This is a genomic window from Aeromicrobium sp. Root495 (assembly GCF_001426755.1).
GTDB lineage: Bacteria > Actinomycetota > Actinomycetes > Propionibacteriales > Nocardioidaceae > Aeromicrobium.
On sequence record NZ_LMFJ01000002.1, the window covers coordinates 287,969 to 343,739 of the forward strand.

Sequence of the window (55,771 nt, forward strand, 5' to 3'; positions counted from 1 at the left end):
GCGTCAAGAGCGGCGACCAGTACGAGTACCAGCGCAAGTACGCCGAGCCGGGGCTCTACGCGCCGCTCACCGGCTTCTTCTCCTACATCTACGGCGGCGCCTCCATCGAGCGCTCGCAGAACGCCGTGCTGTCCGGGAGCGACAACCGGCTCTTCGTGAACCGCGTGGTCGACCTCCTCTCCAACGCCCAGCCCAAGGGCGGCAGCGTCGAGCTCACCATCAACAGCGCCGCTCAGAAGACCGCCGCCAGCGGGCTGGAGGCCCTCGGCAAGAACACCAAGGGTGCTGTCGTCGCGCTCGACCCGCGCACGGGCGCCATCCTGGCCAGCGTCACCCAGCCCTCGTACGACCCCAACCGTCTCGCGAGCCACGACCTGAACAAGGTGGAGGCCGCCTGGAAGGAGCTCACGGGCGACAAGGACCAGCCCATGATCAACCGCGGCACGCAGCAGATCCTGCCGCCGGGCTCCACCTTCAAGCTCGTCACCGCCGCGGCCGCGCTCAAGAACCTCAAGCTCGACCCCGACTCCAAGGTCAAGGGCGGCACCACGCTCGACTTCGGTGGCCGCGCCGGCTCCTACACGCTGGGCAACGAGAACGGCAGCAACTGCGGCGGCAACAGCATCACGTTCGAGCAGGCGCTCAACGTCTCGTGCAACGTGAGCTTCGGCTCGCTCGCCGACAAGATCGGCCAGGACAAGCTCGACGCCCAGGCGGAGCTGTTCGGCTTCGGCCGCGACTACCTCGAGGGCCTGCCGGGCAGCTCCAGCCGCTTCACCGCCGAGGGCACTGACCTCGACGTCGCCCAGCTGGCGCAGAGCGGGATCGGTCAGTACGAGGTGGCCGCGAGCCCGCTCCAGATGGCCATGGTCGCGGCCGGCATCGCCAACGACGGCGTGGTCATGAAGCCCTACGTCGTCAAGACCGTCCGCGAGCCCAACCTCCAGGTGCTCGAGAAGGCCGAGCCCGAGGCCATCAGCGACACCCCGGCCATGTCGGCGGCCGACTCCGCCAAGCTGCGCCAGATGATGGTCAGCACGGTGGAGCGCGGCACCGCCACCTCCGCCCGGATCTCCGGCGTCGACGTGGGCGCCAAGACCGGCACGGCACAGTCCACCGAGGACCGCCCGCCCTATGCCTGGTTCGTGGCCCTGGCCCCGGCCGACAACCCCACCGTCGCGGTGGCCGTGCTGGTCGAGAGCAGCGACACCGCCCGCAACGAGATCGCCGGCGGCCGACTCGCCGGACCCATCGCTCGGTCCGTCATCGAGGCGGTGCTCGAGAAGTGAGCCACCCATCGACCGTGACCTCCGCATCCCCCACCCACCCCTTGGGAGACTGACACCATGACCACATCCGGCGACGAGCCCATCCGCCTCGGCGACCGCTACGAGCTCGGCGGCCTGCTGGGCCGTGGAGGCATGGCCGACGTCCGCGTGGGCCGCGACCTGCGTCTCGGACGCACCGTGGCCGTCAAGCAGCTGCGCGTCGACCTGGCGTCCGACGACACCTTCCAGGCCCGGTTCCGCCGCGAGGCCCAGTCGGCCGCAGCACTCAACCACCCCTCCATCGTCGCGGTCTACGACACCGGCGAGGCCGACAACTCCCACGGTGACCACATCCCGTACATCGTCATGGAGTACGTCGAGGGACAGACGCTGCGCGAGATCATGCGCGACGACCGCAAGATCCTGCCCGAGCGCGCACTCTCCATCACCGCCGACATCCTCGATGCCCTCGACTACAGCCACCGCTCCGGCATCATCCACCGCGACATCAAGCCCGCCAACGTCATGCTCACGCCCTCGGGCCAGGTCAAGGTCATGGACTTCGGCATCGCCCGCGCCATCGCCGACGCCTCCTCGGCCATGACCGCCACCGCCGCCGTCATCGGCACGGCCCAGTACCTGTCGCCCGAGCAGGCCCGCGGCGAGACCGTCGACGCCCGCTCCGACATCTACTCCACCGGCTGCCTGCTCTACGAGCTGCTCACCGGCCGCCCGCCGTTCGTCGGCGAGAGCCCGGTCTCGGTGGCGTACCAGCACGTCCGCGAGGAGGCTCGTCCTCCCTCGCAGCTCAACCCCGACGTCACGCCCACGGTCGACAACATCGTGGCCAAGGCCCTCGCCAAGCGCGTCGACGACCGCTACCAGAGCGCCGCCGACATGCGCCGCGACCTCGAGCGCGCCATCGGCGGACACGCCGTGGCCGCCCCCACCGCCTCCACGGCCGTGGTCGGCGCAGCCACCGCCGTGGTCCCCGCGGCCGCCGCCACCTCCGTGGGCGGCGCGCACACCGCCATCCGCGAGGACGAGGAGGAAGAGGAGAAGCGCAACCAGGCCGCGTACTGGATCCTCGCCCTCGTCGCCGTCCTGCTGCTCGCCGGCATCGCGTTCGGCGTCTGGAAGGCCTCCCAGCCCGACCCCGTCAAGCAGGTCGCCGTCCCCGACGTGATCGGTCTCGACGTCGACGCCGCCACCCGGGCCATCACCTCCAAGGGCCTCACCGTCGGCGACCCCGTCCAGCAGCCCAGCGCCGACGTCGACGAGGGCAAGGTCATCTCCACCGACCCCGACGCCGACTCCAAGGTCGAGGACGGCTCCGAGGTCGTCCTCACCGTCTCGAGCGGACCGGAGCAGGTCAACGTCCCCGACGTCGGCGGCTACACGTACTCCGAGGCCAAGTCCGCACTGGAGCGTGCCGGCCTCAAGGTGAAGAAGGACGAGCGGGACTCCCAGGAGGACAAGGACACCGTCATCAACACCAACCCGCCGGCCAACACCCCGGTCGACGCGGGCACCACGGTCACGGTGATCGTCTCCAAGGGCCAGGCCACCGTCCCCAACGTGGTCGGGCAGTCGCTCGAGGACGCCAAGCAGGCACTCGAGGACGCCGGTATCAAGTACACGGTCACCAACGACCCATCCTCGGACCAGCCCGCCGACATGGTCACCGCCCAGAGCACGCCGGGCGGACAGAAGGTCCCGCCGGGCACCTCCATCGAGATCACCGTCTCCACCAACTCCGGTGGTGACGACCAGGGCGACGACGCCGACACCGGTCCAGGGACCGACACCGATCCCGGGGTGGACGCGGACGCCGGGACCGATCCGCTCGGCTGAGCGAGCCTCAGGGCGTGACGGCGACGGCGTGCCGCAGGCCGACCGAGCCGGCGTACGGCTTGGCCGTGATGGAGTCCTTGACCTCCAGGTCCAGCCCCAGCTGGTACCGGTCGACGTAGTCGCGGAACGTGCTCACCTCGGACGAGGTGTTGAGCGCGGCCTGGAGCTCGAGCGGGTCCCCCACGGCGGCGATGTCGTAGGGCGGTGAGTACGGCACGCCGTCGAGCACGACCGTGCTGCCCACGCACTTGATCCCGGTGGTGCTCACGAGCCGCTGCCCGTGGATCGTGATGGCCCGCGCCCCGCCGGCCCACAAGGCATTGACGAACGCCTGGATGTCCTGCTGGTGGACGACCAGCACGTTGGGGTCGTCACCGTCGGGCACCTCCACCGTGCGGGGTGCGTCGTCGAGCGTCACCACGACGCCGGCGCCCTTCACCGTGGTGAGACCGGCGACGTCCTCCAGGCCCGACACCGTCGCCAGGAGCTTCTTCAGCACGGTGCCCGAGGCGGCGTCGCGCGACAGCGCGTCGATCGAGCCCTGCAGCCCGCGCGCGTCGACCCGCTGCAGCTCGACGCGACGTGCCCGCTCGGCGACGAGCGAACCGACGTCGCCACCGGCGGGACGCAGGTCGGAGCCGTCAGCAGTGAGGTGGGCGGCCGCGAAGACGAGGCCTGCCACGACCGACGCGGCGAAGACCGCCACGGGCCAGCGCGGACGCACGTGCGTGCCGGTCGTGCCCATGCGCCCCTCCTCGCTGTGATCCCGGCGACTACGCTAGCGGAGGACCGGTGAGAGATGCGGTCCGACCAGATTCCCACCCGTGCAGACCTGAGAGGCCATCGTGGCGAAGAACGACTCCAAGAAGAGCGGCGGCAAGACGCCGGCGAAGGTGAAGGTCCCCGGCCGGTTCGGTGGCTGGAAGCACCCCCTCGCCCTCGGCGCGCTGCTGCTCGCCATCGTCTGGGTGGTCGGCACGGTCTTCGCCACGACCGACAAGAACTTCCCCAACGTGGGTGAGATCCCCGGGCTGTTCGACCTCGGCCGCTGGAACTACGCCATCGCGGCCGTCCTGGCGTTCGTCGCGTTCACCGTGGCCGACCGAACCCGTCCCGAGCCCCCTCCGGGCCAGGCCCTCGGCAACCGCTGGGCCGCTCCCGCCATGATCGCCTCCGCGGTCTTCGGCCTGCTGTGGATCGTCGTCTTCTACGTCACGAGCGGCACCGACGTGAACATCCCGGTCTACACCGACCTGGGCAACTGGAACGTCGTCATCGGCATGGGCTTCATCATCGCGGCGTTCGGCTTCGCCACGAAGTGGGAGTGAATCACACCCGTGTAGTTATCCACACGGTGGAAAACCATGTGGAGAATGACAACGGTGTCATTCAGCCGGCGAAGATGTAGGTCTGCGAGATGTCCTGGGTGCGCCAGGCGATCATCGCCAGGCTGCCCAGGACGAGCGCGCCGAACGCGGCGCCCTGCCACAGCGCCCGCTGGGTGCGGGGGGCGTAGGCGAACGCCGCTCCCAGGATCGCGCCGGCGACGAAGCCGCCCAGGTGAGCCTCCCAGCTCACGCCGTCGCGGGCGCTCAGCACCACGTTGATGACGATGAGGACGAGGAAGCTCCTCACGTCCTGCCCGGCACGGAGCGCGAGCAGGAACGCGATGGCGAAAAGACCGGAGATGGCGCCCGAGGCGCCGGCGGTCTGCACCCCGACGGGGGCCAGCAGGTACACGACCGCGCTCGCGGTGACGGCCGTGAGGAGGTACGTGGCGAGGTAGCGCCACGTGCCGAGCACCTGCTCGACGTAGGTGCCGAACAGGTACAGCGCCAGCATGTTGAGCAGCAGGTGGAGCGGTCCGTAGTGCAGGAACGCCGACGTGAGCAGGCGCCAGTACTCGTGCTGGTAGATGCCACCCGCGGTGAGCACGCCCTCACGCTTGACGTCGGTGAGCCTCAGCCCGTCGACCAGGAGGTACGCCACGACGTTGACCACGATGAGCGCCGTGGTGACGGCGCCCGTGGGGACGCCGGCCACCGCGCCGGCGCGCGTGCGAGGGACCCGGACGGTCTTGGCCCCTTCGGCGATGCACGACGGGCACTGGAAGCCCACCGACGCGTCGCGCATGCACTCCGGGCAGATGAGTCGCTCGCACCGCTGACACCTGATGTAGGCATCGCGGTCAGGGTGCCGATAACAGCGCTGCGGCTCGGCGCCGCCCGGGTCAGTCACGTCAGTCGCGGGAGATCGTGACCTTCTCGATCACGACGGGCTCCAGCGGACGGTCGAAGCCGTCGGTGGGCGTGGCGGCGATGGCGTCGACCACGGCACGGCTCTCGTCGTCGGCGACCTCGCCGAAGATGGTGTGCTTGCGGTTGAGCCAGTCGGTGGGCGTGACCGTGATGAAGAACTGCGAGCCGTTGGTGCCGGGGCCGCGGTTGGCCATGGCCAGGATGTAGGGCTTGTCGAACGTGAGGTCGGGGTGGAACTCGTCGCCGAACTCGAAGCCCGGGCCGCCGGTGCCGTTGCCGGCCGGGTCGCCGCCCTGGAGCATGAAGTTGGAGATGACGCGGTGGAAGACCACCCCGTCGTACAAGGGCTTGGTGGCGACCTGACCCGTGGCCGGATCGACCCACTCCTTGGTGCCCTCGGCGAGGCCGACGAAGTTCTCGACGGTCTGCGGGGCGTGGTCGGGGAAGAGACGGAGCACGATGTCGCCGTGCGTCGTCTTCAGGGTGGCGTTCAGGGGGGCCACTGGTGGTCCTCTCGTGATGCGTGCGGTGCAGCGGTGGGGCTCCTCCATCCTGACATGTCGGTGGATGGGGGGCTCGGCGACGGGCCGGGCCCCGGAGTGCGACCTTCGTCGCTACCGTGGGGCCATGCGCGAACACCCGCTCCGTCTCCTCGTGCTGCTGGCGCTCGCCCTTGGCGTCGCCGCAGCCGTCCGCAAGGCCACCTCCGACGAGGGCGGCACCTACGACCCGGACGGAGCAGGCGCATGAGCGTCACCGTGACCCGGACCGAGGGGATCGCCGTCGTCACGTTCGACGTCCCACCGGTCAACCTGTACTCCCTGGAGCTGCACCAGGCGTTCGACGCGGCGCTCGACGAGGTCGAGGCCGACCTGCCGCGTGCAGTCCTGATCCGCGCGGAGGGCAAGCTCGTCTCCGGCGGTGTCGACGTCGCCCAGTTCCACGCTCAGAAGACCGAGGCCGACACCAAGGTCCTCTACGACCGGATGCTCGAGCTGCCGGAACGGATCGCCGCGCTGGACGTCCCCACCTTCTTCGCCGCGCACGCCCTCACGCTCACGTGGGCGCTCGAGGTCGCGTTGGCGTGCGACATCGTCGTCGCGTCCGAGAGGGCCAAGTTCGGCCTCGTGGAGCGGGTCATCGGGCTCACCCCCACGATGGGCGGGACGCAGCGGCTGGCCGAGCGGGCCGGTGTCGGCCGCGCGAAGGAGATCGTCTTCACGGGCGACCTCTTCGACGCCGCCACCTTCGAGCGCTGGAACATCGTCAACCGGGTCCTGCCCGTCGAGGGCTTCGACGACGCGGTGCTGGAGATCGTGAAGCACGTGGCGGTCGGACCCACCAAGGCGTTCGGCGCCGCCAAGCAGATCCTGCGGCACTACGAGTCCGGCGGCGTGCCGGAGGCCGTCGAGCACACGACCGCCATCGCGGCGGCCCTGTTCCGGACCGACGACCTGCAGGGCGGCATGGAGTCGTTCCTGACCAACGGTCCCGGCAAGGCCACGTTCTCCGGCCGCTGACCCGGTTTACCACGGGGTCTGGGCAAACCTGACCCACCACGGCAAGCCACGACGCCTCACGGCCGGCCGGCCGTGGGGCGTCAAGGTTCCCCTGACCCCGTGGTAAACCCGAGGTCAGGCGACGGGCGTGTCGGCCTTGATGGCGGCGGTGGCGCGGTGCTCGGCCCAGAAGCTCACGAGCGGGATGGTGGCCAGGACGACGGTGGTGATGGTGAAGGCCGGCGTCCATCGGTGCCGACGTGCCAGCGCGATGATCAGCACGATGAGCACCATGAACAGCCAGCCGTGGGCGACGTCGATCCCGCTGATGAGGCCGTCGTGCTGGTTGAACCACGACAGCTCGTCGGTGGTCTTCTGACCGATGAAGCCGGTCATGACGAGGATCAGGTTGAGGCCGACGACCCAGGCGAGGACGCGGTACGCCACAGCGAGCTTGTTCACCAGCCCAGGCTACCGGTCGGCTACTACACGCTGTCGTCGATGGCGCGCACGACGTCCGTGAAGCCGAGCGCGACCGCCTGCTGCCGCGGGGTCCGTCCGTCCCGGCCGCGGATGGTGTGGTCGGCGCCGGCTCCGATCAGCATCCGCACGACCCGCACGTGGTCGGCGTCGCCGTTGCCCAGAACCACGGCCTCGTGCAGTGCGGTCCAGCCGAGCTCGTTCACGTGGTCCACCGGGACCTCGGTCTCCAGCAGCATCCGCACCGCCTCCACATGGGCGTGCTCGCTCGCCGGGATGAGGGCCGTGCCGCCGTACCGGTTCAGGCTGCGTGGGTCCGCACCTCGGGCGATGGTCAGCGCCAGGATCTCCTCGAGTCCCTCGGCGCCTGCGTAGAGGAAGGCCGAGTCCTCGAGGTCGTCCTTGGCGTCGGGGTCGGCTCCGGCCTCGAGCAGCACCCGCGCCACCTCGACGCGGTTCTCCTTGGTGGCCGCGACGAGCGGGGTGGCTCCGCCCCGTCCGCGCGCCTCCAGCTCGGCCCCGGCCTCCACGGCGCGACGCACCACCTCCGGCCGGTCCCGGGCCACGCCGCGCCAGAGCAGGGCGGTGGCGGCAGCGCGGGACATCGACGCGGACGGCGAGGCGGATGGGGGAGCCGTCGAGGAGGTGGGCGACGGGTCGGCTGCCGGACGGTCCTGCCCCGAGCACCCGGCCACCAGGGCGAGGCCGAGACCGACGGCAGCGAGGCGTCTCACGCCACCGGGAGCGGCCGGGCGTCGCGCAGGGCCCGGCGCGCCTCGATGCTCTCCGAGCACATGCGCCACCACATGAAGGCGGCGAACAGGCCGAACACCCACCACTGCAGGGCATACGCAAGGTTCTTCAGGCCGGCGGTCCACGAGACGTCGGGGTCGGGGGCGGAGACCAGGGCCAGGTCGGCACCGGTGTCGGTGGTGGCCAGCCCGTAGCCCGAGAAGAGCCGGTGCGGCAGCTCGTTGAGCAGCACCGGGATGCTCACGGCCGTGGTGGTCCGACGCGCGTCGAGCGCCGAGCCGCCGCCCTGACCGGGCTGGAGGACGACGGTGACGGACTGCTCCCCCGTGGGCACGTCGGGCACGGGGCCCGGCACGGCAGCGCTGCCGCGCACCACGAGGAGGGCGTCGTCGGTGCCGGCGACGAGGAAGGGCGCGACGAGCCAGGCCTGGCCGCCGGTGGTCTCGGCGCCCTGAACCCAGAGCTGCTCGGTGGCCGGCCCGAACCGCCCCTGCAGCACGACGGATCGTTGCTGGAGCTCGGTGGGGAAGGCCTCGCCCGCCTTCCACTGGTCGCCCAGGGGCTGCGCCTGGGCGAGGGAGGCCGCGGCCGACGACCGCTCGTCGTCCTGGCGACCCTCGTAGACGCCCATCTGCCACAGGCCACCAGCCACGCAGAGCGCCACCGCCACGACCGCGAGGGCGTGCAGTCCCAGCAGGGGACCGCTGAACCAGTCGCGGAGCGGGCGGTGGTGGCTCACCGGGTCAGGCCGTGAAGGGGGTGAGGTCGGGGTACAGCGGGAAGCGCTCCGCCAGCACCGTGACGCGCTTGCGCAGGCCCACGACGTCGACGTCGCCGGGCTTGAGCGCCTCGGCGATGACGTCGGCGACCTCGGTGAACTCCTCCGCGCCGAAGCCGCGGGTGGCGAGGGCCGGCGTGCCGATCCGCAGGCCCGACGTGACCATGGGCGGACGGGGGTCGTTGGGGACCGCGTTGCGGTTGACCGTGATCCCGACCTCGTGGAGCCGGTCCTCGGCCTGCTGGCCGTCGAGCTCGGACTCCCGGAGGTCGACGAGGACCAGGTGGACGTCGGTGCCGCCGCTCAGCACCTGGACACCCGCAGCGCGTGCGTCGTCGGCCAGGAGCCGCTCGGCCAGGATCTGGGCACCCTCGATGGTGCGCTGCTGCCGCTCCTTGAACTCCGGCTCGAGCGCCATCTTGAACGCCACGGCCTTGGCCGCGATGACGTGCTCCAGCGGCCCGCCCTGCTGGCCGGGGAACACCGCGGACTGCAGCTTCTTGACCATCTCGGGATCGTTGGACAGGATCACGCCGCCGCGGGGGCCGCCGAGGGTCTTGTGCGTGGTGGTGGACACGACGTGCGCGTGGGGGAGGGGGCTGGGGTGCAGGCCCGCTGCCACGAGGCCGGCGAAGTGCGCCATGTCGACCCAGAGCGTGGCGCCGACCTCGTCGGCGATGGCACGGAACGCGGCGAAGTCGAGCTGGCGCGGGTACGCCGACCAGCCGGCGATGATGACCTTGGGCGAGTGCTCCAGCGCGAGGGAGCGCACCTCGTCCATGTCGACGAGGCCCTCGTCGTCGACGTGGTACTGCGCGACGTCATACAGACGGCCGGAGAAGTTGAGCTTCATGCCATGCGTCAGGTGACCACCGTTGGCGAGGTCGAGGCCGAGGATGGTGTCACCGGCCCGGGCGATGGCGTGCAGCACGGCGGCGTTGGCCGACGCGCCCGAGTGCGGCTGGACGTTGGCGTACTCGGCGTCGAAGAGCTGCTTGAGGCGGTCGATGGCGATCTGCTCGACCTGGTCGACGACCTCGCAGCCGCCGTAGTAGCGCTTGCCGGGGTAGCCCTCGGCGTACTTGTTGGTGAGGACGCTGCCCTGCGCCTCCAGCGCCGCGACCGGCGCGAAGTTCTCCGACGCGATCATCTCGAGCGTCGTCTGCTGCCGCAGCAGCTCGGCGTCGAGGAGACGAGCGATCTCGGGGTCGAAGGCGGCCAGCGAGGCGTTGTGGTCCATGGACCCAGGGTAGTCGCTGGTTCCACGGGCGTAGGCGCCGGGACGCCGGGGAATCCGGCGTCAGTCCAGGTGGCTCTGCTGGGCCGCGAGCACGGCGATCTGCGTGCGGCGCTGCATGCCGAGCTTGGCCAGCAGCTGCGAGACGTAGTTCTTCACGGTCTTCTCCGCGAGGAACATCTCGCCGGCGATCTCACGGTTGGTGAGTCCCTTGCCGATGAGCTGCAGGACCTTGCGCTCCTGCGTGGTGAGCGCGGACAGCGGACCGGAGTCGGTCTGGGTACGGATGCGCTCGAGCACCCGCTGGGTGACCGCGGGGTCGAGGAGGGACTGGCCGCCGGCCACGCGGCGCACGGCGTCGACGAGGTCGTTGCCCCGGATCTGCTTGAGCGCGTAGCCCGCCGCGCCGGCCATGATGGCCGAGAACAGTGCTTCGTCGTCGTCGTACGACGTGAGGATGACGACGGCGATGCTGGGGTCGATGGCCCGCACCTCACGGCACACCTCGATGCCCGAGCCGTCGGGAAGCCGGGCGTCGAGGACGGCGACGTCGGGCTTGAGCGGAGGGATCCGCTCGATGGCCTCGGCAGCGAGCGACGCCTCGCCGACGACCTCCAGGTCGTCCTCGGACTCGAGCAGGTCGCGGATGCCCCGCCGGACGACCTCGTGGTCGTCGAGCAGGAAGATCCGCACCGTTCGGGGGTCGTCGCTCATCACATCTCCTTCGGTACTTGCCAGCGTACTTGCAGTCCGCGACCCGGCCCAGGCTCGAAGCGGCACGTGCCTCCCAGGTTGGCCGCGCGGTGGCGCATGTTGCGCAGTCCCGAGCCCAGGGTGGATCCCTGCAGCCCCAGGCCGTCGTCGCTGACCACGAGGAGCACGTCGTCGCCCGTGCAGTCCACCTCGATGGAGACCTGGGTGGCCTCGGCGTGACGCACGATGTTGGACAACGTCTCGTGCAGCACCAGCAGCAGGTTCTCGGCCACGATGCCGGGGACCTCGGTGCTCACGGGGCCGCGGACGTCGAGAACGGGCCGGAAGGACAGGAGCCGCTGCGCGTCGCCGACGATGCTCTCGATGTCGGAACGCAGGTCGGCGGGGTTGAGCGGCGTGTTCAGGTCGAAGATCGTGCGGCGCACGTCCTTGATGGTCTGGTCGAGGTCGTCGACGGCGGCGCTCAGCCTGGTGCGCACGGTCTCGGCCTCGGCCATGCGCGACGTGTGGTCGAGCGCGAGCCCGATGGCGAAGATCCGCTGGATCACCAGGTCGTGCAGGTCGCGGCCGATGCGGTCGCGGTCCTCGAAGACCGCGAGACGCGCACGGTCCTCCTGCGCCCGGACCACCTGCATGACGAGCGAGGCGTGCTGCGCGAAGCTGCTGGGCAGCTCGAGGTCGAGCGACCACGCAGGAGCAGTCGTGGCGACGCCCCAGCCGAGCAGCAGCACGCCGTCGCCGTCGAGCCCGGGGAGCGGCACCGCCTGGAGCGAGCTGAGCGCGGGCCAGTCCGGCACCGTCTCGAGTGCGTAGAGGGCGTCGAGGCCGACGTCGGGGACGACGACGCCGGAGTCCGAGCCGAGGGCGTCTGCGACCAGGGTGGTGAGGCCGATGCTCTGGCCGACGAGCTCGGCGGGCAGTCCGCTCAGGCCCCGGGCGACGAGCCGACCGTCCTCGTCGGGCATCACGAGCACGACGACGTCGGCGGCCGAGGCGGTGCGGGCCCGGTCGACGACCAGCTGGACGGCGTCGGCCCGGGTGATGGGCTGCAGGAGAGCGGTGGTGATCTCGGCCGCTGACAACAACCAGCGGCGCTGGTACTCGCCCTGCTCCCACAGGCGGGCATTCTCGATGACGACGCCGGCAGCCGAGGCGAGCGCGACGGCGATCTCCTCGTCCTCGGACGTGAACCCCTCGCCGTCGTCCTTCTCGGTGAGGTAGAGGTTGCCGAAGACGCGGTCGTGCACCCTGATGGGCACCCCGAGGAACGACGTCATGTCTGGGTGGAGTCGCGGGAAGCCGGCTCGTGACGGATGGTCGTCGAGATGGGCGATCCGCAGCGGCTCCGGATGGTCGATCACGAGGCCAAGGAGGCCCTCGCCCTGGGGGAGGCGACCGATCATCTCCTGGTGGGCGTCGTCGAGACCGTGGACCGCGAACGTGCCGAGCCGGCGCTCCGACCGGCCGTCGAGCACGCCGAGGAAGCCGTAGCGTGCGCCCACGAGCTCGCTGGCCGAGTCGACGATGCGTTGCAGCACGCCGTCGAGCGTGAGGTCGCTGGACAGAGCGACCACCGCGGCCAGCAGGCCGCGCAGTCGTTCCGATGTCAACATGCCGTCGTCAAACACTCCAGAGCTCCCTCTCCAGGCCTTCACGATAGGCCGCGAGACGACGCATCGTGGGGGTCCTGGGAAAAATCCCGGGTGATCTGGGTCCTTCGTCCCTTGGGCGACGACGGATCCCGCGACAGACTGGGCGAGAACACCTGGTCTGTCGGAACATGGGGCTTCTCCCGCCTCGCAGCACTGATTCTCCCCGAACGAGTGCTGCACCTCCTTCAGCGGCACCGACCTCCCAGCGGTGTCGCCCAGACCGGTGATCACGAGATGAGTGGCGACGGTCGCTCGTCCAGCACAGCCCCCGGGTCCCGAGCCCGGGGGCTGCGCTGCTTCATGCGGGTCCTCAGGACCACGCATTCCGCGGGTGTGTCGGTTCCAGCGTCACCGCATCGCAACATTCAACGTCTTCCGAGCACGCGATTCGCAGCGGTAGCGTGCCGTGGAGTCATGTCCGGCATGCGGACACGCACAGAAGGAGCGCACATGTTGCACATCCAGCGCGGCGTCGCGATCGTCGCGGCCACCGCACTGTCGGCCCTGGTCCTCGCGGCCTGTGGTGCAGGCAAGAGCGACAGCGGCGACGGCCTCATCGTCGGCACCACCGACAAGGTCGTCTCCATCGACCCCGCCGGGTCGTACGACAACGGGTCGCTCAACGTCCAGACGCAGGTGTACCAGTACCTGCTCAACTTCCCGGCCGGCTCCACCGAGCTCACGCCCGACGCGGCCGAGAAGTGCGACTTCACCAAGCCCACCATCTACACGTGCACGCTCAAGCCGGGCCTGAAGTTCGCCAACGGCGACGCGCTCACGGCCTCCGACGTCGCGTTCTCCTACAACCGCATCGTCAAGATCAACGACCCCAACGGACCCGCCTCGCTCCTCGGCGGCATGAAGTCGGTCAAGGCCGTCGACGACACCACGGTGGAGTTCACGCTCAACGCGCCCAACGACCAGACGTTCCCGCAGATCCTGGTCACGTCGGCCGGCCCCATCGTCGACGAGGAGAAGTACCCCGCCGACAAGGTCCTGTCCGACGACGAGGCGGTCAAGGCCAACGGCTTCTCCGGCCCGTACACGATCAGCTCCTACGACAAGAACCAGCTGGCCGAGTTCAAGGCCAACCCCGACTACGACGGCACCTACGGCACGCCGAAGCTCAAGACCGTCACGATGAAGTACTACGCCAAGGCGGAGAACCTCAAGCTCGACATCAAGAACAAGGACATCGACGTCGCCTACCGCTCGTTGACGCCCACCGACATCGCCGACCTCAAGAAGACGTCGGGCGTGAAGGTCTACACCGGTGACGGCGGCGAGCTCCGCTACATCACCTTCAACCTCAAGACGATGCCCGGCGACTCGCCCGAGCAGAAGCAGGCCATCCGCCAGGCCGTCGCCAGCTCGGTCGACCGTCAGGACCTGGCCACCCAGGTCTACAAGGACACCTACACGCCGGCGTACTCGATGGTCCCGGAGGGCCAGGCCGGAGCCACCGAGGCGTTCAAGGACGCCTACGGCGAGACGCCCGACAAGGCGAAGGCCAAGTCCATCCTCGACGAGGCAGGCGTGTCCACGCCGGTCTCGGTCAAGCTGCAGTACAACCCCGACCACTACGGGTCCAGCTCCGACCAGGAGTACGGCGCCGTCAAGCGTCAGCTCGAGGACACCGGGCTCTTCACGGTCGACCTGCAGTCCACCGAGTGGGTCACGTACTCCGAGGAGTACCCGGCCGACGCCTACCCGGTCTTCCAGCTGGGCTGGTTCCCGGACTTCCCGGACGCCGACAACTACCTGTCGCCGTTCCTGAGCCCGTACAGCAAGGACAAGGCCGGCAACTTCACCAACTCGCACTACAACGAGGAGGGGAGCGACTACGCCGACCCGACGATGAGCAAGCTGCTCGACTCCGAGCGCACGGACGCCGACAAGGCCTCCCGCGAGGCGACCCTGGGCAAGATCCAGGACCGTCTGGCCGAGGTCGTGCCGTACCTGCCGCTGCTCACCGGCGCGTCGGTCGCCATCGCCACGGACGACGTGAAGGGCGTGCAGGACACGCTCGACGCCTCGTTCAAGTTCCGGTTCACCTCCCTCTCGAAGTGACCACGGCACCTCATTGATCCGCTCAGGGGCGGGTCCCAGGGATCCCTGGGACCCGCCCCTTCGGCGGTCTCCACCCCCTGCCACCTGATCGGAGTCCCATGGCCAGCGCCGAGGTCCTCGCGCCGCTCGACCCACCGTCCCCCGCACCTTCCTCCGGGCGCCGGGGGCCGCTGAGCCCGCTCGCGCGGTACCTCCTCGTCCGGCTCGCGCTCATCGTCCCGATGATGTGGGTCCTCGTGACCCTCGTGTTCGTGCTGATGCGCGTCATCGGCGACCCCATCCAGGCCGCCCTCGGCGGACGGCTCAACGCCGAGCAGATCGCCGAGCGCAAGGCTGCGGCCGGGCTCGACCGCCCGCTGCTCGCGCAGTACCTCGAGTACATCGGCGGCATCTTCAAGGGCGACTTCGGCACCACCCTCACCGACAACCGGCCCGTCTCGCAGATCCTGGTGGAGAACGGGGCGGCCACGCTGGAGCTCTCGGTCTACGCGCTCATCGTGGCCTTCGCGATCGGCGTGCCGCTCGGCCGCGTGGCCGCGCGGCATCGCGACAAGCTGCCCGACGTCGTGCTCCGGCTCTTCGCGATCCTCGTCTACGCAGCACCCGTCTTCTTCGTCGGTCTGCTGCTCAAGTTGGCCTTCACGCCGCTCGGCTGGCCCTCGTCGGGCCAGGCCAGCACGTCGACGGAGCTCACGCTCCAGAACGTGCACCCGCAGACCCACATCATGCTCGTCGACGCCATCCTCTGGGGCGATCCGGCCCTCGTCCTCGACGTCCTTCAGCACGCGATGCTCCCTGCCATCGCCCTCGGCCTGCTGACCGGAGGCGTCTTCCTGCGACTCGTCCGCGTCAACCTGCTGCAGACCCTGCGCTCGGACTACGTGACCGCCGCCCGTGCCAGGGGCGTGAGCGAGGGGCGGGTCGTGCGCAAGCACGCGTTCCGCAACGCGCTCGTCCCTGTGGTCACCGTCATGGGCATGCAGATCGCCATGCTGCTCGCCGGCGCCGTGCTCACCGAGACCACCTTCGAGTGGAAGGGGATCGGCTACGAGCTGGCCGACTACCTCGTGCGGCGCGACTTCCTCGCCGTCCAGGGCATCGTCACCCTCATCGCGCTCATCGTCGGGCTGGCGAGCTTCGTCATCGACGTCATCGTGGCCCTCGTCGACCCCCGAGTGAGGTTCTGATGAGCACCGACTCCACCGCCCGCCGGTCCCTGGCCGTCTCGAGGTTCGTGCCCGGCATCGTGCGTCAGTCGCACGGGCTGCAGCGGTTCATGCTGCTCCTCGGCTTCGCCATCGTGGCCGTCTTCCTGGTGGTCGCGATCTTCGCGCCCTGGATTGCCCCCTACGACTTCAACGACGTGCGGGCCGACGGCGTCGCGTTCGGCACGCAGCAGGCTCCCTCGGCCTCGCACTGGCTCGGCACCACCGTGAGCGGCACCGACGTGCTGTCCCGCGTCATCTTCGGCACCCGCACCGCCGTGGAGGTCATCGTCCTCGCGGTCGTGCTCTCCAGCCTCGTGGGCGTCCCCCTCGGCCTGCTGTCGGGCTACCTCGGTGGCTGGCTCGACCGTGGCCTCGTGCTCGTCATGGACGCGCTCTACGCCTTCCCGTCGCTGCTGCTCGCCATCGTCGTCTCGATCGTGCTGTCCGGCGGACAGAGCGGCGCCCTGAGCGGCATCGTCTCAGCGGCCGTCTCCATCACCGTGGTCTTCGTGCCCCAGTACTTCCGGGTCATCCGCAACGCGACGCTCTCGGTGAAGGCCGAGCCCTACGTCGACGCGGCCCGCGTCGTGGGCGTTCGCACGCCCCGGATCCTGCGCCGGCACGTGTTCTCCAACGTGTCGCAGTCCCTGCCCATCATCGGCACGCTCAACGCGTCCGAGGCCATCCTCACGCTGGCCGGCCTCGGCTTCCTCGGCTTCGGCATCGAGCCGTCGGCCGCGGCCGAGTGGGGCTACGACCTCAACAAGGCGCTGCCCGACGCGTCCTCCGGCATCTGGTGGACCGGTGTCTTCCCGGGCACCGCCATCGTGCTGATCGTCCTGGGCGTGACCCTCGTGGGTGAGAGCCTCAACGACATCCTCAACCCGCTCCTGCGCGCCCGGGGCGGCGACAGCGGTCACGACGCCGAGGAGGTCGCTGAGCTCGTCGAGACCGACCCGGCCTCGACCGCCGCGACGTCCACGGCAGCAGCGGCAGCCGCGGCCGACTCCAGCAGCGGAGACGGAGAACGGTTGGCGGTCCTGTCGCTGAGCGGCCTCACCGTGTCCTTCCAGACCGACGGCGCACCCGTGCGTGCCGTGCGGGGCATCGGCTTCGACGTCCAGCCCGGCGAGGTCGTGGCCGTGGTCGGGGAGTCGGGCTCCGGCAAGTCCGTGAGCTCGCGCGCCGTCCTGGGCCTGCTGCCCGAGACGGCCTCCGTCGACGGCTCAGCGATCCTGCGGACCGAGGGCGACGCCGACCGCGAGCTCATCGGGATGCGGGCCGCCGACCTGCGGCCCATCCGTGGCGACGAGGTCTCGATGGTCTTCCAGGAGCCGGGCACCGCCCTCAACCCGGTGCGGACCGTCGGCTGGCAGATCATCGAGGGGCTCCAGGCCCACCGCGAGATGAGCAAGAAGGACGCCCGCGCCCGGGCGGTCGAGCTGCTCGAGCTCGTGGGCCTGCCCGACCCCGAGCAGCGCGTCGACTACTACCCGCACCAGCTGTCCGGAGGCCAGAAGCAGCGCGTGGTCATCGCGATGGCCATCTCGTGCGACCCCGACGTGATCATCGCCGACGAGCCCACCACGGCGCTCGACGTGACGGTGCAGGCCGCCATCCTCGAGCTGCTGCTCAGCCTGCGCGACCGGCTCGGCACCGCGATCATCCTCATCACCCACAACATGGGAGTCGTCGCCGACATGGCCGACCGCGTCGTGGTGATGTACCGCGGCGAGATCGTGGAGCAGGCGCCGGTCGACCAGCTCTTCTCCGCGCCGGCCCACCCGTACACCCGGGCGCTCCTCGACGCCGTGCCGCACCTCGGCCAGGAGGACGGCCCCGGCCTGCTCGACGAGTCCGGCGACGTCGTGCTCGACGTCGACCACCTCGTCGTGGAGTTCCCCGGCGGCCTCGGCCGACCGGCCTTCCGCGCGGTCGACGACGTCTCGCTGCAGATCCGGCGCGGCGAGGTGCTGGGACTCGTGGGCGAGTCCGGCTCCGGCAAGTCGACGATCGGACGCGCCACCGTGGGGCTGCAGCAGCCCACGAGCGGGACCATCTCGGTCTCGGGCACGCAGGTCTCCGGCCTGAGCGACAAGGCCCTGCGGCCGCTGCGGGCCCGGTTCGGCTTCGTGTTCCAGGACCCGGCGGCCTCGCTCAACCCGCGCATGAGCATCGGCGACTGCATCGCCGAGCCCCTGCGCACGCAGACCGACCTCTCCGACGCCGACGTCGCCGCCACGGTGCGCCGGCTGCTCGAGGACGTCGAGCTGCCGGGCGACTACGTGGCCCGTTTCCCGCACGAGCTGTCCGGCGGGCAGCGCCAGCGCATCAGCCTGGCCCGCGCCCTGTCGCTCGACCCGGACCTGTTGATCGCCGACGAGCCCACCTCGGCTCTCGACGTCTCGGTGCAGGCCCGCGTCCTCGAGCTCTTCACCGAGCTCCAGGAGCGGCTGCAGTTCGCGTGCCTCTTCATCAGCCACGACCTCGCGGTGGTCGACTCGCTCGCCAACCGTGTGGCCGTGATGCAGAACGGCAAGCTCGTCGAGCAGGGTCCGCGCGGCCAGGTCCTCGGTGCACCGCAGGAGGAGTACACGCGACGGCTCATCGCGGCCGTGCCCGTGCCCGACCCCGCCGAGCAGCGTCGGCGCCGTGCCGAGCGCGGTGCGCTCCTCACCGACGTCGACTGACCCCGCCGCCGGCCGCCGGAGCGGTCGGGGTGCGGGGGACGGCCACGTTTGCGAGGATCGATGGATCCACCGATCGAAGGAGCGCGACGTGAGCAAGCTGACGATCCTGGCCGCAGCGGCGGCGGGCTACGTGCTGGGCGCGCGGGCCGGCCGCGAGCGGTACGAGCAGATCAAGACCCAGTCCACCAAGGTCTGGGAGAGCCCCACCGTCCAGTCGGGCGTCGACACCGCCACCACGCAGGCCAAGCACGCGGCCACGGCTGCCGGCTCGGCCGCAGCCAGTGCGGCGGCCTCGGCCGGCAGCACGGTCGTGGAGAAAGTCGTCGAGAAGGTCAAGGGCGACGACACCGACGACGAGTCGCCCGTCGCACCGGCTGCCCCCGGTGCGCACGCAGCCCCGGGCTCGCTGCTCGGTGATCCGCCCGCCTGAGGGAACAGGGCGCCCGTCGGGCGCGTTGGACACCTGACGTGACCACGACTCTCTTCGACCCCCTGACCGTCGGCGCCGTGACGCTGCCCAACCGGGTGCTCATGGCGCCCCTCACACGCATGCGCGCGACGCCCCCGGGCGACGTGCCGAACGACCTCATGCGCGACTACTACGTGCAGCGGGCCGGCGCCGGGCTCATCGTCTCCGAGGGCACCCAGGTCTCCACCGAGGGCAAGGGGTACATGGACACGCCGGGCATCCACTCGCCCGAGCAGGTGGAGGGGTGGCGTCGCATCACGGACGCGGTCCACGAGGCCGGAGGGACCATCGCCGCGCAGCTGTGGCACGTCGGACGGGTCTCGCACGACTCCTTCCACGGCGGCGTCATGCCGCTGTCGGCCTCGGCGATCGAGTACCGCAACCGCACCACCATCAAGGGTCCGGACGGCGGACCGCAGCGGGTCAGCTGCCCCACCCCGCGCGCCGCGACCGCAGCCGACATCGCGCGGACGCTCGACGACTACCGCCGCGCCACGGAGAACGCCCGGGAGGCCGGGTTCGACCTCGTGGAGATCCACGGCGCCCACGGCTACCTCCTCCACCAGTTCCTGAGCACGCAGTCCAACGTGCGCGACGACGAGTACGGCGGACCGGTCGAGAACCGGGCCCGCCTCATGCTCGAGGCCGTCGACGCCGTGGTGGGCGCGTGGTCGGCCGACCGGGTGGGCATCCGCATCTCGCCCATCGGCTCGTTCAACGGGCTCACCGACCTGGAGGGCGGCGAGGACGGTCTGTTCGTGGCCGGCGAGCTGGGGCGTCGCGACCTCGCCTTCCTCCACCTGTCCGAGCCCGACTGGGCCGGCGGCCCGGCGCTCGACGACGCGTTCCGCACCCGCCTGCGCGAGGCGTTCGCCGGGACGATCATCGGTGCCGGCGCCTACACGCCGGACAAGGCCCAGCGACTGCTGGACGCCGGACTGATCGACGCGGCCGCCTTCGGACGGGCCTACATCGCCAACCCCGACCTCGCCGAGCGCCTGGAGCAGGGCGCCGACCTCAACGAGCCCGACGTGTCCACCTTCTACGGTGGCGGCGCCGAGGGCTACGTCGACTACCCCGCCCTGGCGTCCTGAGGCGTGGGAGGGTGAGCGGGTGATCATCGCTGCACTCGTGCTCGCCGGCCTCGCCGCCCTCCTGCACGTCTACATCTTCTGGCTCGAGTCGTTCGCCTGGACCGCGCCGCGCGGACGGGCGACGTTCGGCACCTCTCAGGCCGAGGCCGAGGCCACGAAGGAGCTGGCCTACAACCAGGGCTTCTACAACCTTTTCCTCGCCGTGGTGACCGTCGTCGGCATCGCGCTCGTGGCGGGCGACCGCGACGACGCCGGCGTGGCGCTCGTGGTGGCGGGGACCGGCTCGATGGTCGCCGCCGGTCTGGTGCTGCTCCAGTCGAGCCCGGCCAAGGCCCGCGCGGCCCTCACCCAGCTGACCCTGCCGGCGCTCGCGCTCCTCGCCCTGCTCGTCGCCGCGCTCGTCTGAGCCTGACAGGCGTCAGCCCCGACGCCGCCTCCAGCCCTTGCGCTCGGGCGGTGGCGCCTGCTGCGGCTCGGGCTGCGGCACGGCGTCGGGGCTGCGCGGCGCCATCCGCACGACGAGCTGCGGCGGCACGGCGGCGTCGATCGCCTTGACCACCTCGGAGCCGTGCTCCACGAGCGTGGGCTCCACCGACAGGGTGAACCCGTCCCGGCCGAGCAGGGTGCGCCGGCCGTCGGGCCAGGCGAGACAGGCGGCGCACTGCCCGTACTCGACCGTGATCTGCTCTCCGTGCTGGCCGACCCACGAGAGACCGGTGCTCGCCACGTGCAGGGCGCTCGGGTCGTCCTTGGAAGCAGCGATCCAGTCGGCCTTGACCCGGTGCTCCGAGAAGGCGGGCACCTCGGCGTATCCCGCCCAGTCGATGGCCGTCCCGGCCGGCACCTGGACCAGCAGGTCGTCGAGCACCTGCGCGGCAAGACTCCGGACGTCGTCGGGGGTGATGGCCTCGAGGTTCGCGCGGTACTGCTGCGTCGTCAGGACGGTAGCGCCGATGAGCCGGTCGAACGCCTCGGCCCCGGCCAGCGTCACCTCGAACTCCGGCTGCTCGAACGCGGTCAGTCTGCGCCTCACGATCTCCTCGACGGCCGAGTCCTCGATCCTGCCCCAGCGCAGCTCGGCGAGCAGGTCGACGAGTCGGCCCATCATCGCGCCGGCCTGCTCCTCCAGGGCGTCGGCGTACCCAGCGATCGCTGCGGTGGTGGTGTCGCAGGGCTCGTACCCGCACCCAGCGGTGTACGAGTAGCCGGCGTCCAGGCGCAGCACCTGGTACATCTCCCGGCTGACGAGCTCGACGAGCACCGTGGCCGCGGTGGACCGCTCCACGAAGGCCCGGAAGAGCACGCCGCCCGTGCCGGACGCGAAGAAGTGGCGCCCACGTCTCAGGAGCGGCTCGACCACCTCGATCGGGCGGGCCTCACCGCGTGGGAGGTCCAGCTGCAGTCCCTCGGGCAGCGCGGGGCCAACCACCGTCAGGACGGCGTTGTCCGCCGTGAGGAAGTGGTCGCGCCACCACTCGACCTGCGGCAACGTCAGCTGATCGAGCCCCAGCTCCGCGTACGACGCCACCCCCTCGCCCCGCGGCCCGTACCTCAGCTGGGACAGCTCGCGGAACATCCAGGGCGAGCGCTGCGCCGCCTCGGTCCGCAGGATCGACTTCTCCGATGCGAGCCGGTGACCCGGCAGGTCGCGGACGGACGCCGCGACGTCCTGGAGGAACGTCACGACCTCGTCGGGTGTGCCCGTGGCGTGGAAGTTGGTGACGGTGGACCCGGTCTGCCCGTTCGAGTGGTGGTCCCGCAGCCCGAGCGGGAACAGCACGAGGTGCTCCAGGAGGTGCGTGATCCCGCGCTGGCCGATCAGCTCGTCCGCCTGGCCGACGCGGAACATCAGGTTGGCCGTCGTGGCCCCGTCACGCTCGACGTGGAGGATGCGAAGCCCTCCCACCTCGTGCCACTCGCTCATCGTCGTCCACCTCCGGCCCGCGCGGTGTTACGCCAGATCGCGTACTGCCGAGCGGGCTCGTCGAAGTAGCTCCAGAGCGCCTCCACCGGCGCGTCGCCGAGGACCTCGAAGTGGGTGAGGGCCTGCGCGGGCCGCTGCGCCAGGCTGTAGAACTGCGCGAACATGCTGTGCGCCTCGAGCCAGCCCGGGCCGCGGGGGGCGTCGGGGTGCAGCACGGAGCGCTGCGCCGCCCAGTCCACTTCGTCGATGACGCTCTGCTGGCGCAGGTAGTCGGCTCCGTCGTCGACCCAGGCCTCGAGGTGCGCGGCCACGAGCAGGGACGGCTGGAGCGCCCCGGGCGGCGCCGTGCGACTTGCCTCGCGCGCGAGCTCGAACGCCGCCTCCCACGTGCCGTGCCACTTGGGGCACAGCTCCTGCAGCAGGTCGAGCTGAGCCGGCAGGTGATGGGGCTCGGACGACCCGACCTGCTCGTAGCGACGCCGGCTCTCCGACAGGCCCAGCCCGAGCCCTCGCGCCGTCCTGATCCGGAGGTCCCACGCGTCGACGCAGGTGCGGTCGTGTGCGACGACGTCGATGAGGATGATCTCGGCCAGGCACAGCAGCTCGCGGAACCGCCTCCACTGGTCCTCGGAGACCGACTCGGCGTGGCCGAGGCCACGGGAGCGCCACGCCTGCACGACGAGCACGTGCGCCTGGAGCACAGCGATCATCCGTCCGGCACCGGTGGTGTACTCGCGTGGCGGGGTCGTGATCTTCTGGTCGGCCCAGGCGAGGTGCCGCATCGTCGCGCCCCGGTCGGCCGCCGTCATGGAGCTCAGCTGCTCGACGAGCCCGTCCCAGTCGCCGGCCACGGCAGCACGAAGCGCTCGATGGCTGGCGGCGTAGGCATGGACCGGCTCGGCGAACTCGACCGGCGATTCTCCCCCACCTCTCACGCAACGATCCTATGTTCGAGCGGGGCCGCGCGGCGGGACAACGAGACGTCCCGACGGGACGAGACCTGGCTCAGTCGTCCGGGTCCGATACGCTGATGCCGGCGACCCGCCAGGCGACTCCCTCGGCGATCTTGACCTTGAAGGTGGGGTCGGAACCGATCCTCGCGGCCGACGTCGTGGCGGTTGCCCCAGGACTCTTGGGGTCACAGTCGGTGGCGAACTCCGAACCGCCCCACTCGATGGCGAAGGGGAGCTCGGCCGGGTCATCGCTCACCTGGGCCGGGCTGCAGGTCCCGCCCATCCTGACGAACGTCACGTCGGCAGGCAGATCGATCGTGAGGGTCGTCGGTCCCGTGCCCTTCCTCTCGAAGACCGTTCCCAGGCTCTCGGAGCCTCCATCGGTCACCGACTCCTCGAGCATCGGGAGAGGGTCCGAGGGCTTCGGGTCGTCCTTCTCGGACGAGCAGCCGGCCGCCAGGAACGCCACGAGCACGACCAAGAGGCTTGCTCGGACGGCGATCAATCGGCTCGACATGGGATTCATTCAACCGTAGTGCGCGACCTCGGTCCTCCGCGCGGTCGACGTCACACGGCCTGGGGAGAGTGGATCGTCGCAGGAGGGGCACGTGTGAGTCATGACCGACGACACGCAAGACACAGCAGGAGAAGCCCGCCGGGGACTCATCGACAACGTCGTGGGCAAGGCCAAGGAGGTCGCTGGCGCCGTGACGGGCAGCGACGCTCTCGCGGAGGAGGGACAGCTCCAGCAGGCCGAGGCGCAGACCCGCCGCGACGCGGTCGCTGAGGACGCTGTCGCCGACGCCAAGCGCCAGGAAGCAGCCTCCGAGCTGCGCGACACCAACCACGAGGCCGCCGCCGAGAAGCAGGAGGCCGACGACAAGGCGGACACCGCCCTGCGCGCCGTCGACCGTGAGCGCGCCGAGGAGCACGCGGATGCCGACCGCGACGCCGCGGCGCAGGAGGCCGTCGAGCGTCGGGCCGCCGAGCAGCAGGCCGACGCGGTGGCCGACTCCGGTCTCGCCGACGCCCAGGCCCTCGCAGCCGACGCCTCCTCCACCGAGCAGCAGGCGGCCGAGGACCAGGCACGACTCACGCGCGAGGCCGACGCGGCCGAGCAGCAGGCAGCGCGCCTGCGCGACCAGACCAGGAGCAACGGATGACCATCATCAGCACCCTCATCGCCGCCCCGTACGAGGCGGCCCGACTTCCCCTCGCCGTGATCGACGCGGGCCTGTCCCGGGGACTGTCGCAGACGTCCTTCCCGCGCACCACGCTCGACCGGGTCATCGGCTCGGCCGACCAGGTCGCCGGAGGCCTGCTCCACAACGAGAAGATCGCGGCCCGCGGCGCGAAGCGTATGGAGAAGTCCTCCACGGTCGTCCGCGCCGAGAAGCTGGACGACCGCGCCGAGGTCCTCCGCGAGGAGGCCGCTGCCGCGGCTGAGGCCGGACGCGAGGAAGCCGCCCAGAAGCGTCAGGCGGCTGCTGATCGAGCCGCCTCGGCCGTGAAGCAGGCCAAGAAGGCCGAGTCCGACGGCAAGAAGAAGGCTGCCGCCGACGCTGCCAAGACCTCGGCGAACGAGAAGGCCGCGGCCGACAAGAAGGCCGCCCAGCAGGCCAAGACCGTGGACCAGCGCAAGAAGCGCGTCGCCGCTGCGGCCGAGGCCAAGAAGAAGGACGCCCGTGACGAGGCCAGCGCCAAGCTGGCCGACGCCCGCGCCTCCAAGGAGTCGGCCACCGAGGCCCGCGCCGAGGCCGAGGTGCTCGACGACCTCACCGAGGCCAAGAAGCAGGAGCGCAAGCAGGACTGATCCCACCGATCGCGAGAAGCGACCGAGACGACGAGAGCCTCACCCGGCAACGGGTGAGGCTCTTGTGGTCCTGGCTGGAGCCACGGTGGTGGAGCCTAGGGGACTCGAACCCCTAACCCCCTGCTTGCAAAGCAGGTGCGCTACCAATTGCGCCAAGGCCCCGTGGTGGTGCTGTGCGTCCCGCTCGTCAGAGACGATCGGTGGAGGAGGCCCACGGATCGGCCTTCTCGTCGCGGCCCCGGGCCACCGCCCACACGACTCCGGCGGCGGCGAGTCCGAGGGCCAGGAGCTTCTTCATCAGAACCTCCTGGGACGGACGGGGAGTGGGCCTAGATGGACTTGAACCATCGACCTCTTCCTTATCAGGGAAGCGCTCTAACCGAGCTGAGCTATAGGCCCGTAACAACGAGCAAACTTACCTCACGGTCTGTCTGCTCGGCGAATCGGGGTGGTGGGTCTCCTGGCGCCTGCTCAGTCGTCGCTGAACGTCAGGTGGATGCCGCCCAGGAGCTGGGCGGCGAGGTTGTACAGGTGCGCGCCGATGGTGGCCAGCGCCGTCATGACGACGACGTTGATGGCCGACAGGACGAGCGTGAGACCCACGAGACGCGGCAGCCCGAGGACCGACGTGACGTCGAAGGAGTCGCTGTTGTCGCTCAGGACGTTGGTGATGCTGCCGTTGAGCTGGTCCCACACACCGGTGAGGTCGAGGACGACCCAGAAGATGGCGACGGCGACCACGGACACGATCATGAGGGCGACCGAGACGACGAAGGCGAGCTTGGTGACCGACCACGGCTCGACGTGCACGAGCCGCAGCTCGGCGCGGCGACCGCTGCCCGGCGCCGGGGCGGCCGACGCGGCGGCCGCGGGCGTGGTGGCCGGCTCGACCCGCGCAGCGGGCTTCTTGTTCCGGCTCCTGGGACCACTGTCGCTCGGGTCCTCGTCGCGGATGGCCGGGATGACCGACGTGCTGTCGGCGGACTCACGCGTGGTGCGGGCGTAGTCGGCTGCCGTCATGGCGTTGCCGGAACGGGCGGCGCCGCCCGGCTTGGTGGGCTCGTCGCGTGCGGAGACCTTCTGCGGACCGGAGGTGCGACCCGGCGACGCGGGGGACTTCTTGGCGGCGGCGCCGGTGGCCGCGGGCTTGCGGCCCGCGCTCTTGGCCGCCGTGGGGCGACCCTTGGCCGGCGGAGTGGGCGTGGACTTCTCCTCGCGCTCCACCTCGGTCTCCTCGACCTCGACGACCTCCGCCGTGCTCTCCACCGGCGTCTCGGCCGTGGGGTCCTCGTCCTTGGCGCCGGGGCGTCCGGCCTTCTCGTTCCCGCCACCCTGGAGGCGCGGGATCCGGACCGATGACTCGCCCTGTCGGGCGGTGGAGCGCGCCGGCTTCCGGCTGCCGCTGTCCTTGTTGTCGGTCACTCGCTCTGCCCCTCGTCGGTGGTGCCGTCATCCGTGGTGACGTCGTCGCTGCTGGTCTCTTCGGTGGTGCTGGCCTCAGGGATCGCCGTGTCGGCCGTCTCGCCGGCCTCGTCCGCCAGCTCCTCGGCGACGACGACCTCGGTGTTGCGCGCGATCGTGACGACGTGGTCGTTGCCCTTGAACTTCACGAAGCTCACCCCCATCGTGCCACGCCCGGTGGCACGCACGCCCTCGACGACACTGCGGGTGACCTGTCCCTTGCTCGTGACGGAGATGACGTCGTCGGTGTCCTTGAGGACGAGTCCGCCGACGAGCTCGCCGCGGGCCTCGGTGATCTGCATGGCCTTGATGCCCAGTCCACCGCGACCCTGGAGGCGGTAGTCGCCGATGGGGGTCTTCTTGGCGAAGCCTCCGTCGGTCACGGTGAAGACGTAGAGCTTGTCCTCGTCGGGGATGTCGCTCCAGTCGACGTCGGCGTGCTCGCGGCGGATGACCGTCATGGAGAGGAGGGCGTCGTCGTCGCGGAACTTCATGCCCGTGACGCCGGAGGTGGCCCGCCCCATGGGACGGAGCTGGTCGTCGTCGGCCCGGAAGCGGATGGCCTGCGCCTTGCGGCTGATGAGCAGGAGGTCGTCGTCGGGACCGACCAGGTCGGCACCGATGAGGGCGTCGTCCTCGTCGCGGAAGTTGATGGCGATGACGCCGGCCTGCCGCGGGCTGTTGTAGTCGGCCAGGCGGGTCTTCTTGACCAGACCCTTGCGGGTGGCCAGCACGAGGTACGGCGCCTGCTCGTAGTCGCGGATGGCCAGGACCTGGGCGATCTCCTCGTCGGGCTGGAACGAGAGCAGCCCGGCCACGTGTCCGCCCTTGGCGTCGCGCCCGGCCTCGGGCAGCTGGTACGCCTTGGTGCGGTAGACCCGGCCGGCCGTGGTGAAGAACAGGATCCAGTGGTGGCTCGTGGTGGGGAAGAGGTGCTCGACGAAGTCGCCGTCGCGCAGCTGGGCCCCGCGCACTCCCTTCCCGCCGCGGTTCTGCACGCGGTACAGGTCGGTGCGCGTGCGCTTGGCGTAGCCGCCCTTGGTGATGGTGACCACGACCTCCTCGTCGGGGATGAGGTCCTCCATGGAGAGGTCGCCGTCGGCCGGGACGATGGGCGAGCGACGGTCGTCGCCGAACTTGTCGGAGATCTCCTGGAGCTCGTCGGAGACGATCTGACGCTGGCGCTCGGGCCGGGCCAGGATGTCCTTGTAGTCGGCGATCTCGAGCTCGAGCTCGGCGAGCTGGTCGATGATCTTCTGGCGCTCGAGGGCGGCCAGACGACGCAGCTGCATGTCGAGGATGGCCGTGGCCTGGAGCTCGTCGATCTGCAGGAGGTTCATGAGGCCGTCGCGCGCCTCCTCCGTGGTGGGGCTGCGGCGGATGAGGGCGATGACGTCGTCGAGCGCGTCGAGGGCCTTGACCAGTCCGCGGAAGATGTGGGCGCGAGCCTCGGCCTGGTCGAGGAGGAACTGCGTGCGCCGCTGGATGACCTCGATCTGGTGCGTCACCCAGTTGGTGATGAATCCGTCGAGCGTGAGCGTGCGCGGCACGTCGTCGACGATGGCCAGCATGTTGGCACTGAAGTTGGACTGCAGCTCGGTGAGCTTGTAGAGGTTGTTGAGCACGACGCGCGCGACGGCGTCGCGGCGCAGCTTCACCACGAGACGACGACCCACGCGCGAGGACGACTCGTCATTGACGTCGGCGATGCCCTGGATGCGTCCGGAGAGCGCGAGGTCGGCGATCTTCTCGGCCAGGTTGTCGGGGTTGACCTGGTACGGCAGCTCCTTGATGACGAGGGACATGCCGCCCTTGGCGTCCTCCTCGAAGTCGACGATGCCGCGCATCTGGATGGAGCCGCGGCCCGTGCGGTACATGTTCTCGATGCCCTGCGTGCCGACGATCAGCCCGTTGGTGGGGAAGTCGGGGCCCTTGATGCGCTCCATGAGCGCCTCGAGCAGCTCGGCCTTGCCGGCCTCGGGGTTGGCGAGCGCCCACTGGGCGCCCTCGGCCACCTCGCGCAGGTTGTGCGGCGGGATGTTGGTGGCCATGCCCACCGCGATGCCGGCGGAGCCGTTGACCAGGAGGTTGGGGAAGCGCGACGGCAGGACCGTGGGCTCCTGGGAGCGGCCGTCGTAGTTGGGGCGGAAGTCGACGGTGTTCTTCTCGATGTCGCGCACCATCTCCATGGCGATGGGCGCGAGCTTGCACTCGGTGTACCGCATGGCCGCGGCGCCGTCGTTGCCCGGCGACCCGAAGTTGCCCTGCCCCTGGATCATCGGGGCGCGCATGACCCATGGCTGGGCCAGGCGCACGAGGGTGTCGTAGATGGCCGTGTCGCCGTGCGGGTGGTACTGACCCATGACGTCGCCGACGATGCGGCTGCACTTGCTGAAGCCGCGGTCGGGGCGGTAGCCGCCGTCGTACATGGCGTACAGGACGCGGCGGTGGACGGGCTTGAGGCCGTCGCGGACGTCGGGCAGGGCACGCGACACGATGACGCTCATGGCGTAGTCGATGTACGAGCGCTGCATCTCGACCTGCAGCTCGACGTGCTCGATGCGGTCGTGCTCGGGAGGTGTCTCTGTCATGGGAAGTCCTTTGCTGGCTGAGCCGGTCGAAGCCCTTCGACAGGCTCAGGGAACGTGAGCGTGGGTCAGACGATCAGATGTCGAGGAAGCGGACGTCCTTGGCGTTGCGCTGGATGAAGGAACGGCGCTGCTCGACGTCCTCGCCCATGAGGATCGTGAACATCTCGTCGGCGATGGCGCCGTCCTCGAGCGTGACCTGGCGCAGCACCCGCTGGGCCGGATCCATGGTGGTGTCCCACAGCTCGGAGTCGTTCATCTCACCGAGGCCCTTGTACCGCTGGACCGGGGCCTCCTTGGGCAGGCGGCGTCCGGCCTCGGCGCCGGCCTTGAGCAGACCGTCGCGCTCGGCGTCGGAGTAGGCCAGCTCGTGCGGCGCGTTGCTCCACTTGATCTTGTACAGCGGCGGCATGGCGAGGTACACGTGACCGGCGTCGATGAGCGGCTTCATGAAGCGGAACAGCAGCGTGAGCAGCAGCGTGGAGATGTGCTGACCGTCGACGTCGGCATCGGCCATGAGCACGATCTTGTGGTACCGGAGCTTGGCCATGTCGAAGTCGTCGTGGACGCCGGTGCCGAGCGCGCTGATGATGGCCTGGACCTCGGCGTTCTGCAGGATCTTGTCGATGCGGGCCTTCTCGACGTTGAGGATCTTGCCGCGCAGCGGCAGGATCGCCTGCGCGTACGGGTCGCGGCCGCCCTTGGCCGAGCCACCGGCCGAGTTGCCCTCGACGATGAAGATCTCGCACTCCTCGGGGTTGCGCGACTGGCAGTCGGCGAGCTTGCCCGGCAGACCACCACCGCCCATGAGGCCCTTGCGGTTGCGGGCGAGGTCGCGAGCCTTGCGCGCGGCCATGCGCGCCGTGGCGGCGTCGATGGACTTGCGGACGATGGCCTTGCCCTCGCCCGGGTTCTGCTCGAACCACGCGCCGAGCTCGTCGTTGATGACCTTCTGCACGAAGCCGCGGGCCTCGCTGTTGCCGAGCTTGGTCTTGGTCTGACCCTCGAACTGCGGCTCGGCCAGCTTGACCGAGATGATGGCGGTGAGACCCTCGCGGATGTCCTCGCCGGACAGGTTGTCGGACGCCTTCTTGATGAGGTTCTGCGCCGTGGCGAACCGGTTGACCGTGTTGGTCAGCGCGGAGCGGAAGCCTTCCTCGTGGGTGCCGCCCTCGTGGGTGTTGATCGTGTTGGCGAACGTGTGGACCGACTCGGTGAAGCTGTCGTTCCACTGCATCGCGATCTCGACCGACAGACCCTTCTCCGCGTCCTCGGCCTCGACGGAGATGATGTCGCGGTGGATGGGCGACTTGCTGCCCACGTTGATGTGCTCGACGTAGTCGACGAGTCCGCGGTCGTAGCGGAACCGGGCGTCGCGCTCGACCTCGTCGACCTCGGTGTCGCCCTCGGCGACCTCCAGCGCCTCCTCACGCTCGTCGCGCAGGATGATCTCGAGGCCCTTGTTGAGGAAGGCCATCTCGCGGAAGCGCGTCTTGAGGGTCTCGTACGAGTACGTGGTGGTCTCGAAGATGTCCTCGCTCGCGTAGAACGTCTGCGTGGTGCCGGTCTCGTCGGTGGGCTCGCCGCGGACGAGCTCGGTGACGAGGTCGCCGTAGTGGAACTCCTGCGTCCAGACGTAGCCGTCTCGCTTGATCTCCATGAGGAGCTTGGTGGACAACGCGTTGACGACGGAGATGCCCACGCCGTGCAGACCGCCCGACACCTTGTAGCCGCCGCCGCCGAACTTTCCGCCGGCGTGGAGCGAGGTCATGACCAGCGTGGCGGCCGGGATCTTCTCGATGGGGTGCTCGTCGACCGGGATGCCGCGGCCGTCGTCGACGACCTTGACGCCGCCGTCCGCCTGCAGCACCACCAGGATGTGGCTCGCGTGTCCGGCGAGCGCCTCGTCGACCGAGTTGTCGACGACCTCGTACACGAGGTGGTGGAGGCCACGCTCCCCCGTGGAGCCGATGTACATGCCGGGGCGCTTGCGCACAGCCTCCAAGCCCTCCAAGAGCTGGATGTTGCTGGCGTCGTACGTTCCCTCAGTGGGCTGCTGCTCTGGATCCGGGCTCGAAGTCACTTCTTCAGTATACGGGCGATTCTGTGCGTCTGACGAACAAGGCACGCTGGATCTGACGGGTGTCCCGTCCTCTACTTGACTCTCAGCGGCCTCAGAGCGCCGTTCTGGCGGGCGCGCAGACCCGCTTCCAACCGGGAATACGTCGGAGACGGTTCTGGATCGGTCACCGGCCAGCAGCTCCTGCGCCACGTCCCGCTCGGCTGCTCTGCCTGAGTTGGGCGGCTACGGCATCGTGGTGGGATGACCATGGTGACCGCGGAGAGACGCGTCGTGGCCCCCGGCGCGGGCACCCTCGTCGCGTCCGTGCTCGGCACGGTGCTCGTCTCCTACATCGCTCTCGCCACGGCGAAGGGACAGAGTCTCGACGAACGCGGGCTCCGCGCGGTCCAGGTGGATCGGGCCGGTCTGGTCACGCTGCTCAGCGTGCTGGGGCGGGTGTCCATCGGCACGGTCGTGGCCGTCTGTCTCGTGTGCGCCGCCGTGGCCCTCGTGCGCGGATCGGGCCGCCTGGCCGTCGCCGCCGTCGTCGTGGTCGGCGGCGCCAACGTCACCACGCAGGCCCTGAAGCACGTCCTGCTGGAGCGGAGCGACTTCGGGATCGTCGCGGCCAACAGCCTGCCCAGCGGTCACACCACGGCCGTCGCCTCAGGCGTGGGTGCTCTCTGTCTCGTGGCACCTCGCGCGATCCGTGGTGTCCTCGCCCTGTTCGGTGCCTTCGCCGTGACGCTCGTCGGCTCCTCCACCGTGGTGGCCGGGTGGCACCGACCGTCCGACGTCGTGGCGGCCCTGGGCGTGAGCCTGGCCTGGACCGCCCTCGCCTCCCTCGTGGTGGGCGGGACCCGTCGGCCGCTGCGGGGACTGGTGGTGGCCGCGGGCGTGGGCGCCGTGGTGGCCACGGCCGCGCTCGTGGTCCTGGGCGTCCGGCCCGCTGCCGACACCAGCACCCCGGTGCAGGTCTGCCTGGTCTACGGCGTGCTGGGCGTGGCCGCGGCACTCACCGTGGCCCTGATGGAGCGGGTCTCGCCCACCCAGGTGGACCCCGCTCAGCCGTAGGTGTCGCGCGGACCGCGAGCGTTGCGGATGGTCCGCTTCCCCTTGATCCACGACGGCGCCTGGGGACCGCGGATCTCGATGCGCAGCACCGAGCCGTCGCCGAGCTCGTCGTTCAGCCGGGCCACGATGCGCGGCGCCAGGAGCTTGAGCTGGGTGGCCCAGGCGGTGGAGTCGGTCTCTACGTGGACGATGGCGTCGTCGTAACCCACGACCTTGCTGTGCGTGGCCACCTCGGGACCCACGATGGAGGCCCAGTCGGTGAAGACCCGCTGCGCGGCGAGCCGGTCGTCCCACCCGCGGTCCTTCTGGAGTCTTCCGAGGACGGCGGAGATGTCGGTGGGGTCCTCGCGCTTGGCGCGGCGCGGCGACGCCTGGCGGGGGCGCGACGTGGATCGTCGGGGATCGAGGGGGCGGCCGGCACCTCGGTACGAGTCGGCGACGTCGCGCGCCAGGCCGAGAGGGTCCGGTGTGGCGTCCGGCTTCCCTTCCGCCGGCTCGGGCTCGGTGCGACCGGCGGCGTCGTCGGGCGGTGGTGTCGGGTCACTCATGGGTGACCTGTCCCCCCGCCACCGCGAAGCGGTGGCCGAGCAGCGCCTTGGGGACGTCGTCGGCCACGGCGGCCGTGACGATGACCTGCTCCGCCCCGCTCACGAGCGACGCCAGGTGCTCGCGTCGACCTTGGTCGAGCTCGGCGAAGACGTCGTCGAGGATCAGCACGGGGTCGTCGTCGTCCTCGCGCAGGAGCTCGAAGGCGGCGAGTCGCAGGGAGAGCGCGAACGACCACGACTCCCCGTGACTCGCGTATCCCTTGGCCGGGAGGTCGCCGATCGTGAGGACCACCTCGTCGCGGTGGGGCCCGACCAGGCTCACTCCGCGCTCGCGCTCCTCGCGGCGTCTCTCCTCGATGCCGGCCAGGAGGCTCTCGCGGACCGACTCCACGTCCTCGCCCGAGAGCTCGGCGGAAGACTTGTAGACGGCCGAGACCTCGCGCCGGTTCTCGGCCGCTTCGGTGGCGACCGTGAGGTAGGCCTGGCCGAGATGGGGCGCGAGGTCGTGGAGCAGTGCGATGCGGGCCGCCACCAGCTCTCCGCCGAGCGAGGCGAGCTTCTCGTCCCAGATCTCTAATGTCGACATGTCCATTTGTCGATTAGTACGCCCGGACTTCAGCAGGGTGTTGCGCTGGCGGAGCACCCGGTCGTAGTCGGCCTTCACCCCGGCCAGCCGGGGAGTGCGCATGGCCGTGAGGCCGTCGAGCAGCTTGCGCCGGTCGGAGGGGTCGCCCTTCACGAGCGCGAGGTCCTCCGGCGAGAACATGACGGAGCGGACGATGCCGAGCAGGTCGCGGGTCCGGGGCAGGGGCGACCGGTTGACCCGGGCACGGTTGGACCGTCCCGGCGTGATCTCGAGCTCGAGCAGCGCCGTGCGCTCACCCTTGACGAGCTCGGCCCGCACGACGGCGCGCTCGGTCCCGGCCCGGACCAACGGTGCGTCGCTGGCGACGCGGTGCGACTCCAGCGTCGCGAGGTAGTCGATCGCCTCGACGAGGTTGGTCTTGCCCTGACCGTTGGCGCCGATGAACGCCGTGGGTCCGGCCTCCAGCTCGACCTCGACCTCGGGATAGGACCGGAAGTCGTGCAGGGCGAGCCGACGGACGAACATGGTGGGTCAGGCGTGGGTCAGGCGTCGGCGGGGTCGTGCCCGGCCTCGGCCGCGGCACGCACCGCGTGACCGCCGAACTGCTGACGCATGGCGGCGACCGCCTGCATGGCCGGCGACTCCTCCTGGCGCGAGCTGAAGCGGGCGAACAGCGAGGCGGCGATGGTGTGCATGGGCACCGCGTTGTCGATGGCGGCCTCGACCGTCCACCGTCCCTCGCCGGAGTCGTCGGCGTAGCCGCGGATCTGCGAGAGGCCCGGATCGTCCTCGAGGGCCTTGACCAGGAGGTCGAGGAGCCAGGACCGGACGACCGTGCCCTCGCGCCACGAGTCGAAGACCTCGGTGACGTTCTCGACCATGTCGACGGTCTGCAGGAGCTCGTAGCCCTCGGCGTAGGCCTGCATCATGGCGTACTCGATGCCGTTGTGGACCATCTTGGAGAAGTGGCCGGCACCCACGCGACCGGCGTGGACGAAGCCCGACTCACCCTCGGGCCGCAGGGCGTCGAAGGCGAACTGGACCTTGGCGATGTCGTCGGCCGAGCCGCCGGCCATGAGTGCATAGCCGTTCTCGAGACCCCACACGCCACCGCTCACGCCGCAGTCGACGTAGCCGATGCCCTGCTCCTGGGCGAGCGCCGCGTGCTTCTCGTCGTCGGTCCAGCGCGAGTTGCCACCGTCGACGATGACATCGCCCTCGTCGAGCAGCTCGATGAGCTCGGTGACGGTGGACCGGGTGATCTCACCCGACGGGACCATGACCCACACGACCTTGGGGCTGGGCAGCGCCTCCACGAGCTCGGCGAGCGAGCCCACGTCGGACACCTCGGGGTTGCGGTCGAAGCCGGTGACGGTGACGTCGGCGTTGCGCATCCGGGTGCGCATGTTGCCGCCCATCTTGCCCAGTCCGACCAGTCCGATGTGTCCCATGAGGTTCCTCTCGCGTGTGTCGACGTCGTGCCGTGCTGGTGGGGGGTACCCCGTGGAGCGTCAGCTCTGCAGTCGGACCGGCATGATCAGGTACCGGAAGGCCGCATCGGGCTCGGCACCGATCTCGGGGACGCCCGAGATGGCTGCCGGCTTGGTGTGCTGCGTGAACGACAGGTGCACGACCGGCTCGGACATGACGCCGAGTCCCTCGAGCAGGTACGTGGGGTTGAAGCCGATCGAGATGTCGTTGCCGTTGATGGTGGCCTCGACCGACTCCGAGGCCTGGGCCTCGTCGCCGCTGCCCGCCTCGAGCAGCAGGACACCGTCGGAGAACGTGAGGCGGACCGGGGTGTTGCGCTCGGCCACGAGGGCGACGCGCTTCACGGAGTCGACGAAGTCGGCGGTGCGCACGTAGGCCACCGTCTCAGCCTGGGCCTGGAAGAGCTGGCGCACCCGCGGGAAGTCGCCCTCGAGCAGACGCGTGGTGGTGCGACGCGTGCCGTTGCCGACCACGCCCTCGAAGCCGATGAGGCCGTCGCCGGCGTCGCCCGAGGAGACGGCGATGGTGACCGCGCTGCCCGAGACGAGCGAGCGGGCCGTGTCGTTGAGGACGCGGGCCGGGACGAGGGCCTGGGCCGAGAGGTCGCTCTTCTCCGGCGACCAGCCCAGCTCACGCAGGCTCGCCCGGAACCGGTCGGTGGCCATGAGCGAGATGGAGGATCCCTCGAGCTCGAGACGGACACCCGTGAGCAGCGGCAGCATCTCGTCGCGACCGGCGGCGGCGCTCGCCTGCTGGACCGCGGTGGAGAAGTCGTCGGCCTTGACCGTGCCCGAGGCCGTGGGCATGGTCGGGAGCTGCGGGTATTCCTCGACCGGCATGGTCTGCAGGCTGAAGCGGGCGCTGCCGCACACGACCTGGACCTTGGTGCCCTCGAGCGAGACGTCGATGGGCTTGGTGGGGAGCGACTTGACGATCTCGGCGAGCAGCCGGCCCGAGACGAGGGCGCGACCTTCGTCGGCCACCTCCGCCGGGAGCGTGGCGCGCGTGGAGGTCTCGTAGTCGAAGCCCGAGAGCGTGAGGCCGTCGGACGTGGTCTCGATCAGGAGTCCGGCGAGGACGGGGACGCTGGGGCGGTGCGGCAGGCTCCGCGCGGTCCAGGCGACGGCGTCGGCGAACGTGTCGCGGTCGATGCGGAATTTCACGAACGAGAGCCTTTCGGAAGGACGGTGCTTTCAGGCACGGGAACCGTCGGGATGAATCCTGCCACGGCAGGGGGCACGGAGGTAGGGCGGGAGAGCGCGGGACGGACTGTCCACACACAGGGCTCCCGGTGATCTTCTACGAGGCTTCGGACATGTATCTCTGTCGTCGTAGTAGTAGCCACTGTGGAAACGGTGGACAACCGGTGTCTGCGCAGGTCAGAGGCTGTTCTGGCCGGTGGACGACGTGTGGGCCGCGTTGAGGACGCCTCCCCGTGCCCTGTGGACGTCCAGCGGTCGTTCACATCGCGTTCACACGAACGTCTCCGGTTTCCACCTCTACTTGAGACTTTCCCACAGGCTCGTCCCCAGGTGTGTACGACGGATCGACGCACAACGACGCCCTCCGGAGCGTGCCGGAGGGCGTCGAGGCAGGGTCGGGACGAGGTGGCGAGGGCCGAGGACACGGACCTCAGGCCTGCCGGGCCTGCTGCTTGATGCGGTTGGTCAGCTCGGTGACCTGGTTGTAGACGGCGTGCTTCTCCGCCATGAGCTTGCGGATCTTGCGCTCGGCGTGCATCACGGTGGTGTGGTCGCGGCCGCCGAAGGCCTTGCCGATGTCGGGCAGGGACATGGGCGTGAGCTCGCGGCACAGGTACATGGCGATCTGGCGGGCCAGGACGAGGTCGCGGCTGCGGCTCGTGCTGCACAGCTCGTCGATGGTGAACTCGGAGTACGCCGCGGTCTGCGCCATGATGACCGGTCCCGAGATCTCGGGCTCCTCGCCCTCGGCGACCAGGTCCTTGAGGACGATCTGCGCCAGCTGGAGGTCGACCGTGGTGCCCTGCAGGTTGGCGAACGCCGTGGCACGGATGAGCGCGCCCTCGAGCTCGCGGATGTTGGTCTGCACCTTGCTCGCGATGAACTCGAGCACGTCGGCGGGTGCGGTGAGCTGCTCCGACGCGGCCTTCTTGCGCAGGATGGCGATGCGGGTCTCGAGGTCGGGCGGCAGCATCTCGGTCTGCAGACCCCACTCGAACCGGTTGCGCAGCCGGTCCTCGAGCGTCTTGAGCAGCTTGGGCGGCCGGTCCGACGTCATCACGATCTGCTTGTTCTCGTTGTGCAGCGCGTTGAAGGTGTGGAAGAACTCCTCCTGCGTCGACTCCTTGCCCTCGAGGAACTGGATGTCGTCGACGAGCAGGACGTCGATCTCGCGGTACTTGCGACGCAGCGCGGCCGTGCGGTTCTCACCGATGGCGTTGATGACGTCGTTGGTGAACTCCTCGCTGTTGACGTAGCGGACGCGCGAGGAGGGGTAGAGGTTGAGCACGTAGTGGCCGATGGCGTGCAGGAGGTGGGTCTTCCCCAGTCCGGACTCACCGTGGATGACCAGCGGGTTGTACGCCTTGCCGGGTGCCTCGGCTGCCGCGACTGCAGCCGCGTGGGCGAAGCGGTTGGACGAGCCGATGACGAAGTTCTCGAAGAGGTAGCGCGGGTTGAGGCGTGCCTCGGCGGCGTTGCCGACCCGGGCGGGCGCGACGGCCGGCGCCGTGGCCCAGCTGGGCACGAAGTCGTCGACGTCGTCGTCGTCCTCGGTCTCCACCGGGGCGGCGTCGCGCGGCATCACGGTGGAGAGCGTGGAGTGGTGGTCCTTGGAGGAGGTGGAGGTGCTGTCGTCGGAGGAGCCGCGGGGCGACTGCAGGTCGGGCTCGATGGTGACGACGAGCCTCGTGTCGGCCCCGAGTTTGCTGCTCAGGGCGTGCTCGAGGGCGGGACGGACCCTGGACTCGATGTGCCGGCGCGTGATCTCGTCGGGCACGGCCACGATGAGGAGACCGCCGTGGAGGCTGAGCGGCTGCGCGGAGTAGACCCAGACCCGGCCGCTGTTCCCGAGCGTGTCGATCGCGTCGCTCCACACCTGTGAAAGGTCGGGCTCACTGTCGACAGCATCGGTCATGCCGGGCATCCTCTCGGGTTGGGCTCACTTGTTCACATCGTTGTCCACAAGTTGTGCATGCACGGGACCGCCCGACGAGACCGCTGTGGAAAAGTGGATACCGGCGCGACGCTAGCAGCGCCCAGGGGGGCGGATCAAGCCGTTCGGGAGATGATCCGGTTACGTTACGGCGTGTCGTGTGGACCGGTGATGGGGCATGGGTTAGGAACATGAGTTTGACCGTCCCCCAGGGTCCCCGTACCGTAGGGTGGTCGCCCCGCGACACCTGCCGCATACCCACAGCTGTGTGAATCTCTGTGGGTGAGCGGTGGCCGTCGAACGGCCCGTCCCGATCCGTGAGGAAGAACTCGTGAGCAAGCGCACTTTCCAGCCCAACAACCGCCGTCGTGCCAAGAAGCACGGCTTCCGTCTCCGCATGCGTACGCGTGCGGGCCGAGCCATCCTGGGCGACCGTCGTCGCAAGGGCCGCGCCAAGCTCTCTGCCTGAGCCTTGCTCGGTCGCGTCCACCGCATGCGCGACAGCCAGGACTTTGCCCTGGCGGTGCGTCGCGGCACCAAGGCGGCGCAACCCACCCTCGTGTGCCATGTGGTTCCCGGAACCGGCGGACTGACGTCCGTCGGTTTCGTCGTGTCCAAGCAGGTGGGCCCGGCCGTCGTGCGGAGCCAGGTGAAGCGTCGTTTGCGGCACCTGATGCGCGATCGGCTCGACCTCGTCCCGCCCGGCTCTCGTGTGGTCGTGCGTGCTCTGCCAGCCTCGTCCGGTGCAGATTCCTCGACACTCGCGGAGCATCTCGACGTCGCCCTGGTGAAGGCCGGCTCCCGGTCCCGCACGCGGAGCGACGCATGAGGACCGTCCTGGTGGCGCTGCTCAAGGCCTACCGGTTCGCCATCAGTCCGCTCTACGGCCAGGTGTGCCGGTACCACCCCACCTGCTCGGCCTACGCGCTCGAGGCGGTGGAGACCCACGGAGCCCTGCGCGGCTCGTGGCTCGCCGCCCGCCGGCTCGGTCGGTGCCACCCGTGGGCCGCCGGGGGTTACGATCCGGTGCCGGCCTCACGACAGACCTCCACCCCCGAGCCCGGCTCGGTCCCATCCACCACAGGAGAAGCATGTTCGGCTTCCTAGGCGACATCGGCTCGGCCATCATGACGCCGCTCTACTACGCGGTGTCGGCCGTGCTCATCGCATGGCACAACGTCGTCGACCGGATCCCCGGGATCTCCGACGGCTGGGTGTGGGTGCTCTCCATCGTGGGCCTCACGGTGACCATCCGTACGCTGCTCATCCCGCTGTTCGTGAAGCAGATCAAGAGCAGCCGCAACATGCAGCTCCTGCAGCCGCAGATCCGCGAGCTCCAGAAGAAGTACGCGCACGACCGGGAGAAGCTCACCCAGGAGCAGATGAAGCTCTGGAAGGAGACGGGCACCAACCCGTTCGCCTCCTGCCTGCCGATCCTGGCCCAGATGCCGGTCTTCTTCGCGCTGTTCCGCGTGATCGACCAGGCCGCCAAGGCCAAGCCCGACAGTCTCGAGACCGGCGTCCGCGGCTTCTTCAACGTCGACTACGTGCGCTCGCTGCAGGACGCCACGATCTTCAACGCCAAGATCGCCGACACCTTCCAGAGCACCGACCTGCTCGAGGTGCGCATCCTGGCGGCGGCTCTCGTGGTCATCATGTGTGCCACGCAGTTCACCACGCAGCGCCAGCTCATGAGCAAGAACATGCCGGCCGACGCCCTGAGCGGCCCGTATGCCCAGCAGCAGAAGATGCTCCTCTACATCCTGCCGTTCGTGTTCGCCATCAGCGGCGTGCTGTTCCCGGTGGGTGTGCTCGTCTACTGGGTCACCACGAACCTCTGGACCATGGGTCAGCAGTTCTACGTCATCCGCAACAACCCGGCGCCCGGGACCCCCGCCTTCAAGGCGAAGCAGGATCGCGACAAGAAGCACGGCAAGAACGTCGTCGAGGACCCGCTGAAGGATCTCGAGACCCCGCAGGAGAAGCCGAAGCCGCGTCAGCAGCCCAAGAAGCAGACGCGCGACCAGCGAAAGAAGAAGGGTGGTCAGCGATGACCGAGGTGAACAAGCTCGAGGCTGAGGGCGACGTCGCAGCAGACTTCCTCGAGGAGCTGCTCGACATCGCAGACCTCGACGGCGACATCGACATGGACGTCGACGGCGATCGGGCCGCCGTCTCCATCGTCGGCGGGAACCGTCTCGACCATCTCGTGGGACGCGGCGGTGAGGTCCTCGACGCCCTCCAGGAGCTGACGCGCCTGGCTGTCTACCGTGAGACCGGCGAGCGCTCGAGGCTCATGCTCGACATCGCCGGTCACCGGGCAGCCCGTCGTGAGGAGCTCGAAGGTGTGGCGCGCGAGGCGATCGCCACGGTCGAGTCCACGGGCGAGCCGCTGGCGCTGTCGGCCATGTCGGCGTTCGAGCGCAAGGTCGTGCACGACGCCGTGGCCGACGCCGGGCTCGTGAGCGAGTCCGAGGGCACCGAGAAGAACCGGCACGTCGTGATCCACCCGGCGTCCGCATCGTCGTCTGAGTCCGCCGGCGCCGAGACGCAGACCGACGAGCCCAGCGTGGCCGAGTGAGACTCTCGCGCTGATGTTGGTTTCACGTGAAACACCCCCGTCGCCCGAGGCGGCGGGGGTGTTCGGTTCTCGGCTGTCTGACATGCAACGCTTCGCTGACGTGCTGGCCGGTGACGGTGTCGATCGTGGTCTGATCGGACCCCGTGAGGTCCCCCGACTCTGGGACCGGCACCTGGTGAACTGCGGCGTCGTGGCCGAACGACTTCCGCAGGGCTGCACCGCGGCCGACGTGGGAACGGGCGCGGGACTGCCTGGCCTGGTCTGGGCCATCATGCGACCCGACGTGCGCATGACGCTCATCGAGCCCCTGCTGCGGCGGACCACGTTCCTGGACGAGGTGGTGACCGAGCTCGGCCTCCAGAACGTCGAGGTGGTGCGCGCGCGAGCGGAGGAGGTCACGGCCTCGTACGACGTCGTGACGGCGCGCGCCGTCGCCGCCCTGGAGAAGCTGGCCAAGTGGTGCATGCCGCTGGTCGCCCCCGGTGGTGTCCTGCTGGCCCTCAAGGGACGAACTGCTCAGGAGGAGCTGGTGGATGCACGGCGGACCATCGGCCGTCTCGGTGGCGGCGATACTGTGATCAGGACCTACGGCGCCGTGGAGGTTCCCACCACCGTCGTCGAGGTCTCCAAGCGATGACGATGTTCCACGTGAAACATCGAACGAAGCTCCATCCGATGAAGGCAGGGCGATGACGCACCCGACCGTGGACGACAGCACGCCTCTGGCGGCTGAGGCGCGTGACCATGTGGACCTGGCGCAGCGCGTCTCGTCGACGACCGTGCTGCCGCGACCGTCGAGCACGCGCATCTTCGTGGTGGCCAACCAGAAGGGTGGCGTGGGCAAGACCACGACCACGGTGAACATCGCGGCCGGACTGGCCAGCAAGGGCCTGCGGGTCCTGGTCATCGACCTCGACCCCCAGGGGAACGCTTCCACCGCGCTCAACATCGAGCACACCGAGGGAACGCCTGGCGTGTACGAAGCACTCGTCGACGGCACGGATCTCGACGAGCTGGTGCGACCGTGCCCCGACCTGCCCAACCTCACGGTGCTTCCGGCCTCCATCGACCTGGCCGGCGCCGAGATCGAGCTGGTCTCGCTCGTGGCCCGCGAGACCCGGCTCGACAAGGCACTCCAGGCCTACCTGGCGGAGTGCGCCGAGGCGGGCGACCGCATCGACTACGTCCTGATCGACTGCCCGCCCTCGCTCGGGCTCCTCACCGTCAACGCCATGGTGGCGGGGCGTGAGGTCCTCATCCCCATCCAGTGCGAGTACTACGCGCTGGAGGGACTGGGTCAGCTGGTGCGCAACATCGACCTCGTGCGGACGCACCTCAACAAGTCGCTCGAGGTCACGACGATCCTCCTCACCATGTACGACGCCCGCACGCGGCTCTCCGCGGGTGTGGCCGACGAGGTGCGATCACACTTCGGGCCCAAGGTGCTGAAGACCGCCATCCCGCGCTCGGTCCGCATCTCCGAGGCCCCCAGCTATCAGCAGACGGTGCTCACCTACGACCCCTCGTCGTCGGGTGCACTCTCCTACCTCGAGGCCGCTCGGGAGATCGCCCAGGCAGCTCCGGCGGCCGGCCCCACGACGAACGGAAGGTCCCTCTGATGGCAGCACGACGTGGACTCGGGCGTGGCCTCGAGTCACTGATCCCCGCCTCGCCCGCCGCGGCCCAGGAGAGCGGCCTGCAGGAGGTGGACGGCGCGCGGTTCGCCGAGCTGCCCGTCACGTCCATCCGGCCCAACCCGCGTCAGCCGCGCACGGTCTTCGACGAGCAGGACATGGCCGAGCTCGTGCACTCGATCCAGGAGATCGGGCTCCTCCAGCCCATCGTGGTGCGGCCCACCGGCGACGACGGCTACGAGCTCATCATGGGCGAGCGCCGGTGGCGCGCCCACCAGAAGGCCGGGCTCGAGACCATCGGGGCCATCGTCCGTGAGACCACTGACGAGGACCTCCTGCGTGACGCCCTGCTGGAGAACCTGCACCGCTCGCAGCTCAACCCGCTCGAGGAGGCGGCTGCGTACGAGCAGCTCCTGCGCGACTTCGGCTGCACGCAGGACGAGCTGGCCGAGCGCCTCGGGCGATCACGTCCGCAGGTCACCAACACCATCCGTCTGCTCAAGCTCTCGCCCGCGGTGCAGCGCCGGGTGGCGGCCGGCGTGCTGTCCGCCGGTCACGCTCGGGCCCTGCTGAGCGTCACCGACTCCGAGGTGCAGGACCGCCTGGCCGGCCGGGTCGTGGCCGAGGGCATCTCGGTGCGTGCGCTCGAGGAGATCGTGAAGTTCGGAGACAACGGTCCGGCCAGGACAGCTCCCCGCTCGCAGGGGAGGGGACTCGTGGTGCCGCGGCTGGGCGACGTGGCTGCTCGGCTGTCCGAGCGCTACGACACCCGCGTCAAGGTCGACCTCGGTCGTTCCAAGGGCAAGATCACGGTCGAGTTCGCGACGATCGACGACCTCGAGCGCATCGTCGGACTGATGGACCCCAGGACGCCCGAGCAGGGCGACTGATCGACAAGTCGACTTATCGTTAGATAGACCACGGCCCCGGAATCGCTGCGATTCCGGGGCCGTGGTGTGTGAGAAGAGCTGCTCAGGCGACGTACTCGGAGAGCTCCTTGAGCAGGGCCGACTTGGGCCGGACGCCCACGATGGACTTCACGAGCTCACCGTTGTTGTAGAGGTTGATGGTCGGCAGACCGGTGACTCGGTACTGGGCGGGCGTGACGGGGTTGGCGTCGGCGTCCATCTTGACGACCGTGAGGGCGTCGCCCTTCTCGTTGGCGATCTCCTCGAGGATGGGCGACAGCTGACGGCACGGGCCGCACCAGTCGGCCCAGAAGTCGACGAGCACGGGACCCTCGGCCTTGAGGACCTTCTCCTCGAAGTCGGCGTCGGTGACGGCGGCGATGTCTGCCATGAGTACTCCTTGTGTGGGGCTTGGGGTTCGGGACGGATCAGAACGAGCGGGGCCGGGTCACTCGGCCCACTGCGCCATGGCCTCGGCCGGGGCGGGCTCACCGGCGAGCTCGAGGTCGGCGAGGAACCGCTCGGCGTCGAGGGAGGCTGCGCAGCCGGTGCCGGCAGCGGTGATGGCCTGGCGGTAGGTGTGGTCGACGAGGTCGCCGGCGGCGAAGACGCCGGGGAGGTTGGTGGCGGTGGTGCCGGGCTTGACCAGGACGTAGCCCTCGTCGTCGAGGTCGACCTGGCCGATGAGGAGCTCGGAGCGGGGGTCGTGGCCGATGGCGATGAAGAGGCCGGTGGCCTCGAGACGGCGGACCTCGCCGGTGACGGTGTCGCGCAGCGAGACGGCCTCGAGCTTGTCGGCGCCGTGGAGCTCGGCGATCTCGGAGTTCCAGGCGAACTCGATCTTGTCGTTGGCCAGGGCGCGGTCCTGCATGATCTTGGAGGCACGCAGCTCGCCGCGACGGTGCACGAGGGTGACCTTGTCGGCGAAGCGCGTGAGGAAGGTGGCCTCCTCGACGGCGGAGTCGCCTCCGCCGACCACGACGATGTTCTGGTTGCGGAAGAAGAAGCCGTCGCACGTGGCGCACCAGCTGACGCCGTGGCCGGAGAGGCGGTCCTCGCCCTCGATGTTCAGGCGGCGGTAGGCCGAGCCGGTGGCCAGCACGACGGCGTGGGCGCGGTGGGTGCTGCCGTCGCCGAGGGTGACGGTCTTGATCTCACCCGTGAGGTCGACCGAGGTGACGTCGTCGGCGACGAGCTCGGCACCGAAGCGCTCGGCCTGGGCACGGAGCTTGTCCATGAGCTCGGGACCCATGATGCCGTCGGGGAAGCCCGGGAAGTTCTCGACGTCGGTGGTGTTCATGAGAGCTCCGCCGGCGGTGACCGAGCCCTCGAACACGAGAGGCTCGAGGTTGGCGCGCGCGGCGTAGACGGCGGCCGTGTAGCCCGAGGGGCCGGAGCCGATGATGATGAGGTTGCGGACGGTGTCACTCATGAGGACCTGCATGCTCTCTGCTGGGGATGACTCGTTCAACGAAGTCTAGGCGCTGGACATTCCCTCCACCGGCAGGCTTGTCAGCGGTGGTCAGGAGTACCCGCGCAGCCCGACCTCGCGGATCTCGCCGCGGAAGGAGCCGTCCTCGCCGGGCACCGCCGGGAGGCGCGTCAGCCACACCACGACGTAACGGGTGAGGACCGGGTCCGACATGGCGAAGGTGGCGTCGGAGCCGACGTCGCGGGCACTGCCGCGCCGTACCAGTCCGCTGAGCGAGGTGGGCCGGTCGACCCCGGGCCGCGCCGTGTACACCGAGAGATCGGTACCACTCCCGGCCAGTCGGACCGTCACCTGGGAGAGCTCCCGCGCGGCGCCCAGGTCGAGCAGGACCCCGACACCGGGCTTGAGTCCGCCCAGGCGGGGGGAGCGGAAGTAGGTGGTGGTGCGCCAGCCCGTGGAGGTCTGGCCGTCGACGACGGCGCCGACCTCGTCCGGGTTCTCCTCCCCGTCCTCTCCTGCGGGATCGAAGTCGAGGACGGACTGCACGGTGATGGTCCGCTCGACCTCGGCGCCGCCGCGGGTCGTGTCGTCACTGTCGCGCGTGGCTCGCTGGACGAGCAGCCCGAGGATGCTGGCGAGGAGCAGCACCACGGCCACGCCCAGCAGGATCAGGCCACGATCCCCCTTCGTGGCGAGCGCGGCACGTTCCTTGCCCCGCTCGAACGACGTGGGTGGTGCGGGCTCGTAGGCCTTGGGCCGGCGACGTGGAGGCTCCAGCCCGGGCGGCGGACCCTGGGGCTCCACGACGGGATCGGAACGGAGCAGGTCGGGCGAGGAGATGTTCAGCAGGCTCGGCTGCTCGTCGGGGCCGTCGTCGTCCTTGCCCGAGAGGCGCAGCGCGTGGGCGATGTCGGCGGCCGAGCGCAGGGGGGTGCGGTGGTGGTGCGGGGGGTTGCCGAGCACGCGGTCGCACACGGCGTCGACGTCGCGGGACACACCGGCTCGCACCTGGCGTGGACGCAGGAGGCGGCCGTGGATGGTGGGTGCAGCGCGCAGCTGGTCGATGTGGGCGCCGGGCCAACGGCTCACGAGGCACGCATAGAGCAGCTTGCCCAGCCCCTCCACGTCGAGGCGCTCGTAGGCCTGCAGGTCCTCGACCGTGTCGGCGTGGCCGACGGGGGCCAGCGCACTGGCGACGCCGAGGCCGACCACGCGAACGGCACCCGACTGCTTGAGCAGCACGTGATGGGGGGAGAGGCGGCGGTGGTAGATCCCCAGCTCGTGCGCATGGGCGAGGGCCTCGGCCACCTCCGCGACGACCGCTGCCGCCCGGTGGTTGGGCAGCGAGGACTGAGCGAGCAGCTCGTCGAGCGGGAACGCGCGGGCCCACTCGCGCACGACGACGTGCTGACCGTGGTCCTCGAACAGGTCGAGCACGCGGAGGAAGCGCGGGTCGGTGACGACGGTGGAGCGACGGGCCGCGGCGTGGAACTGCTCCGCGCGCGGATCCTCGCTCGAGAGCATCTCGACACCCACGTTGCGCGAGAGGATGCGGTCGTGCGCGCGCCACGTGGCGGAGCCGAGCCGCTCGCTCACCCGGTCCTGGAGCTCGTACCGGTGGGCGAGGACGTCACCGGACGCCATCGTCCGCGGCTCGCTCATCCCTGCTCCTTCAGTCGACCCCATGCTAGAGGCGATGAGGTCGAAGCGGTGAGGGACCTCGATCCCACGCGTGTCTACTTATCGTTATATCGATAAATAGATACAAGTCTACCGGCGCCGGATGCTGTCGACGAGGTAGGTCAGCTCACGGAGCCGCATGGCGAGGGCGGCAGCGACATAGGTCGCAGCCCCGGCAACGCCGCTCGCGGCCACGATGACGAACGAGTCGAGGGCGCCGTGACCCAGGAGGTCGCCCAGCCACCAGGAGATCACCAGCATCACGACGGCCGACGCGGTGGTGGCCAGGGCGAGCCGGACCACGTACCGGACCATCTCGGCATCGACGATCCGGCCGATCCGACGCGACAGCATGGTGACCGACAGCGTCGCGCCCACGAGGTAGGCCAGCCCGAAGGAGAGCGCCAGAGCGGCCGCGACGTGCTCGGGCTCGACGACGCGGGTGAACGCGACCGCCGAGACGATGTTCACTGCGGCGATCGTCAGCTGCAGGAAGAACGGCGTCTTCGTGTCCTCGTCCGCGTAGAAGCCGCGCAACGCGAGGTAGTGCACCGTGAAGGCCACCATGGCGAGGGCGAAGCAGGCGATGGTGGAGCCGACGATGGCGGTGCTGGCTCCGAGGTTCTTGAACGCCTTGAGCAGCCCGGCGCCGTCCTGGCCGAGGCAGGCCGTGGCGGCCGCGAGCGGGACGATGACGACGAGGGTGACGCGCATCGTGCGGGCCAGCTCGAGCCGGAGTCGTTCGTAGCGACCTTCGTGGGCGAGGGCCGCGAGCGTCGGGATGACCGCGGTGGCGACCGAGACGGTGATGACGCCGTGCGGGAGCTGGCTGATCAGGAAGCCGATCTCGTACACGGCTGAACCGCCGGCCGCGGTCCCGTTGCTGGCCCCGGCGAGCGTGCCTCCTGTGCCGAGGCGCTGCACGACGATGAAGGCCACCTGGTTGGCGAGGATGAAGAGGAGCGTCCAGGCGCCGAGGCGGAGCGTGTGCCCGAGGCCGACGCCGCGGAAGTCGAAGCGCGGCCGGTACGTGAACCCCGCCAGCCGGAGGTACGGCACGAGGACGAGCGCCTGCACGAGGATGCCGAGCGTCGCACCACCGCCGAGCAGCCAGACCTCGCCCGTCGTGAAGCCGTCCTCCCCGTTGGAGGACCCGAACACGACGATGTAGGTGCCGAGGGTCGCGCACGCCACGAGGTTGTTGACGATGGGCGCCCACATCATGGGCCCGAACCGACCGCGCGCGTTGAGCACCTGGCCGACGAGCACGAACACGCCGTAGAAGAAGACCTGCGGCATGCACACACGCATGAGCAGCTCGGCCGACTCGCGCTGCTGCGTGAGCTCGGCGGTGAACAGGCGCTGCTCGAAGACGATCCTCATCAGCAGGGGCACGAGCAGGATGAGCAGGATCGTCGCCACGGCGAGGACCAGCAGACCCAGCGTGATGATGCGTTGCCCGTAGGCCTCCCCGCCGTCGTCGTCGGACTTCATGGCCCGCACGAGCTGAGGCACCAGCACGACGTTGAAGACGCCACCCGCCACGAGGATGTAGAGAGCGTTGGGGAAGGTGTTGGCGTTGTTGAAGAGGTCGGCGTTCAGCAGAAGACCGATCGCCGCGGCGATCAGGAAGAGCCGGACGAACCCGGTGAGCCGGGAGACGATCGTGCCCAGTGCCATCCAGGCGCTGGCCCTGGCGATGCCGGAGTCAGTCATCGAGGTCCTGCCCGATCGAGGGGCGGCTGGCGCTGCGCTGACCGCGACGCTTGACGAACCTGCGCAGCAGGGCGAGCACCACCACGACGCCGGCCGCGCCCATGGCGAGCCACACGGCGGCCCCGACGCTGCTGGAGCGAACGTTGAACACGGCCGGCTCGCCGAACTCGCGGCCCGAGGGCGTCACGAGCTGGGCGCTGAGCGTGGAGGAGCTCTGGTTGCCGACGTCGATCGGCACGTTCACGGTGACGCGCTCGTCGGGTCCGACCTCCACCGGGTCGAGACCCGGCACGCTGAGCGCGGGGTTGGTGGAGTCGATGCGGACCCCCACCCGAATGGTCTGGGCGGTCCCGTTGCTGATCGTGAGAGGGAAGCTGGCCTCGCTCCCGGACAACGTGAACGCCGGGGGCCCCTTCACCTCGATGGCCGAGACCTGGCGTGAGGCCCGGTCGGCCAGACGGGTGGCGCGCGAGACCCCGGCGGCGCGGTCGTTGCGCCAGCGCACACCGAGCAGGGACGCGACGTCGATGGCCTGGTTGGCACGCAGCGTCTCGTCGTCGTCGACGAGGGAGTCCAGCAGGCCGAACTGGTTGATGGCCTCGGCAGCCGACGACAGCTGGGCGACGTCGACCGGGGTGGCCTTCGCCGTGGTGGAGAAGGGACCCCGATAGGTCTCGGGGTCCTGGGCGAGCAGGGCCTCCGGTGTGGACGACCGCGTGAACGTGGCCCCGAACACCGAGGACAGGGGGCTGCCGCTCACGGGTCCCGGGTCCCACGTGGGATCGACGAGGGCGATGGCGTCGGCGCGTGAGCCCGGCTGGGCGGACCGGGAGACGGCGCCGAGTGCTGCCTCGGCAAGCACGCGCTGGCGCAGGGTGGTCTGCGTGGGCGTCCCCGGCACGCCGGCGTCGAGCGGGGAGGAGACCAGCAGCGGCACCGAACCGTCGGTGGTGCGCCGGAGCACGAGCGAGCCGAGCGACGTCTGCCACTGCGACGCCGCGCGCGGGGTGACGACGACGGGCGACGTGCCGGAGCCGCGGACCGACGTGAGCAGCGACTGGGTGACCCCTGCGGGGGTGGGCCACGTGACGCGACGCCCGGTGAGCCCCAGCGGAGTCATGACGGCGGAGGTGGCGCGATCGACAGCGGACTCGAGCCCCGAGCGACCGGGTGACACGGCGGCGATGCCCAGCACGTCGGGCCGGTCGAACCCGAGGACCCAGGCCGTGGCGCGCCGGGCGAGCCCCACGAGGTCGTCGCGGAAGCGTGCCACCGAGCGCCGCTGCGCGTCGTCGAGGGAGACGCGCCGAGCGAGGTGGCGCCCCCTGAGCACGTCGTCGAGGCCGCGCAGGAGGGCGGGGTCGAGCAGCACGGTGGTGGAGGCGGCGGGGGTGGTGAGGGCGAGGTCGAGCAGGTGCCGCAGGCGTCCTGAGGTCACGGAGGCCACGAAGCCTGCGGTGTCGCGGTAGGAGCCACCCTCCACGCGGGCGTCCGGCATGAGGAAGGGCCACACGAGACCCGTCGGGGTGGCCGGGAGCGTGGAGCCCTCGGAGAGGCTCGGCAGGAACGTGGTGGCTCGGCCCACCGCCTCCCCGGAGCGCTGCCCCTCGGAGTCGGTGGCCAGGATCTGGACCCCCACGGGGTAGACGCCGGTGCCGCCCAGGAGACCGAGCGCGCTGTACGGCACGCGGACCCGGAAGCGTCCGGACTGCCCCGGCTGGAGGTCGCCCACCTCGGCGATGGCGTCGAGCGGCTCCACGACCCGCGTCCCGGTGTACGAGCCGGCGTCGGCGATCACGTCGCTCAGGTCGTCGCGCGACGTGAACGGCGTCTTGGAGATGACGAGGTAGGCCTGGACCTTCGTCCACGCCCGGGAGTCGCGGTTGGTGACCGACCCCGTGAGGGTGACGTCGTCGCCCGTGCGCAGCACGCTCGGGCTGAGCGAGTCGATCCGGACCGCGAGGTCGGGCGCGTCGTCGGCGGCTGCGGCCGGGCCGACGAGGAACGGAGCGCCCGACACGGCCAGCACGATGGCCAGGAGAGCACCGACCACGGCGGGGACCGGCCGCCGGGGCGTCATCAGGGTCCGGGGCCCGGGTCGACGGGGTCGCAGACGGCGGGGCACCCGGCCATCGTAGTGGTCGGCCGAGGACCGACCCCGCTCGTGGCGGCGCGTAGAGTATGGCGTCGTGCCCGATGCCGTCCTGTCCACCGAGCTGCGCCGCCGCGCCGACGCCCTCCTGGAGCGACACCCGGTCCTGGTCGAGCTGGGCCGGCTGTTCTCCGACGCCGGTCACGAGATCGCGCTGGTGGGCGGTCCCGTCCGCGACGCGCTCCTCGGGCGGCCGGTCTCCGACCTCGACCTCACCACCTCCGCCGACCCGTCCACCGTGGAGGCACTGGTGGCGGGCTGGGCCGACGCCGTGTGGGACATCGGCCGCGACTTCGGCACGATCGGGCTCCGCAAGGGCGACGAGCAGCTGGAGATCACGACCTTCCGCTCCGACGTCTACGACACCACGAGCCGCAAGCCCCAGGTGGCCTTCGGCGACTCGCTCGAGGGCGACCTGTCCCGGCGCGACTTCACGGTCAACGCCCTCGCGCTGCGCCTCGGCGACGCGTCCTTCGTCGACGTCTTCGGCGGGCTCACCGACCTCGAGCACCAGGTCCTGCGCACGCCCGTGACCCCCGAGCAGTCCTTCGACGACGACCCGCTGCGGATGATGCGGGCGGCGCGGTTCGTGAGCCAGCTCGGGTTCGAGGTCGACCCGGACGTGGTGGACGCCATGACGCAGATGGCCTCGCGACTCGAGATCGTGTCGGCCGAGCGCGTGCGCGACGAGCTGGTCAAGCTCATCTGCGGTCGGCACCCGGTGTCCGGGATCCGGCTGCTCGTGCGCACGGGCCTGGCCGACCTCGTGCTCCCGGAGATCCCCGCGCTCGTGCTCGAGCGCGACGAGCACCACCGCCACAAGGACGTCTACGAGCACTCGCTCATCGTCCTCGAGCAGGCCATCGAGCTGGAGGACCGTCTGGTCGGCGACGTGCCGGTCCCCGACGTCATCATCAGGCTCGCGGCGCTGCTGCACGACATCGGCAAGCCGCGGACCCGTCGGTTCCAGGAGGGCGGCGTCGTCACCTTCCACCACCACGACGTCGTCGGCGCCAAGATGACCCGCAAGCGCATGAAGGCACTGCGCTTCAGCAACGACCAGATCGAGCAGGTGAGCCAGCTCGTCGAGCTGCACCTGAGGTTCCACGGCTACGGCGAGGGCGAGTGGACCGACGCCGCCGTGCGGCGCTACGTGCGCGACGCCGGCAGCCAGCTGGAGCGGCTCCACATCCTGACCCGCGCCGACTGCACCACGCGCAACGCGCGGAAGGCGGCGCGGCTGCGACGCACCTACGACGAGCTCGAGGAGCGCATCGCCCGGCTGGCGGAGCAGGAGGAGCTGGAGTCGATCCGGCCCGACCTCGACGGCAACCAGATCATGGAGATCCTGGGCGTCGGGCCCGGGCGCGAGGTGGGCGAGGCCTACCGGTTCCTGCTCGAGCTACGCATGGACCGTGGCCCGATGCCGCAGGACCAGGCCGCCGAGGCGTTGCGCGCCTGGCATGCCGCCCGCCCCTGACCCGCGAGTGGCGCAGATCGGCGATTCTGAGACGGCGTGTCGAACCGATCTGCGCCACTCGAGACCCGCTTTGCGCCACTGGACGCCACTAGGCTGCGGGCGTGAGCACGTACATCTCCTTCATGCTGTTCGCGACGCTGCTCGCCGTGGCGCCCGGGCCTGACACCTTTCTCACGCTGCGGGCCTCCGTCGTGGGCGGCCGACGTCGGGGTCTCTTCACGGCGGCCGGCATCACGGCTGCCGGGGCGGCGCAGGGCGTCCTCGCGGCCACGGGCCTCGGCGCGCTGCTCGCCGCGGCCGAGCCGGTCTTCCTCACCATCCGCTGGGCCGGCGTCGCGTACCTGACCTGGCTCGGGGTCACGGCGCTGCGTGACGCCCTTCGTCGTGACGGGAGCGTGTGGACCCTGGGGAAGCCCGGGGCGCGGGTCTCCGGGAGGACCGCCTTCCGCCAGGGCTTCGTCTGCAACATCACCAACCCCAAGGTGCTCGCGTTCAACCTGGCCGTGCTTCCGCAGTTCGTCGGCGACGGCCAGGGCCTCCCGGCGCTGCTGCTCTACGCCCTCACGCTCGTCGTCGTGGGATCGATCGTGCTGGTGACCGTCGTCGAGCTCTCGAGCATCGCCGCCGCCCGACTCACCCGGCCGTCGTTCCGGCGCGGCATCGACGGAGCCACCGGCGTCGTCATGCTCGGGTTCGCCACCGCCCTCGCCGTCGAGGCCTAACTCCAGCCCAGAGGCAGAGATGCCAGCGCTCGATCGGTGGGTGGCGGTGGGATGGCGTCCGTCTGAACGCTGATGCGGGCTCGGAACGGACGCCAGGTCACCGCCCGGCGAGGCGAGCGCGCCCGTCGTAGGGTCGGGCCATGAGCATCGCGAGGACGGGCGTCCGACTGGCACTGGGCGCGGCGATGGTCGGCGCCGGCGTGCTCCACCTCACCGTCGCGCGCGAGGAGTTCCAGGCGCAGGTCCCGGACTGGTTCCCGCTCGGCGAGGACTTCACCGTCGTCGCCTCGGGCGTGGTCGAGATCGGGCTCGGGGCAGCGTTCGTGGCTCTTCCGTCCCGACGCCGGACGGTCGGCCTCCTGCTGGCCCTCTTCTACGTCGCGATCTTCCCGGGGAACATCGCGCAGTACGTCGAGCACACCGACGCGTTCGGGCTCACCACCGACCGGGCCCGGTTCATCCGGCTCTTCTTCCAGCCGCTGCTCGTGCTCGCCGCCCTGTTCGGCGGCGGCTGGTTCCGCCGCTCTGCCGACGACTGACCTCGTTCAAGGACGGCGCACCGGCCACGCCGCCCACGACTGCTCGAAGGCAGGGCCGGGCCGGGGGGCTGACGAGCTGCCACCGTCGGCCCAACGGAAGCCGTGCTCCATCCACCCACTGGTCCGTCGTTGACGCTTCCGGAACTCGACGAACCCCTGGGTGGCAGCGTCGAGGTACTGCTCCTCGAGCATCTCGACGAGATCCTCCGACTCCTCGTCGCACGCGTCGCACAGGCAGGTCGGGACGGTCTCGACGACGAGGCGACCCAGGCCGAGCGTGACGCTCCACCCCCACTCCTCGCTCTGCGACGTGGCGATGACGACACGCGACGCCGCTGGGTCGGACGGCTCCACGACGCGGACGTCGGGGCGGACGCCCGAACGCGTGACCAGCGCCCGTTCCTCGTCAGTCGGCTCGCGAGTCACGGCGTCGTAAGTCTCGACGAGTCGTGCGGGCAGTGCCTCGGCCCACCGTCCCAGCCCGGCCGTCACCTCCGCGACGTCGCGGGTCACTCGCGAGTAGGCCTCGTCGGGCGGCCCGTCCTCGCCCCATCGATCGTCCATGCCGTCATCCTCTCGGGAGAGCCGAGCATCGGCCAAGCGCCTATAGTTTGCGTATGCACGCAAGTACGCAAAGAGACGACTGGGGGGACGACGTCGTCCGTCTCGCCGTCGAGGTCCTGCGCATCCTGGCCGATCCGACACGTCTGCAGATCGCGGGACTCGTCCTCGACGACGAAGCGTCCGTGTCGGACCTGGCCGAACGGCTCGGCCGACCGGTGCCTGCCGTCTCGCAGCACCTGGCCAAGATGCGCCTGGCCGGTCTCGTGACGACCCGCCGCCAAGGCAACCAGGTGCTCTACCGCGTCGAGAACGGTCATGTCCGTCAGCTCGTCATCGACACCGTCCGGCACGTGGAGCACCTCCTGCACGAGGTCCCGGCACACCACCGCGGAGTCGACTCATGACCGGGCACGGGCACGACCACCACCACCATGACCATGACCACCGGGGACATCAGCACGACCACGGCCGTCCCGGGTCCGGGACGGTCTGGAGTCGTCTGCGGCACGGGGCGAGTCACCTGCTGGGCGCCCACTCGCACGACTCGGCCGACCAGGTCGACGACGAGCTGGAGGCCAACGCCGAGGGACGCCGAGCGCTCTGGACCAGCCTCGGCCTGCTCGCCCTGACGGCTGCGCTCCAGGCGTTCGTCGTGGTGGCCACAGGCTCGGTCGCTCTGCTCGGCGACACCCTCCACAACGTCGCCGACGCCCTGACCGCCGTGCCGCTGCTCATCGCGTTCTGGCTCGCTCGCCGCGCACCGAGCGACCGCTTCACCTACGGGTACGGCCGCGCGGAGGACCTGGCCGGTCTCTTCGTCGTCGCCATGATCACGTTGTCCGCGGTGCTCGCGGGCGTGGAGGCGGTCCGGCGCCTGCTCGATCCGCGCGACGTCGAGCACCTGTGGGCCGTGGCGGCGGCCGGCGTCGTCGGGTTCGTCGGCAACGAGGTGGTGGCCCGCTACCGGATGCGCGTGGGGCACCGCATCGGGTCCGCCGCGCTCGTGGCCGACGGGCTGCATGCCCGGACCGACGGCTTCACGAGCCTCGCCGTGGTCCTCGGTGCCGCCGGGGTCGGGCTCGGGTGGCAGGCCGCCGACCCCGTCATCGGTCTCGTCATCACGGTGGCCATCCTCGGCGTGCTGAGGTCGGCCGCCGTCCAGGTGGGGATGCGCCTGCTCGACGGCGTGGACCCGGTCGTGGTGGCCTCGGCCCGCTCGACGCTCGCGGCGGTGGAGGGCGTGGTCGACGTCCGAGAGGTCCGGGTGCGCTGGATCGGTCACGCGCTGTCCCTCGACGCCGACCTCGTCGTCCCGCGCGAGCTCTCGGCGCTCGACGCCCACGCCATCGCCCACGCGGCCGAGGCCTCGCTCGTGGCGGCGCTCCCGCGACTCGGCCAGGCCTCGGTCCACGTCAGCCCGGCCGGCGTCCACGCCTGACCCCTTCGGATGCGTCCGTCACCTCCCCGGGGTCGTGATGGGTGACAGGTTCGTCGCCTGCTCGGGAACGGCCGAAGGCCGGCCCCTGGCGGGACCGGCCTTCGTGGTGGTGCTGGAGAGGGAAGCGACTCAGCGCTCCTCCTCGCCTCGGATGTACGCCTCGAGCTTGGCGCGACCGAGGTCGTCGGGACGCTGCTCCGGGGGCGACTTCATGAGGTACGACGAGGCGCTCAGGAGCGCACCGCCGACGCCGCGGTCCTTGGCGATCTTCGCCGCGCGGATGGCGTCGATGATGATGCCGGCCGAGTTGGGCGAGTCCCAGACCTCGAGCTTGTACTCGAGGTTGAGGGGGACGTCGCCGAACGCGCGACCCTCGAGGCGGACGTAGGCCCACTTGCGGTCGTCGAGCCAGGCCACGTAGTCCGACGGACCGATGTGGACGTTCTTGTCGTTGACCTTGCCGGCGAGCGAGCCCGTCAGGTTGGACGTGACGGCCTGCGTCTTGCTGACCTTCTTGGACTCCAGGCGCTCACGCTCGAGCATGTTCTTGAAGTCCATGTTGCCACCGACGTTGAGCTGGTAGGTGCGGTCGAGCGAGACGCCGCGGTCCTCGAACAGCTTGGCCATGACGCGGTGCGTGATGGTGGCACCGACCTGGCTCTTGATGTCGTCGCCGATGATCGGGACGCCGGCGTCCTCGAACTTCTTGGCCCACACGGGGTCGGAGGCGATGAAGACGGGCAGGGCGTTGACGAAGGCCACGCCCGCGTCGATGGCGCACTGCGCGTAGAACTTGTCGGCGTTCTCCGAGCCCACCGGGAGGTAGGACACGAGGACGTCGGCCTGGGAGTCCTTGAGGACCTGGACGACGTCGACCGACGGGGCGTCGGACTCCTCGATGGTCTCGCGGTAGTACTTGCCGAGACCGTCGAGCGTGTTGCCCTTCTGCACCGTGATGCCGAGCGGCGGCACGTCGATGATCTTGATGGTGTTGTTCTCGCTGGCCTGCGTCGCCTCGGCCAGGTCGAAGCCGACCTTCTTGGCGTCGACGTCGAACGCTGCGACGAACTCGATGTCCTTGACGTGGTAGTCGCCGAACTGGACGTGCATGAGACCCGGGACGGTGCCCGACGGATCTGCATCCTTGTAGTACTCGACGCCCTGGATCAGTGACGTGGCGCAGTTGCCCACGCCGACGATCGCTACGCGAACCGAACCCATGGATTCTCCTCCGGTGATGGTGTTCATTCCCCGGCCGCTGCCTGG

At 70.1% G+C, this 55,771-nt stretch carries 55 protein-coding genes and 2 tRNA genes (2 of these 57 cut by a window edge); 27 read left to right on the top strand and 30 right to left on the bottom strand.

The annotated features are described in order from the left end of the window. A protein-coding gene (locus ASD11_RS15485; RefSeq protein WP_056289607.1) for a peptidoglycan D,D-transpeptidase FtsI family protein crosses the window boundary here: on the top strand, positions 1-1,289 show its 3' portion. It extends 193 nt beyond the left edge of the window; only the last 1,289 of its 1,482 coding nucleotides appear in the window; its start codon lies beyond the left edge, outside the window; it ends in the stop codon at positions 1,287-1,289. Between the two features lie 57 nt (positions 1,290-1,346). After that, positions 1,347-3,122 carry a Stk1 family PASTA domain-containing Ser/Thr kinase gene (gene pknB / locus ASD11_RS15490; RefSeq protein WP_056289610.1) on the top strand — a complete coding sequence of 592 codons (1,776 nt, stop codon included), beginning with the start codon at positions 1,347-1,349 and terminating at the stop codon, positions 3,120-3,122. A gap of 7 nt (positions 3,123-3,129) precedes the next feature. Here the strand turns inward: pknB and ASD11_RS15495 are convergent, their stop codons facing one another. Next, complete coding sequence (locus ASD11_RS15495) at positions 3,130-3,867, bottom strand: DUF881 domain-containing protein (RefSeq protein WP_056289613.1); 738 nt, start codon at positions 3,865-3,867, stop codon at positions 3,130-3,132. 100 nt (positions 3,868-3,967) lie between these two features. Here ASD11_RS15495 and ASD11_RS17905 point away from each other — a divergent pair, with 100 nt between their 5' ends. Next, positions 3,968-4,450, top strand: coding sequence for a cell division protein CrgA (locus ASD11_RS17905; protein WP_082554494.1), 483 nt, complete (start codon positions 3,968-3,970; stop codon positions 4,448-4,450). Between the two features lie 61 nt (positions 4,451-4,511). Here ASD11_RS17905 and ASD11_RS15505 read toward each other — a convergent pair whose 3' ends face one another. Both ASD11_RS15505 and ASD11_RS15510 read right to left on the bottom strand, forming a co-directional pair. Next, complete coding sequence (locus ASD11_RS15505) at positions 4,512-5,255, bottom strand: rhomboid family intramembrane serine protease (RefSeq protein ID WP_056289616.1); 744 nt, start codon at positions 5,253-5,255, stop codon at positions 4,512-4,514. Between the two features lie 106 nt (positions 5,256-5,361). Further along, positions 5,362-5,883 (bottom strand): peptidylprolyl isomerase, encoded by a 522-nt coding sequence (locus tag ASD11_RS15510; protein WP_327019533.1) that lies wholly within the window; start codon positions 5,881-5,883, stop codon positions 5,362-5,364. A gap of 124 nt (positions 5,884-6,007) precedes the next feature. On the opposite strand from ASD11_RS15510, the gene ASD11_RS18855 reads away from it, so the two are divergent. Together ASD11_RS18855 and ASD11_RS15515 are read left to right on the top strand one after the other, a co-directional pair. Further along, entirely contained in the window at positions 6,008-6,130 is a 123-nt protein-coding gene (locus ASD11_RS18855; RefSeq protein ID WP_268750720.1) for a hypothetical protein, read from the top strand. Further along, the gene (locus ASD11_RS15515; protein ID WP_056289623.1) at positions 6,127-6,900 is read left to right on the top strand and encodes an enoyl-CoA hydratase/isomerase family protein; all 774 of its coding nucleotides are present in this window, start codon (positions 6,127-6,129) and stop codon (positions 6,898-6,900) included. Before ASD11_RS18855 ends, ASD11_RS15515 begins: the two co-directional genes overlap by 4 nt. Before the next feature lie 114 nt (positions 6,901-7,014). Here the strand turns inward: ASD11_RS15515 and ASD11_RS15520 are convergent, their stop codons facing one another. From ASD11_RS15520 to ASD11_RS15545, 6 genes are read right to left on the bottom strand one after another with little or no spacing between them, the layout of a single operon-like run. Further along, a complete protein-coding gene (locus ASD11_RS15520) occupies positions 7,015-7,341 on the bottom strand; it encodes a DUF3817 domain-containing protein (RefSeq protein ID WP_056289626.1) in 327 nt (108 codons plus the stop codon). Between the two features lie 23 nt (positions 7,342-7,364). Further along, a complete protein-coding gene (locus ASD11_RS15525) occupies positions 7,365-8,093 on the bottom strand; it encodes an ankyrin repeat domain-containing protein (protein ID WP_056289629.1) in 729 nt (242 codons plus the stop codon). Continuing rightward, entirely contained in the window at positions 8,090-8,851 is a 762-nt protein-coding gene (locus tag ASD11_RS15530; RefSeq protein ID WP_056289632.1) for an SURF1 family protein, read from the bottom strand. The genes ASD11_RS15525 and ASD11_RS15530 overlap by 4 nt, the downstream gene beginning before the upstream one ends. 4 nt (positions 8,852-8,855) lie before the next feature. Next, positions 8,856-10,130 (bottom strand): serine hydroxymethyltransferase, encoded by a 1,275-nt coding sequence (glyA, locus tag ASD11_RS15535; protein WP_056289634.1) that lies wholly within the window; start codon positions 10,128-10,130, stop codon positions 8,856-8,858. 60 nt (positions 10,131-10,190) lie between these two features. Then, the gene (locus ASD11_RS15540; RefSeq protein ID WP_056289636.1) at positions 10,191-10,841 is read right to left on the bottom strand and encodes a response regulator; all 651 of its coding nucleotides are present in this window, start codon (positions 10,839-10,841) and stop codon (positions 10,191-10,193) included. Further along, positions 10,841-12,454, bottom strand: a complete 1,614-nt coding sequence (locus ASD11_RS15545; RefSeq protein WP_162246507.1) for a GAF domain-containing sensor histidine kinase — start codon at positions 12,452-12,454, stop codon at positions 10,841-10,843. The genes ASD11_RS15540 and ASD11_RS15545 overlap by 1 nt, the downstream gene beginning before the upstream one ends. 489 nt (positions 12,455-12,943) lie before the next feature. Here ASD11_RS15545 and ASD11_RS15550 point away from each other — a divergent pair, with 489 nt between their 5' ends. The 6 genes from ASD11_RS15550 to ASD11_RS15575 all read left to right on the top strand — a co-directional run bounded on the left by ASD11_RS15550 (position 12,944) and on the right by ASD11_RS15575 (position 20,430). Then, positions 12,944-14,563: an ABC transporter substrate-binding protein gene (locus ASD11_RS15550; protein ID WP_056289640.1), complete on the top strand. Its 1,620-nt coding sequence runs from the start codon at positions 12,944-12,946 to the stop codon at positions 14,561-14,563. A 98-nt stretch (positions 14,564-14,661) separates the two neighbouring features. Beyond that, on the top strand, positions 14,662-15,750 hold the full coding sequence (locus ASD11_RS15555) for an ABC transporter permease (protein WP_056289645.1): 1,089 nt from the start codon (positions 14,662-14,664) through the stop codon (positions 15,748-15,750). After that, positions 15,750-18,461: an ABC transporter ATP-binding protein/permease gene (locus ASD11_RS18740; RefSeq protein WP_082554497.1), complete on the top strand. Its 2,712-nt coding sequence runs from the start codon at positions 15,750-15,752 to the stop codon at positions 18,459-18,461. Before ASD11_RS15555 ends, ASD11_RS18740 begins: the two co-directional genes overlap by 1 nt. Before the next feature lie 88 nt (positions 18,462-18,549). After that, entirely contained in the window at positions 18,550-18,891 is a 342-nt protein-coding gene (locus ASD11_RS15565; RefSeq protein ID WP_056289647.1) for a hypothetical protein, read from the top strand. A gap of 38 nt (positions 18,892-18,929) precedes the next feature. Next, positions 18,930-20,024, top strand: a complete 1,095-nt coding sequence (gene nemA, locus ASD11_RS15570; protein WP_056289650.1) for an N-ethylmaleimide reductase — start codon at positions 18,930-18,932, stop codon at positions 20,022-20,024. 19 nt (positions 20,025-20,043) lie between these two features. Next, a complete protein-coding gene (locus ASD11_RS15575) occupies positions 20,044-20,430 on the top strand; it encodes a DUF1304 domain-containing protein (RefSeq protein WP_056289653.1) in 387 nt (128 codons plus the stop codon). A 12-nt stretch (positions 20,431-20,442) separates the two neighbouring features. On the opposite strand, the gene ASD11_RS15580 is transcribed toward ASD11_RS15575, so the two are convergent. From ASD11_RS15580 to ASD11_RS15590, 3 genes are all read right to left on the bottom strand, one after another. Beyond that, complete coding sequence (locus tag ASD11_RS15580) at positions 20,443-21,948, bottom strand: M16 family metallopeptidase (protein ID WP_056289655.1); 1,506 nt, start codon at positions 21,946-21,948, stop codon at positions 20,443-20,445. Then, the gene (locus tag ASD11_RS15585) at positions 21,945-22,883 is read right to left on the bottom strand and encodes a hypothetical protein (RefSeq protein ID WP_156464841.1); all 939 of its coding nucleotides are present in this window, start codon (positions 22,881-22,883) and stop codon (positions 21,945-21,947) included. Before ASD11_RS15585 ends, ASD11_RS15580 begins: the two co-directional genes overlap by 4 nt. Positions 22,884-22,953: 70 nt before the next feature. Further along, the gene (locus tag ASD11_RS15590; protein WP_156464842.1) at positions 22,954-23,418 is read right to left on the bottom strand and encodes a hypothetical protein; all 465 of its coding nucleotides are present in this window, start codon (positions 23,416-23,418) and stop codon (positions 22,954-22,956) included. A 100-nt stretch (positions 23,419-23,518) separates the two neighbouring features. Here ASD11_RS15590 and ASD11_RS15595 point away from each other — a divergent pair, with 100 nt between their 5' ends. Together ASD11_RS15595 and ASD11_RS15600 are read left to right on the top strand one after the other, a co-directional pair. Next, positions 23,519-24,064, top strand: coding sequence for a hypothetical protein (locus ASD11_RS15595; protein ID WP_056289663.1), 546 nt, complete (start codon positions 23,519-23,521; stop codon positions 24,062-24,064). Beyond that, a complete protein-coding gene (locus ASD11_RS15600; protein ID WP_056289666.1) occupies positions 24,061-24,714 on the top strand; it encodes a hypothetical protein in 654 nt (217 codons plus the stop codon). The genes ASD11_RS15595 and ASD11_RS15600 overlap by 4 nt, the downstream gene beginning before the upstream one ends. A gap of 86 nt (positions 24,715-24,800) precedes the next feature. Here ASD11_RS15600 and ASD11_RS15605 read toward each other — a convergent pair. The 5 genes from ASD11_RS15605 to gyrB form a co-directional block, all read right to left on the bottom strand. Next, positions 24,801-24,876: transfer RNA gene (locus ASD11_RS15605), tRNA-Ala, on the bottom strand. Positions 24,877-25,038: 162 nt separating this feature from the next. Next, positions 25,039-25,113: transfer RNA gene (locus ASD11_RS15610), tRNA-Ile, on the bottom strand. Positions 25,114-25,185: 72 nt separating this feature from the next. Continuing rightward, entirely contained in the window at positions 25,186-26,136 is a 951-nt protein-coding gene (locus tag ASD11_RS18745) for a DUF3566 domain-containing protein (protein WP_235503375.1), read from the bottom strand. After that, positions 26,133-28,766 carry a DNA gyrase subunit A gene (gyrA, locus tag ASD11_RS15620; protein ID WP_056289669.1) on the bottom strand — a complete coding sequence of 878 codons (2,634 nt, stop codon included), beginning with the start codon at positions 28,764-28,766 and terminating at the stop codon, positions 26,133-26,135. Before gyrA ends, ASD11_RS18745 begins: the two co-directional genes overlap by 4 nt. A gap of 73 nt (positions 28,767-28,839) precedes the next feature. Further along, positions 28,840-30,846 (bottom strand): DNA topoisomerase (ATP-hydrolyzing) subunit B, encoded by a 2,007-nt coding sequence (gene gyrB / locus ASD11_RS15625; RefSeq protein ID WP_056289674.1) that lies wholly within the window; start codon positions 30,844-30,846, stop codon positions 28,840-28,842. A gap of 240 nt (positions 30,847-31,086) precedes the next feature. Here gyrB and ASD11_RS15630 point away from each other — a divergent pair, with 240 nt between their 5' ends. Then, entirely contained in the window at positions 31,087-31,899 is an 813-nt protein-coding gene (locus tag ASD11_RS15630; RefSeq protein WP_056289678.1) for a phosphatase PAP2 family protein, read from the top strand. Here ASD11_RS15630 and ASD11_RS15635 read toward each other — a convergent pair. The 5 genes from ASD11_RS15635 to dnaA form a co-directional block, all read right to left on the bottom strand. Continuing rightward, positions 31,890-32,447: a DUF721 domain-containing protein gene (locus ASD11_RS15635; RefSeq protein ID WP_056289683.1), complete on the bottom strand. Its 558-nt coding sequence runs from the start codon at positions 32,445-32,447 to the stop codon at positions 31,890-31,892. The two genes, ASD11_RS15630 and ASD11_RS15635, sit on opposite strands and share 10 nt — an antisense overlap. Further along, on the bottom strand, positions 32,440-33,558 hold the full coding sequence (recF, locus tag ASD11_RS15640) for a DNA replication/repair protein RecF (RefSeq protein WP_056289685.1): 1,119 nt from the start codon (positions 33,556-33,558) through the stop codon (positions 32,440-32,442). The genes ASD11_RS15635 and recF overlap by 8 nt, the downstream gene beginning before the upstream one ends. 17 nt (positions 33,559-33,575) lie before the next feature. Beyond that, positions 33,576-34,484, bottom strand: a complete 909-nt coding sequence (gene gnd / locus ASD11_RS15645) for a phosphogluconate dehydrogenase (NAD(+)-dependent, decarboxylating) (RefSeq protein WP_056289690.1) — start codon at positions 34,482-34,484, stop codon at positions 33,576-33,578. Between the two features lie 60 nt (positions 34,485-34,544). Then, positions 34,545-35,687, bottom strand: coding sequence for a DNA polymerase III subunit beta (gene dnaN / locus ASD11_RS15650; protein ID WP_056289694.1), 1,143 nt, complete (start codon positions 35,685-35,687; stop codon positions 34,545-34,547). A gap of 469 nt (positions 35,688-36,156) precedes the next feature. Then, positions 36,157-37,650, bottom strand: a complete 1,494-nt coding sequence (dnaA, locus tag ASD11_RS15655) for a chromosomal replication initiator protein DnaA (RefSeq protein WP_442854199.1) — start codon at positions 37,648-37,650, stop codon at positions 36,157-36,159. 340 nt (positions 37,651-37,990) lie between these two features. Between dnaA and rpmH the strand changes: the two genes are divergently transcribed. The 8 genes from rpmH (at position 37,991) to ASD11_RS15695 (ending at position 42,764) form a co-directional block, all read left to right on the top strand. Further along, the gene (gene rpmH, locus ASD11_RS15660; RefSeq protein ID WP_056289702.1) at positions 37,991-38,128 is read left to right on the top strand and encodes a 50S ribosomal protein L34; all 138 of its coding nucleotides are present in this window, start codon (positions 37,991-37,993) and stop codon (positions 38,126-38,128) included. A gap of 24 nt (positions 38,129-38,152) precedes the next feature. Further along, positions 38,153-38,488 carry a ribonuclease P protein component gene (gene rnpA, locus ASD11_RS15665; RefSeq protein WP_235503376.1) on the top strand — a complete coding sequence of 112 codons (336 nt, stop codon included), beginning with the start codon at positions 38,153-38,155 and terminating at the stop codon, positions 38,486-38,488. Continuing rightward, the gene (gene yidD, locus ASD11_RS15670; protein WP_056289711.1) at positions 38,485-38,766 is read left to right on the top strand and encodes a membrane protein insertion efficiency factor YidD; all 282 of its coding nucleotides are present in this window, start codon (positions 38,485-38,487) and stop codon (positions 38,764-38,766) included. Before rnpA ends, yidD begins: the two co-directional genes overlap by 4 nt. Continuing rightward, positions 38,751-39,713: a membrane protein insertase YidC gene (yidC, locus tag ASD11_RS15675; protein ID WP_056289714.1), complete on the top strand. Its 963-nt coding sequence runs from the start codon at positions 38,751-38,753 to the stop codon at positions 39,711-39,713. Before yidD ends, yidC begins: the two co-directional genes overlap by 16 nt. Continuing rightward, a complete protein-coding gene (locus tag ASD11_RS15680; RefSeq protein ID WP_056289716.1) occupies positions 39,710-40,240 on the top strand; it encodes a Jag family protein in 531 nt (176 codons plus the stop codon). The genes yidC and ASD11_RS15680 overlap by 4 nt, the downstream gene beginning before the upstream one ends. Positions 40,241-40,322: 82 nt before the next feature. Then, complete coding sequence (gene rsmG, locus ASD11_RS15685) at positions 40,323-40,877, top strand: 16S rRNA (guanine(527)-N(7))-methyltransferase RsmG (protein ID WP_235503377.1); 555 nt, start codon at positions 40,323-40,325, stop codon at positions 40,875-40,877. 52 nt (positions 40,878-40,929) lie between these two features. Further along, positions 40,930-41,859 carry a ParA family protein gene (locus ASD11_RS15690; RefSeq protein WP_082554499.1) on the top strand — a complete coding sequence of 310 codons (930 nt, stop codon included), beginning with the start codon at positions 40,930-40,932 and terminating at the stop codon, positions 41,857-41,859. Continuing rightward, entirely contained in the window at positions 41,859-42,764 is a 906-nt protein-coding gene (locus tag ASD11_RS15695) for a ParB/RepB/Spo0J family partition protein (RefSeq protein ID WP_056289722.1), read from the top strand. Before ASD11_RS15690 ends, ASD11_RS15695 begins: the two co-directional genes overlap by 1 nt. 82 nt (positions 42,765-42,846) lie before the next feature. Here the strand turns inward: ASD11_RS15695 and trxA are convergent, their stop codons facing one another. The 5 genes from trxA to ASD11_RS15720 form a co-directional block, all read right to left on the bottom strand. Continuing rightward, the gene (trxA, locus tag ASD11_RS15700; protein WP_056289723.1) at positions 42,847-43,173 is read right to left on the bottom strand and encodes a thioredoxin; all 327 of its coding nucleotides are present in this window, start codon (positions 43,171-43,173) and stop codon (positions 42,847-42,849) included. 57 nt (positions 43,174-43,230) lie between these two features. Continuing rightward, entirely contained in the window at positions 43,231-44,214 is a 984-nt protein-coding gene (gene trxB / locus ASD11_RS15705; protein WP_056290445.1) for a thioredoxin-disulfide reductase, read from the bottom strand. A 90-nt stretch (positions 44,215-44,304) separates the two neighbouring features. Next, a complete protein-coding gene (locus ASD11_RS15710) occupies positions 44,305-45,876 on the bottom strand; it encodes a protein kinase family protein (protein ID WP_056289726.1) in 1,572 nt (523 codons plus the stop codon). A gap of 108 nt (positions 45,877-45,984) precedes the next feature. Beyond that, a complete protein-coding gene (gene murJ, locus ASD11_RS15715; protein WP_056289729.1) occupies positions 45,985-47,610 on the bottom strand; it encodes a murein biosynthesis integral membrane protein MurJ in 1,626 nt (541 codons plus the stop codon). Beyond that, positions 47,603-49,735 carry a DUF6049 family protein gene (locus ASD11_RS15720; protein ID WP_156464843.1) on the bottom strand — a complete coding sequence of 711 codons (2,133 nt, stop codon included), beginning with the start codon at positions 49,733-49,735 and terminating at the stop codon, positions 47,603-47,605. Before ASD11_RS15720 ends, murJ begins: the two co-directional genes overlap by 8 nt. A gap of 64 nt (positions 49,736-49,799) precedes the next feature. Here ASD11_RS15720 and ASD11_RS15725 point away from each other — a divergent pair, with 64 nt between their 5' ends. The 3 genes from ASD11_RS15725 to ASD11_RS15735 all read left to right on the top strand — a co-directional run bounded on the left by ASD11_RS15725 (position 49,800) and on the right by ASD11_RS15735 (position 52,503). Next, positions 49,800-51,242 (top strand): CCA tRNA nucleotidyltransferase, encoded by a 1,443-nt coding sequence (locus ASD11_RS15725; RefSeq protein ID WP_156464844.1) that lies wholly within the window; start codon positions 49,800-49,802, stop codon positions 51,240-51,242. Between the two features lie 101 nt (positions 51,243-51,343). Next, positions 51,344-51,964 carry a LysE family translocator gene (locus ASD11_RS15730; RefSeq protein ID WP_056289736.1) on the top strand — a complete coding sequence of 207 codons (621 nt, stop codon included), beginning with the start codon at positions 51,344-51,346 and terminating at the stop codon, positions 51,962-51,964. A gap of 140 nt (positions 51,965-52,104) precedes the next feature. Further along, positions 52,105-52,503, top strand: coding sequence for a DoxX family protein (locus ASD11_RS15735; RefSeq protein WP_056289740.1), 399 nt, complete (start codon positions 52,105-52,107; stop codon positions 52,501-52,503). A gap of 6 nt (positions 52,504-52,509) precedes the next feature. Here the strand turns inward: ASD11_RS15735 and ASD11_RS15740 are convergent, their stop codons facing one another. Next, positions 52,510-53,067 (bottom strand): DUF6226 family protein, encoded by a 558-nt coding sequence (locus ASD11_RS15740; RefSeq protein ID WP_056289743.1) that lies wholly within the window; start codon positions 53,065-53,067, stop codon positions 52,510-52,512. Between the two features lie 53 nt (positions 53,068-53,120). Here ASD11_RS15740 and ASD11_RS15745 point away from each other — a divergent pair, with 53 nt between their 5' ends. Together ASD11_RS15745 and ASD11_RS15750 are read left to right on the top strand one after the other, a co-directional pair. Next, positions 53,121-53,471 (top strand): ArsR/SmtB family transcription factor, encoded by a 351-nt coding sequence (locus ASD11_RS15745; protein WP_056289744.1) that lies wholly within the window; start codon positions 53,121-53,123, stop codon positions 53,469-53,471. After that, positions 53,468-54,505, top strand: coding sequence for a cation diffusion facilitator family transporter (locus ASD11_RS15750; protein WP_056289748.1), 1,038 nt, complete (start codon positions 53,468-53,470; stop codon positions 54,503-54,505). Before ASD11_RS15745 ends, ASD11_RS15750 begins: the two co-directional genes overlap by 4 nt. A 129-nt stretch (positions 54,506-54,634) precedes the next feature. Here the strand turns inward: ASD11_RS15750 and ASD11_RS15755 are convergent, their stop codons facing one another. Continuing rightward, a complete protein-coding gene (locus ASD11_RS15755) occupies positions 54,635-55,726 on the bottom strand; it encodes an inositol-3-phosphate synthase (protein ID WP_056289751.1) in 1,092 nt (363 codons plus the stop codon). 23 nt (positions 55,727-55,749) lie between these two features. Continuing rightward, positions 55,750-55,771 carry the end of a PadR family transcriptional regulator gene (locus ASD11_RS15760; RefSeq protein ID WP_056289753.1) on the bottom strand. It continues 614 nt past the right edge of the window, so only the last 22 of its 636 coding nucleotides appear in the window; its start codon lies beyond the right edge, outside the window — the gene reads right to left on this strand; the stop codon is at positions 55,750-55,752.

Coding starts and splice junctions, on each gene's coding strand:
- rsmG (WP_235503377.1), top strand. CDS start 40,323: ATGCAACGCTTCGCTGACGTGCTGGCCGGTGACGGTGTCGATCGTGGT.
- trxA (WP_056289723.1), bottom strand. CDS start 43,173: ATGGCAGACATCGCCGCCGTCACCGACGCCGACTTCGAGGAGAAGGTC.
- ASD11_RS15635 (WP_056289683.1), bottom strand. CDS start 32,447: ATGAGTGACCCGACACCACCGCCCGACGACGCCGCCGGTCGCACCGAG.
- ASD11_RS15690 (WP_082554499.1), top strand. CDS start 40,930: ATGACGCACCCGACCGTGGACGACAGCACGCCTCTGGCGGCTGAGGCG.
- ASD11_RS15735 (WP_056289740.1), top strand. CDS start 52,105: ATGAGCATCGCGAGGACGGGCGTCCGACTGGCACTGGGCGCGGCGATG.
- gyrA (WP_056289669.1), bottom strand. CDS start 28,766: ATGACAGAGACACCTCCCGAGCACGACCGCATCGAGCACGTCGAGCTG.
- ASD11_RS15540 (WP_056289636.1), bottom strand. CDS start 10,841: ATGAGCGACGACCCCCGAACGGTGCGGATCTTCCTGCTCGACGACCAC.
- dnaA (WP_442854199.1), bottom strand. CDS start 37,650: ATGCCCGGCATGACCGATGCTGTCGACAGTGAGCCCGACCTTTCACAG.
- pknB (WP_056289610.1), top strand. CDS start 1,347: ATGACCACATCCGGCGACGAGCCCATCCGCCTCGGCGACCGCTACGAG.
- ASD11_RS15505 (WP_056289616.1), bottom strand. CDS start 5,255: ATGCGCGACGCGTCGGTGGGCTTCCAGTGCCCGTCGTGCATCGCCGAA.
- ASD11_RS15600 (WP_056289666.1), top strand. CDS start 24,061: ATGACCATCATCAGCACCCTCATCGCCGCCCCGTACGAGGCGGCCCGA.
- ASD11_RS15515 (WP_056289623.1), top strand. CDS start 6,127: ATGAGCGTCACCGTGACCCGGACCGAGGGGATCGCCGTCGTCACGTTC.
- ASD11_RS15550 (WP_056289640.1), top strand. CDS start 12,944: ATGTTGCACATCCAGCGCGGCGTCGCGATCGTCGCGGCCACCGCACTG.
- ASD11_RS18740 (WP_082554497.1), top strand. CDS start 15,750: ATGAGCACCGACTCCACCGCCCGCCGGTCCCTGGCCGTCTCGAGGTTC.
- ASD11_RS15595 (WP_056289663.1), top strand. CDS start 23,519: ATGACCGACGACACGCAAGACACAGCAGGAGAAGCCCGCCGGGGACTC.
- ASD11_RS15740 (WP_056289743.1), bottom strand. CDS start 53,067: ATGGACGATCGATGGGGCGAGGACGGGCCGCCCGACGAGGCCTACTCG.
- ASD11_RS15580 (WP_056289655.1), bottom strand. CDS start 21,948: ATGAGCGAGTGGCACGAGGTGGGAGGGCTTCGCATCCTCCACGTCGAG.
- yidC (WP_056289714.1), top strand. CDS start 38,751: ATGTTCGGCTTCCTAGGCGACATCGGCTCGGCCATCATGACGCCGCTC.
- murJ (WP_056289729.1), bottom strand. CDS start 47,610: ATGACTGACTCCGGCATCGCCAGGGCCAGCGCCTGGATGGCACTGGGC.
- trxB (WP_056290445.1), bottom strand. CDS start 44,214: ATGAGTGACACCGTCCGCAACCTCATCATCATCGGCTCCGGCCCCTCG.
- ASD11_RS15755 (WP_056289751.1), bottom strand. CDS start 55,726: ATGGGTTCGGTTCGCGTAGCGATCGTCGGCGTGGGCAACTGCGCCACG.
- ASD11_RS15680 (WP_056289716.1), top strand. CDS start 39,710: ATGACCGAGGTGAACAAGCTCGAGGCTGAGGGCGACGTCGCAGCAGAC.
- ASD11_RS15750 (WP_056289748.1), top strand. CDS start 53,468: ATGACCGGGCACGGGCACGACCACCACCACCATGACCATGACCACCGG.
- glyA (WP_056289634.1), bottom strand. CDS start 10,130: ATGGACCACAACGCCTCGCTGGCCGCCTTCGACCCCGAGATCGCTCGT.
- ASD11_RS15745 (WP_056289744.1), top strand. CDS start 53,121: ATGCACGCAAGTACGCAAAGAGACGACTGGGGGGACGACGTCGTCCGT.
- ASD11_RS15495 (WP_056289613.1), bottom strand. CDS start 3,867: ATGGGCACGACCGGCACGCACGTGCGTCCGCGCTGGCCCGTGGCGGTC.
- ASD11_RS15590 (WP_156464842.1), bottom strand. CDS start 23,418: ATGTCGAGCCGATTGATCGCCGTCCGAGCAAGCCTCTTGGTCGTGCTC.
- ASD11_RS15695 (WP_056289722.1), top strand. CDS start 41,859: ATGGCAGCACGACGTGGACTCGGGCGTGGCCTCGAGTCACTGATCCCC.
- gnd (WP_056289690.1), bottom strand. CDS start 34,484: ATGGGACACATCGGACTGGTCGGACTGGGCAAGATGGGCGGCAACATG.
- ASD11_RS15630 (WP_056289678.1), top strand. CDS start 31,087: ATGACCATGGTGACCGCGGAGAGACGCGTCGTGGCCCCCGGCGCGGGC.
- rnpA (WP_235503376.1), top strand. CDS start 38,153: ATGCGCGACAGCCAGGACTTTGCCCTGGCGGTGCGTCGCGGCACCAAG.
- ASD11_RS15710 (WP_056289726.1), bottom strand. CDS start 45,876: ATGAGCGAGCCGCGGACGATGGCGTCCGGTGACGTCCTCGCCCACCGG.
- yidD (WP_056289711.1), top strand. CDS start 38,485: ATGAGGACCGTCCTGGTGGCGCTGCTCAAGGCCTACCGGTTCGCCATC.
- recF (WP_056289685.1), bottom strand. CDS start 33,558: ATGTTCGTCCGTCGGCTCGCCCTGCACGACTTCCGGTCCTATCCCGAG.
- ASD11_RS15555 (WP_056289645.1), top strand. CDS start 14,662: ATGGCCAGCGCCGAGGTCCTCGCGCCGCTCGACCCACCGTCCCCCGCA.
- ASD11_RS18855 (WP_268750720.1), top strand. CDS start 6,008: ATGCGCGAACACCCGCTCCGTCTCCTCGTGCTGCTGGCGCTCGCCCTT.
- ASD11_RS15545 (WP_162246507.1), bottom strand. CDS start 12,454: ATGTTGACATCGGAACGACTGCGCGGCCTGCTGGCCGCGGTGGTCGCT.